The organism is Sphingomonas hylomeconis (assembly GCF_025370105.1).
In the GTDB taxonomy this organism is placed as follows: domain Bacteria; phylum Pseudomonadota; class Alphaproteobacteria; order Sphingomonadales; family Sphingomonadaceae; genus Sphingomonas; species Sphingomonas hylomeconis.
On record NZ_JANQBK010000001.1, the window covers coordinates 338458 to 395467 of the forward strand.

Genomic DNA, 57010 nt, shown 5'->3' on the forward strand with positions numbered 1-57010 from the left:
GCCTGTCGCGCGGCAGCGGGGGATGGTGACGGCGGGCGCGCTGGTCCTGCTCGCGCTGGCGATCGCGCTGTGGGTACGGCTCGATCCGATCGCGGCGAGCGTGCCGCAGCCGGCGGCCCAGGCCCACGCCTGACCGCGCGTTCCTCGCGCAATCGGTTGCTGACCGACGAGGCGTGCACCATCCTTGATCTCTCAGGGCGTTGGTTTGGCGCGGTTGTCGAACGCGATCGCTGAGCGCGGCTGAACCGAATGCCGCAACGCTGCGTTGACCCTCCGATGCCCCATGCCAGCAATATCGTCCTCTGTGCCGGACCCGACAGCCCGCACGCCTTCGACATCATCCCGCTCCAGCCGCGCAACGGCACGCTCGACGCGCGCTGCCCGATCTGCCGCGGCTACGGGCAGTGGAATACCGAGATCGATCTGGTCAGCTTTCGCTGCAAGCGCGCGATCTGCGATACCTGCCACGGCGCCGGCTGGATCGAGACCGGCGCCGATCCCATCGGCGTTCCGGACATCGTGATGACACCCGAAGGCTATGCCAAATGGGTGGTGCGCTATGTCGGCCGGGAAGAGGCGGCGACCGCGCCCGCCGCGGCGGGCGTCGCCAAGCTGTAGGGAAGGCTAATCGTGGACCGGTGAGGACAGCACGTCGCGCAGGTTGATCGTCAGCTGCATCGTCAGCGCATGATCCATCTGCGCGCGGGCGCCGTGGCCGGGGCGATATTGGTTGAGATAGCCCAGGTCGACGATCGCCGCCCGCCCGATCGGCAGCGACGCGCCGACGATATTGCGCATCCGCTCATAGCCGCGGCGCTGGCCCCACGACGTGCTGTTGGGGAGGTAGAAGCTTTCGTGGCTGACGAACAATGCCAGCCCCTTGGTGCGCAGCGGCAGATTGTAGCGCAGCAGCGGGCGGATACGGACGCCGATCTCGTCGCCGCGCGGGTTGAAGCGTTCGTCGACGCGGAAGCGGGTGACGAAGCGCCCGAACGTGCCCACCACCTGCTGGCGCAGGCGATCCTCGTCGGCGCCATTATTGCCATTGTGCGCGCCGACCCGGCGATAGCCCAGGCCCAGTTCGATCCCAGGCGCGACGCGCAGCCCGAGCAGTGCGCCATATTCGGTCTGGTATAGCCCGTCCTGCCGATCGCTGACGCGCGCGATCTGCTCGAGCGTGAGCTTGGCGCCCTCGGCCAGCGGCACGTTGACGTTGACCTGCGACCAGAGCTGCACGTCCTGCTGCTGTGCCGCCGCCGGGCGCGCGACCAGTGCGAGCGGCACCGCAGCCAGCCCCAGGCGCAATGTACTGCCAACCCCGGACATCGCCCGTCAGCGCCGTCGCGCGCGCCAGATCGCGACCGCGCCGGCCAGCGCCAGCACCGCACCGCGCAGCACCCAGGGGCGCTGATCGAGCATGAAGCTCGACGCCGGCCACATGATGATCCCCAGGCCCTGGCCGACCCATAGCAAACCCATCGCCACGGCGATGACGCCGACGATCAGCAGCAGGACCCGGGGGATACGCATCAGCGCTTGTCCACCGGAACATAGTCACGCTGCGTCGGGCCGGTGTACAGCTGACGCGGGCGACCGATCTTCTGTGCCGGATCCGAGATCATCTCGTTCCACTGCGCGACCCAGCCGACGGTGCGGGCAAGGGCGAACAGCGCCGTGAACATCGTCGTCGGGAAGCCGATCGCCGAGAGGATCACGCCCGAATAGAAATCGACGTTCGGGAACAGCTTCTTCTCGATGAAGTACGGATCGCTCAGCGCCATTTCCTCGAGCGCGATGGCCACGTCGAATACCGGATCGGTTACGCCCAGTTCGCCCAGCACTTCGCGCACCGTCTGCTGCATCACGGTCGCACGCGGATCGTAATTCTTGTACACGCGGTGACCGAAGCCCATCAGGCGGAACGGATCGTTCTTGTCCTTGGCGCGGGCAATGTATTCGGGGATGCGGTCGACGGTGCCGATCTCGCGCAGCATGTTGAGCGCCGCCTCGTTGGCGCCGCCATGCGCCGGGCCCCACAGGCAGGCGATGCCGGCCGCGATGCACGCGAACGGATTGGCGCCCGAAGACCCTGCGAGACGGACGGTCGAGGTCGAGGCGTTCTGCTCGTGATCGGCGTGGAGGATGAAGATCCGGTCCATTGCCTTTTCCACCACCGGGTTCACCACATAGGGCTCGGCCGGCACGCCGAACGTCATGCGCAGGAAATTGCCGGTATAGCTCAGCGAATTGTCCGGATGCATGAACGGCTGGCCGACCGAATATTTATACGCCATCGCGGCGATCGTCGGCATCTTGGCGATCAGCCGATGGCTGGCGATCATGCGCTGCTGCGGATCGCTGATATCCGCCGAATCCTGATAGAAGGCGCTGAGCGCGCCGACCACGCCGCACATGATCGCCATCGGATGCGCGTCACGACGGAAGCCGCGATAGAAGGTCGCCAGCTGCTCGTGCAGCATGGTGTGGCGGCTGATCGTGTAGCTGAACTTGTCGAGCTCGTCCTTGGTCGGCAGCTCGCCGTTGAGCAGCAGGTGGCAGACCTCCATGAAGCTCGACTGTTCGGCCAGCTGGCCGATCGGATAGCCGCGGTGCAGCAGCACGCCTTCGTCACCATCGATATAGGTGATCGCGGAATCGCACGACGCGGTCGAGGTAAAGCCGGGATCGTAGGTGAACTTGCCGGTCTGGGCATAGAGCTTGCGGATATCGATCACGTCGGGACCGACGCTGCCCGACATCACGGCCAGTTCGAGATCCTTGGCGTCGACGTTCAGCTTTGCGGAATCGCTCATCAATCGTCCTTTATTGGTTGCGCCGGTCAGGCGGTGATCTGATCGGCGATCCGGCCGAGGCTTTCGTCGCGGCCTAGAAGGTCGAGCACCTCGAAGATTCCGGGCGAGGTCTTCTTGCCGGTCAGGGCTGCGCGTAACGGCTGCGCAACCTGGCCGAGCTTGATGCCTGCATCCTCGGCTGTCTGCCGAACCGCTTCTTCGAGGCTCTCCGTATCCCAGCCGGCGAGCGCGTCAAGTTTGCTGTGTGCCGATGCGAGAAGCGCACGCGATTCCGCGGTGAGCAGATCGCTCGCCGCCGGATCCAGCACGAGGGGGCGCGTACGGAACAGGAAGGCGGCGCTGGTCGCCAGTTCGTTGAGATTCGCCGCGCGCGGTTTCAGCGCGGGCATCGCACGGCGCAGCAGATCGAGCTGCTCCGGGGATACCGCAAACTCGAGTCGCTCGGCGAGCAGGTCGGCGAGGCGGTTGTCCTCGGCCTGGCGGAGATAGTGGCCGTTGAGATTTTCGAGTTTCTTCAGATCGAAGCGCGAGGGCGAGCGGCCGACGCCGGCGAGGTCGAACCATTCGACCGCCTGTTCGCGGCTGATCACTTCGTCATCGCCATGCCCCCAGCCGAGCCGCAGCAGGTAATTGTCCAGCGCCTCTGGCAGGATGCCAAGCTCGTCGCGATACGAATCGACGCCGATCGCGCCGTGCCGCTTGCTCAGCTTGGCGCCGTCGGTGCCATGGATCAGCGGGATATGCGCGTAGATCGGCTCGGGCCAGCCCATGCCGCGGATCACCGTCAGCTGGCGGAACGCGTTGTTGAGATGGTCGTCGCCGCGGATCACATGCGTCACGCCCATGTCGTGATCGTCGACCACCACCGCGAGCATATAGGTCGGCGTGCCGTCCGAGCGCAGCAGCACGAAATCGTCGAGCTCGGCATTCTGCACGGTGACCGCGCCCTGGACCTGATCCTGGATCGTCGTCGCGCCGTCCTTCGGCGCCTTGATCCGCACGACATAGGGCGCGCCCTCGGGGGCATCGCTCTCCGGGCGATCGCGCCAGCGGCCGTCATAGCGCATCGGCTGCTTGGCGGCCTTCTGGCTTTCGCGCAGCGCGGTCAGCTCCTCGGCGGTGGCATAGCATTTATAGGCATGGCCGGCGGCGAGCAGCTGGTTGGCGACCTCGGCGTGGCGGCTGGCGCGGGCGAACTGATAGACGGTCTGGCCGTCCCAGTTGAGCCCGAGCCAGCTCATCGAATCGAGGATCGCCTCGATCGCCGGCTGGGTCGAGCGCGCGCGATCGGTATCCTCAATGCGCAGCAGGAATTCGCCGCCGTGGTGGCGCGCGTACAGCCAGTTGAACAGGGCGGTGCGCGCCCCGCCGATGTGCAGGAAGCCGGTCGGCGACGGCGCGAACCGGGTGACGACCTTGGCCGCGGGAGATGTACCGGAAGCCGGGGCTTCGGTTGTGGCTATTGCGCCCAAACGCGCATCCTTTCAGACTTGAAAACTATGGCCAGCTCAGCCGCCGACGCCCCTAGCATGCGACCTTGGCCGCGCCAAATCCTGGGCGTGCTCGACGCGGGACGCGGCGGGCTGGAGCGCTGGCTGGAGGCGGAGCGCGACCAGATCGTGCTGTGGCTGCCGGTCGCGTTCGGCGCCGGCATCGCCGCCTGGTTCGTGCTGCCGGACGCAGCGGCGTGGATCCCGGCGCTCCTGATGTGCGCAGGCGGGGCGCTGATCGCGCTGGCCGCCGGGCAGGGCGGGCGCGCATCGCGAGGCCTGGCGGTGGGGTTGGTTGCGGCGGCGCTCGGCCTCGTCCTGGTCTGGTGGCGCGCCGAGCGGGTGGCGGGGGTGGTGCTCGTGCGGCCGATCATCGTCGCGTTCGAGGCGCGTGTGCTGCGCATCGAGCCGCTGGCGGCGCGGGGCCTGGTGCGCCTGCGGCTGGCGACGCGCAGGGTGACGGACCCGGCGACCGACCGCGGCGGGCGGCAGACCGTGCTGCCGGCGATCGTGCGCGTCAATCTGGCGGAGAAGGACGTACCGACGGGGCTGACGCGCGGCGCCACGATCGCCCTGCGCGCGCGGCTGATGCCGCCGCCCGAGCCGGCGGTGCCGGGCGCCTATGATTATGCCCGCGTCGCCTGGTTCGATCGGATCGGCGCGACCGGTAGGGGTTTCGCACCGGTGGCGATCGTCGCGCCGGGCGCGGCCGCCGGCGCGGACCTGCGCACGCGGCTGTCGCAGCATATCCAGCAGCGCGTCGAGGGCAGCGCGGGCGGGATCGCCTCGGCGCTGGCGACGGGCGATCAGGGCGCGATCAGCGAGGAGGATGCCGAGGCGATGCGGCGCGCGGGGCTGGCGCATCTGCTGTCGGTCAGCGGGCTGCACATCACCGCGGTGGTGGCGCTGGTGATGCTGCTGGTGCTGCGGGTGCTGGCGCTCAGTCCGTGGCTGGCATTGCATGTGCGCTTGCCGCTGATCGCTGCGGCGGCGGGCGCGGCGGCGGCGGTCGGCTATACCGTGCTGACCGGCGCGCAGGTGCCGACGATCCGCTCCTGCGTGGCGGCATTGCTGGTGCTGGTGGCGCTGGCGATGGGTCGGGAGGCGATGACGCTCCGGCTGGTCGCGGCGGGGGCGCTGGTCGTGCTGCTGCTGTGGCCGGAGGCGCTGGCGGGGCCCAGCTTCCAGCTGTCGTTCGCCGCGATCACCGCGATCGTCGCACTGCACGAGCATCCGGCGGTGAAGGCGTGGTTCGCGCCGCGTGGCGAAGGGCGGTGGCGCGGCTTCGGGCGCGGGATCGGCTCGCTGGTGCTGACCGGGCTGGCGGTGGAACTGGCGCTGATGCCGATCGCGTTGTTTCATTTCCACAAGGCCGGGCTGTACGGGGCGCTCGCCAATATCGTCGCGATCCCGCTGACCACGTTCGTGGTGATGCCGCTCGAGGCGCTGGCGCTGGCGCTCGATACAATGGGGCTGGGCGCGCCGGTCTGGTGGCTGACCGACCTGTCGCTACGGTTGCTGCTGTGGATCGCGCGGACCACCGCCGGCCTGCCGGGATCGGTCGCCGCGCTGCCGGCGATGCCAGCGGGCGCTTACGCGCTGATCGTCGTCGGCGGGCTGTGGCTGGCGCTGTGGCGGACGCGCTGGCGGCGCCTGGGGCTGGCACCATTGCTCGTCGGGCTCGGCTGGGCGCTGCTCGCACCGTCACCGGATCTGCTGGTCACCGGCGACGGGCGGCATGTCGCGGTGCGCACGGCGGGCGGCGGGCTGGCGATGCTGCGCGACCGGACCGGCGACTATACCGCCGACATGCTGGCGGAAAATGGCGGAGTCGATGGCCCGCCATTGCTGCTCGCCGACCAGCCCGAGGCGCGGTGTACGCGCGATCTGTGTCTAGTCGAGCGGGTGGCGGGCGGGCGGCGCTGGCGGATCCTGGCGACGCGCAGCGCGTATCTCGTGCCGGCGCGCGACCTGATTGCGGCGTGCCGGCAAGCGGATATCGTGGTGAGCGAGCGGCGGTTGCCGCGGCGATGCGTGCCGCGTTGGCTGAAGCTGGATCGGCCGACGCTGGCGCAGACGGGCGGGGTTGCGATCGCGCTGGGGGAGGGGGTGGTGCGGACCGTCCGTGCGCCGGGGGATCGGCATCCTTGGCGGGTGCCAAGCCGCCGTTGAAGATGCGCGCCGCGCATTCAACGTTACTTCCCCGGCGAAGGCCGGGGCCCAGTTGCGACGATGGCAGTGATCGGGCGCTGTGCCAGCCGACTTCTGTCTCGCGACTGGGCCCCGGCCTTCGCCGGGGAAGGTCTGCGGGCAGGGACCGAGCGGAATCAGGCCAGGATCAGTCGTAGCGGCGCAGCAGCCCGGCCAGTTTGCCCTGCACGCGCACCTGTTGCGGCGCGTAACGCTGCGGATCATAGGCGCGGTTGGCCGGATCGAGCCGCACCATCGCGCCTTCGCGGCGGAAATATTTGAGCGTTGCTTCGGCTTCCTCGATCAGCGCCACGACGATCTCGCCATCGCGGGCGACGTCCTGGCGACGGATCAGCGCATAGTCGCCGTCCAAAATGCCGGCCTCGACCATCGAATCGCCCGACACTTCGAGCGCATAATGATCGCCCTTGCCGAGCAACGCAGCGGGGACGGAGAGCATCGAACTGCCCTCAAACGCCTCGATCGGCACGCCGGCGGCGATGCGGCCGTGCAGCGGAATCTCGATCACGTCATTGGCGGGCTCGGGCAGCACGGTGCGCGACGGGGCCGGGGCCGCCGCCTTGCTGGCGAGCTTCACGACGTCGCCACGCTCGGGCATCTTGAGGATCTCGAGCGCACGCGCGCGATTGGGCAGGCGGCGGATGAAGCCGCGTTCCTCGAGCGCACTGATCAGGCGGTGCACGCCGGACTTCGACTTGAGGTCGAGCGCCTCCTTCATTTCCTCGAACGAGGGCGACACGCCGGTTTCCTCCAGGCGATCACTGATGAAGCAGATAAGCTCGTGCTGCTTGCGCGTTAGCATTGCGTTCCTCCGTCAGAACAGACGCGGAACTAATATGGAACAACACGGGTGCCGTCAAGCGAGATTAAGGATTTCCGCCGAGTCGCCGATCTGCGCTGCAGGCGCATGCGGCTGGCGCACGATCAGGCAGGTGGCGCGGGCCAAGGTGCGCAGCATCGAGCTGTCCTGAATGGTCGAGGCATAGGCCTTTCCGTCGCGCAGTTCGCCGCGCAGATAATCGGTGCGGTGATCGTTGGCGGGCAGCGCTTCGCCGAGCGGCACGGCAATCGTCGGCGGCAGCGGATCGCCCGCGCCGGACATGGCGGCGATCAGCGGCAACAGGAACAGCTGCGCGGTGACGAAGGCGGAGACCGGGTTGCCGGGCAGGCCCAGCACCACGGCGTCGCCGAGCCGGCCGGCCATCATCGGCTTGCCGGGGCGCAACGCGATCTTCCAGAAATCGATCGCCCCGCCGGCGCCCTCCAGCGCTGGTCGGACGAGATCGTGATCGCCGACCGAGGCGCCGCCGGTGGTGACGAGGATGTCGGCGTCGACCTGCGCGAAGGCGGTCGTCATCGTCGCGAGATCGTCGGGGATGATGCCGAGATCGATCACCTCGACCGGCAGCGCGCCGAGCATCGCGGCGAGCATCAGGCCGTTTGATTCGGGAAGCTGGCCGGGCGCGAGCGCGCTGCCCGCCGGCACCAGTTCGTCGCCCGTGGCGGCGATGGCGATGCGCACGGTGCGGGCGACGGGCAGGGCGGCGTGGCCGCCGATTGCCGCGACGGCGAGCCGCGCCGGGGTGAGACGCTCGCCGGCGGCGACGAGCACGTCGCCACTTTTGAAATCGAGCCCGCGCACGCGCACATTGCCGCCGTGGCGGCGTGGGCCCTCGCCGGTCAGGCGGATCGTGGTGCCGTCGGGCGTGGCTTCTTCCTGGACGAGCACGCTGTCCGCGCCGCCCGGCATCGCCGCGCCGGTGAAGATGCGCACTGTCTCCCCCGGCGCCAGCGTGCCGACAAAGGGCCGGCCGGCGGCGCTTTCGCCGATCAGCGTGAAGGGGCCGGGGCGATCGGCATAGCGGATCGCATAGCCATCCATCGCCGACAGGTCGGTGGCGGGCTGCGTGCGGCGCGCGCGGATGTCGGCGGCCGCCCAGCGACCGGCGGCGGCGGCAAGCGGCAGGGTTTCGGTCGGGGCGGCGCGCGCAAGGGCGAACAGGCGGGCTTGCGCCTCGGCGACGGGAAGCAGGGTCATGCGCGGCGGCGTATCGCGCGCGGGCGGCGGGGTCGAGGGGCGATCGCACTGGTCGCCGCTGTTGCCCGGATCACACACATCGCGACTATTGCCGGCATGTTGCTGGACTGTCACGATTCGGTCTTAATCGCGGCCTAGGGCGACGCCAAGCGCGGGGCATGCCTCTCCAGAAAATCAGCAAGATCCGGCACCGGACAACGGTGACCGGGCGATGTCGTGCGCAAAAATCCGATCAACTATTCTTCCCGGGGAACCCTTCATGCTGAACACGACCGTGATCAAATCGACTCTGCTCGTCGGCGCTGCCTTTGGCGCGATGCTCGGCGCGACCGCCGCTGTGGCGCAGGACACGACCGGCGTGGCCGTGACCGATACGGGGTCGGACAGCGATCTCGGCGAGATCGTGGTGACCGCCGAGCGCCGTTCGGAAAATCTGCAGAAGGTGCCGGTGTCGGTCGCCGTGGTCGGCGGCGACGCGCTGCGCGACTTCCAGACCGGCGGTGAGGACATCCTCAGCCTCGCCGGCCGCGTCCCCGGCCTCTATGCCGAGAGCACCACCGGCCGCATCTTCCCGCGCTTCTACATCCGCGGCCTTGGCAACATCGATTTCTATCTCGGCGCGTCGCAGCCGGTGTCGATCATCCAGGACGATGTCGTGCTCGAGCATGTCGTGCTGAAGTCCAACCCGGTGTTCGACGTGAACCAGGTCGAAGTGCTGCGCGGCCCGCAGGGCTCGCTGTTCGGCCGCAACACCACCGCCGGCATCATCAAGTTCGACACGATCCGCCCGGGCCAGACGTTCGAGGGCCGCGGCTCGGCCTCGTACGGCAGCTACAACACGATCACCGCGGACGTCGGCATCGGCGGCCCGATCGTGGCCGACAAGATCGCGTTCCGCCTGTCCGGCCTGTACCAGCACCGCGACGACTGGGTGGACAACACCTTCGCCGGCACCAGCTTTGACGGGACGAAGGGCGGCAAGAACGCGCTCGGCGGGTTCGACGAGAAGGACGTCCGCCTCCAGCTGCTGTTCACGCCGACCGACGCGCTGTCGGTCAACGTGTCCGGCCATGCCCGCGACTATAAGGGCACGTCGACGATCTTCCATCGCGGCGCCTTGGTGAAGGGCTCGAACAACATCCAGCGCGAGCCGCGCGACCGCGTCGCGCTCGACGAGGCCGATAACAACCCGCAGGCCTACAAGACCTATGGCGGTTCGGTGAATGCCGCGCTCGACATGGGCTTTGCTACGCTCACCTCGATCACGGCCTATGAAACCACGTCGGGCTATAGCCGCGGCGATACCGATGGCGGGGCGGCGGCCAATTTTGCCGGCCCTGCTTTCTATGGCGAGAGCCAGGGCAATATCCGCGATCTCGATCAATGGACGCAGGAGGTCCGCCTTGCCAGCAACGGCGATACGGCGTTCAAGTGGCAGGTCGGCGGTTTCTATTTCGACCAGCGCGACATCACCGATTTCTACCAGCGCCGCTTCTTCCTGACCGCGCCGTTCGTGCCCGCCAACAGCAACACCAACAATCCGGGCAACTGGGTCCGGCTGCACGACGTCAACACGTCTTGGGCGGTGTTCGGCCAGGCGAGCTATCGCATTGGCGACAAGCTGACGCTCACGGCCGGCGGCCGCTATACCGAGGATCGCAAGCGCACCGAACTGCTCAAGCCGGCAATGACTGGTGCAACGGTCAACTTCCCGGCGACCGCGCCGCGCAGCGTGAAACTGGTCGGCAAGGAACCGAGCTGGGACGTGTCCGCGCTGTATGAATTCAGTGCTGACGCCAGTGTCTATGCGCGTGTCGCGCGCGGTTTCCGTGGCCCGACGATCCAGGGCCGTTCGGCCGTGTTCGGTTCGGCCTTCACCACGGCGGATTCGGAGACGATCATGTCGTACGAAGCCGGTATCAAGACGCGCCCGTTCAGCAACATGCGCTTCAACCTGACCGGCTTCACCTACCGCGTCGACGACATCCAGCTCAACGGCAACGATCTCAACGGCAACGGCGTGCTGTTCAACGCCGATCACGCCAATGCTTACGGCGTCGAGGCCGAACTGGAATGGCGCCCGATCCGCAACATCACCTTCTCGCTGGGGGGCAGCGCGCTGCATACCGAGATCAAGGACAAGAACGTCTTTGCCCAGGTCTGCCAGCTCAATGGCGCGGTGACGTGCACGGTGCAGGATCCGACCAAGTCGGTGACCATTTTCGGGGCGCCGGCGACGCTGGCGCAGATCGACGGCAACCCGCTGCCCAACGCGCCGAAGTGGCAGCTCGACGCCGCCGTGCGCTACGACATCCCGCTGTGGAACGACGGCAACCTGTTCGTCTCGACCGACTGGAATGCGCAAGGCTATACCAATCTGGTGCTGTACAAGACGGCGGAATTCTATGCCGATGGCAATATCGAGGGCGGCGTGAAGGTCGGCTATACGACACCGGATCGCCAGTATGAGATCGCCGCGTTCGCGCGCAACATCACCAACGAGAAGAACCTCAAGGGCGTGATCGAGAACTACAACGCCGCGGTGTTCAACGAGCCGCGCGTGATCGGCGTTTCGCTCGCCGGAAAGTTCTGATCTGAACGGTTTGGACTGATTTGGGGCGGTGCGCTTAAGGCGCGCCGCCCTTTTTCATGCACCCGTCATCCTGACGCAAGTCAGGATCCATTTCGCGTCTCGGGCGATCGGACGTGGGGCACGATGGATCCTGACGTTGGTCAGGATGACGACAATTCAGGCAGGTTCGGCGCGCCGCCCTTTTTCATGCGCCGTCATCCTGACGGACGTCAGGATCCATTTCGCCTCTCGGGCGATCGGACGTGGGGCACGATGGATCCTGACTTTCGTCAGGATGACGGCAACTCAGGCGGGTTCGGCGCGCCAGTCGCCCGATTTCCCGCCGGTCTTGGTCAGCAGGCGCACGCCGTCAATCTGCATGGCTTTGTCGATCGCCTTGGCCATGTCGTAGATCGTCAGCAGCGTGACGGAGACCGCGGTCAGCGCTTCCATCTCGACGCCCGTCTTGCCGTCGGTGCGCGCGGTCGCGGTGGCGGTGACGCCGGTCTCGTCGGTGACCAGCTCAATCGCCACGCGCGTCAGCGGCAGCGGGTGGCAGAGCGGGATCAGGTCGCTGGTGCGCTTGGCGGCCATGATCCCGGCGATCCGCGCCACGGCGAGCACATCGCCCTTGGCGGCGGCGCCGGTGCGGATAGCGGTGGCGGCTTGCGCGGACATGGTGATGCGGCCGGTGGCGGTCGCTTCGCGCGCGGTCACTTGCTTGTTCGAGACGTCGACCATGTGCGCGGCGCCGGCGGAGTCGAGATGGGTGAGGTCGGTCATGCGCTTCGTCCTGCTACCACCCCGGCGGACGCCGGGGCCCAGTCGGGAGGGTTGATGTCACGGGGCGCTGCACGCGCCCATAATCGTCTCGCTACTGGGCCCCGGCGTGCGCCGGGGTGGTAGAGCGGGAAATCAGCCCACCAGCGCCCGCGTCGCCGCTTCGACATCGTCCTGCCGCATCAGCGCTTCGCCGATCAGGAAGCATTTCACGCCATGCTCGGCCATCGCGTCAAGATCCGCGCGGGTGGTGAGGCCGCTTTCGGCGACGAAGGTGCAGTCCTTGGGCGCTTTCGAGACCAGGTCGTAGGTCCGCGCGAAATCGACCGTGAAGTCGCGCAGGTTGCGGTTGTTAACGCCGATCAGCCGGGATTTGAGCTTCATCGCGCGGTCCAGCTCGCGCCGGTCGTGCACCTCGACCAGCACGTCCATGCCGCACTCGATCGCGCTGGCCTCGATCTCGGCGAGCAAGGCGTCATCGAGCGCGGCCATGATCAGCAGGATCGCGTCGGCGCCGATCGCGCGCGCTTCGGGCGCCTGCCACGGATCGATCATGAAATCCTTGCGCAGCACCGGCAGCGTGCAGGCGTCGCGCGCCTCGGTTAGATACGAGTCGGCGCCCTGGAACCACGGCTCGTCGGTCAGCACCGACAGACAGGCGGCGCCGCCGGCCTGATAGGCACGGGCATGCGCCGGCGGATCGAAATCGGCGCGGATCAGCCCCTTGGACGGGCTGGCCTTCTTGATCTCGGCGATCAGCGCATGGCCGGTGCCGGCCTTGGCGTCGAGCGCGGCGCGAAAGCCCCGCGGGGCGCTTTGCTGCGCGGCGCGGGCGTCGAGATCGGCCAGACGGATCGTCGCTTTCCGCGCGGCGACTTCGGCGCGCTTCGTTTCCAGGATGCGGTCGAGAATGTCGGTCATGAATAGGCGATCCAGGCGTCGAGCAGGGCATTGGCCCGGCCGTCATCGAGCGTTTCCGCGGCAGCGGCGGCGGCATCTGGCAGGGCGGCGCTGTGGCCGGCCACGATCAGCGCGGCGGCGGCGTTGAGCAGCACCGCATCGCGATAGCCGCCGGTCTCGCCGTGCAGCAGGCGGCGCAGCGCGGCGGCGTTGAAGGCCGGATCGCCGCCATGGATCGCGGCGATCGGGTGGCGCGGCAGGCCGGCATCCTCGGGCGCGATGCGCGTCGGGAGCGCCGCGCTGCCGACATTGACGACGATGCTGGGGCCGGCGCCGGACAGTTCGTCGAGCCCTTCCTCGCCCGAGACGACGATCGCCGCCTCGGTGCCGAGCTGCTCCAGCGCCTCGGCATAGAGGGCGGTATAATCGGGGCGGGCGATGCCGATCAGCTGGCGCGGGGCATGGGCCGGATTGGCCAGCGGGCCCATCAGGTTGAAGATCGTACGGCGGCCGATGCGGCGGCGGATCGGCGTGATGCGCTTCATCGCCGGGTGATGGTTGGCGGCGAACAGGAAGCAGATGCCGAGATCGTCGAGCGTCGCCTGGGCGAGGCGGCCGGCGCGCTCCATGTCGAGCCCGAGCGCTTCCAGCGTGTCCGCGGCGCCCGCCTTGGACGAGGCGGCACGGTTGCCGTGCTTGGCGACGGGCACGCCGCACGCCGCGACGACGAGGCTGACCGCGGTCGAGACGTTGAGCGTATGATGGCCGTCGCCGCCGGTGCCGCACACGTCGATCGTGCCCGGCGGCGCGGTGATCGGGATCAGCCGCGCGCGCAGCGCCCTGGCCGCCTCGGCGATCTCGAGGCTGGTTTCGCCGCGCTCGGCCAGCGCGATCAGGAAATCGGCGATCGCCTCCTCGGAGGTGCGCGCGTCGAGGATGTCGGCGAACGCCTGGGCGGCGGATTCGCGGGCCAGCGGCGTGCCGGGATCGGGCAGCAGGGTGAGCGTGGTCACGCCAATTCCCGCACCGGCAGCCCGGCCAGCCGCAGGAAGTTGGCCAGCATGGCATGGCCATGTTCGGTGGCGATGCTCTCGGGGTGGAACTGCACGCCGTGGATCGGCAGCGTCTCGTGCCGGAAGCCCATCACCGAGCCGTCGTCGCTGCGCGCATTGACGATCAGGCCGGCGGGGATGTCCTCGACGATCAGCGAGTGATAGCGCGTCGCGGTGAACGGGCTGGGCAGGCCCTCGAACAGGCCGGTGCCGTCATGCGTGACCGGCGATGTCTTGCCGTGCATCAGCCCGCCGCGCACGACCGCGCCGCCGAAATGCTCGCCGATCGCCTGATGGCCGAGGCACACGCCGAGCAGCGGCTTGCCGGCCTCCGCGCAGGCCGCGACGAGATCGAGGCTGATCCCGGCATCGCGCGGCGTGCGGGGGCCGGGCGAGATCAGGAAGGCCTGCGCATTGCTCTCGATCGCATCGCGCACGGTGAGCGAATCGTTGCGCACGACCTTCGTCTCGGCGCCGAGCTCCATCAGGTAATGGACCAGGTTCCAGGTGAAACTGTCGTAATTGTCGATGACCAGGATCATGGTCGCCGCCATAGCCTAAGCGCAGGGCCGCGCAACAGCGCCGCGTTCGGCGATCATTCAGGGTGGAGCAATCCACGGCCATACACGTTGAGCGTGAAACAGGAGTTTGCCGATCATGATCCGCCTATCGCTCGCCATCGCTCTGCTCGCCGCGCCGGGCGCCGGGCTGGCCCAGCAGCAGACCTCCAATGCCGCGCAGCAGGCGGAAAGCGGCAAGGCGGTGCAGCGCATCCGCAACGTGCAGCTGCAGCGCGGCGAGAAATGCCCGACCGCGACGACGGACGACGAGGTCGTCGTCTGCGGTACGGTCGAAGAGCCGTACCGCATCCCCAAGGCGCTGCGCGAATCGAAGCCCGATGCGGTGCAGCAGAGCTGGGTCAACCGCGCCGCGACGATGGACGAGGTCGGCCGCGAGGCGGCGGGCCTGCCCGATACCTGCTCGCCGGTTGGCTCGGGTGGTCAGACCGGCTGCACGCAGAAGCTGCTGCGCAATTACGCCGCCGAGAAGCGCGAGAAGAAGCGCATCGCCGATTCGACGCCGTGACCACCTAAACGGCCGTCATCCTGACGAACGTCAGGATCCATGCCGCCCCGCAAACGATCGGACATGAGGCGCGATGGATCCTGACGTCCGTCAGGATGACGGGCTCGAGTTTACTGCCCGAACCCGCTTTCGCCGGCGCGTGCGATCGCTTCGCGCGCGGCGGCGAACAGCGCGCCGGCCTTCGCTTCGCATTCGCGCTGTTCCGATGCCGGATCGCTGTCGGCGACGATCCCGGCACCGGCCTGGACGTGCATCACGCCGTCTTTGACCAGGGCGGTGCGCAGCACGATGCAGCTGTCCATCGATCCGTCGGGCGAGAAATAGCCCACGCCGCCGGCATAGGCGCCGCGCTTTTCCGGCTCCAGTTCGGCGATGATCTGGCACGCGCGCACCTTCGGCGCGCCGCTCACCGTGCCGGCGGGGAAGCCGGCGAGCAGCGCGTCGATCGCGTCATGCTCGTCCGACAGTCGCCCGACGACGTTCGACACGATGTGCATCACATGGCTGTACAGCTCGACCGTATAGCTGTCGGTCACCGTCACCGTGCCCGCGGCGGAGACCCGGCCGGTATCGTTGCGGCCGAGATCGAGCAGCATCAGGTGTTCCGCGCGCTCCTTGGGGTCGGCGAGCAGTTCGGCACGGTTGGCCGCGTCCTCGGCCGGCGTCCTGCCGCGAGGGCGGGTGCCGGCGATCGGGCGGATCGTCACCTCGCCGTCGCGCACGCGCACCAGGATCTCGGGGCTCGATCCGGTCAGCGAGAAGCCCGGCAGATCGAGATGGTAGAGGAACGGCGAGGGATTGATCCGCCGCAGCGCGCGGTACAGTTCGATCGGCGGCAGCGGGAAGGGCGCGGTGAAGCGCTGCGCCAGCACGACCTGGAAGATGTCGCCGGCGCGGATATAGTCCTGCGCGGTGGCGACCATCTCGGCATAGCGGCCGGGGGCGAGCGCAGGCGTCTGCTGCGGGATCGCGGGATCGGCGAGCCGCACCGGTTCGGGCAGCCCGGCCGAGGCGAGCTTGGCGGCGACCGCGTCGATCCGTTCCTCGGCCTCGGCGACGATCGCGGCGGGATCGCGCGCAGCGTCCGGCCAGACCGGCGCGACCAGGAACAGCGCATCGGCCAGCCGGTCGAAGATCAGCACCACCGTCGGCCGCACGAACATCATGTCGGGCACGCCGAGCGCATCGCCCGCCGGCACGTCGAGCCGCTCGACCAGCCCGACCGTCTCATAGCCGAAATAGCCGACCAGGCAGGCCAGCGCGCGCGGCAGCGCTGCCGGCACGTCCATCCGGCAATCGGCGACCAGCGTGCGCAGGGCCTCGAGCGTCGGCGCGGCGCAGGGGGCGAACGCCGTTTTGTCGCCGAGCCAGTCGCGATTGATCTCGGCGCTGCTGCCATGCGCGCGGAACACCAGATCGGGGGCGAGCCCGATCAGGCTGTGCCGGCCGCGGATCGCGCCGCCCTCAACCGATTCGAGCAGGAAATCGCCGCGCCCCGGCTCGATCAGCTTCAGCGCGGCGGCGACCGGCGTCTCGGTATCCGCGATCTGCCGGCGCCAGACCAGTGCCGGCCGGCCCTCGGCGAGCGCGCGGGCCGCCTCCTGATCGGCCATCAGGGCAGGCGGGCGCTGGCCGCGCCGCCGAGCTCGGCCTTGAGCGCGGCGATGCCCTTGTCGTTCTTCTTGACGCCGATCTTGGCCTGCACCGCCTGGGTGAACTGTTCGGCATATTCGCGCCCGACCGACTGGCCGATCGTCGCGCGCTGCTGATCGATCACGGCCTTTTGCCCGGCGGCATTGCCGCGCTCGATGCGATCGAGATGCACGACGAACCAGCCCTCGTTGTTCGGCGCCTCGAGCAGCTTGGTCGTGCCTTCGGACATGCTGAACAACAGCGTCAGCGGGGGCGGCGCGCCGCGCGGGTTGGCGGCCAGCTGCGCGCGCCCCGCCTTCATCGGCTGGAGCGGCGGCGTCTTGACCCCGCTGGCGGCGAACAATGCGGGGAAGGAGCCGCCCTTGCCCGCCTTGGCGACGATCCCGGCGGCGATCGCACGGGCCTGGCGCCGCGCCTTGTCGAGCGCCAGATCGCGCGCGACGACGGCACGGACTTCGCCGAGCGGCGGCGCGGCGGGCGCGACGACGCGGCCGAGCGACACCACGGCGAAGCCGCCATCGGTGCCGAGCGGCACCATCTGCGGCGCATCGCCCTGCTCCGCGGCGAAGGCGGCGGCAACCACGGGGACGAAGTCCGGTGCGGCCTTGATCGCCGGGTTGCTCGGATCGCGCCCATCGCCGAGCAGCGGCGGGGTGGTGCGCGCTTCGAGCTTCTGGTCGGCGACGATCTCGTCGAACGTCGCGCGATTGGCCGCGGCATCGTCGATCGCGTCGTGGATCTTGCCGAGCACCTGCTGGGTCTTTTCCTTGGTCACCGCGGCGAGCAACTCGGTGCGCGCCTGGGCGAACGTCTTGCCCGGCACCTGCACGACATCGTCGATCCTGGCGACGGTGTAGCCGAGCGGCCCGCGCACCGGGCCGACGATGCCGCCCTTGGCCGCGCCGAAGATCGCCTCGACGACGGCGGCGTTGCTCTGCTTGGCGTAGGTTGCCTTATCGGTGGCGGTGAACGTGCTCGGCTCGAGCCCGGCGGCGCGCGCCGCCTCGGCGATCGCGGTGCCGGCCTTGAGCTTGGCAGCAATGGCGTTGGCGGCCGCCTGATCGGAGACGATCACCTGCTGGAACGTGCGCTTCTCGCTCGGTTCGAACGATGCGCGCTGCGATTGGTAGGCGGCGGTCAGCTCCGCCTCGCTCGGCGTGGTCTGCGCCTTGATCTGGTCGCCGGTGACGACGGCATAGCGCACGATGCGGCGCTCGGGGATCGTGTAGCGCGCGATGTTGCGCTTGTACCAGGCGGCGAGCTCGGCGTCGGTCGGCGCCGGGCCGGCGGGGATGGCGCGCGTCGGAATGATGCCGATCTGGCCTTCGCGCTTCTCCAGCGACAGCGAGGCATAGGGCAAGGCAAGCTGCGATGGCACCTGGCTGGCGCCGATCGTCGGCAGGATCATCTGGCGGGCGATCGTCTCGCGCGTGATGTCGGCGCGCACCTGCGCGTCGGTCAGTTTGCGCTCCTGCAGCAGGCGATCGTACAGCAACTGGCTGAATGTGCCGTCGGTGCCCTGCAGCGCCGGGATGCTGGCGATCTGGCCATCGACCGAGCGCTTGCTGACGACGAAGCCGGCATCGCGGCCGAACTGTTCGAGCGCGAGCCCCGCGACAAGCTGGTTCATCGTTGCTTCCAGCCCGCCGCCGGAAACGAACTGCCCCATGTCGAGATTGGGCTGCTGCTGGCGATAGGATTCGAGCGCGTCCTGCGCGCGCGCGCGCAGCTCGGTGCCGGACAGCTTGGCCTTGCCAACCGTGACGACCGAATCGCCGGACGGCGCGCCGGTCGATTGCAGCCCGGTGATGTCGGTCGCGGCAAAGGCCAGGCCGATGATCGCGAGAAAGCCGAAGGTGATGACCAGGCCGACCTTGGAATGGATCAGGCGGCGGATGACACTGAGCATGGAGGACCGATCTGTTGCGGTGCGTGAAGTTCGTGGAGCCGCTTTACGGGCAGCATCTCTAGGCTTCAAGGTTGCGCAGGCGGCAAGCCGCGCTCTATCGCCATGGGCAGGATAGTGGAGAGGGTTCGGGCATGGCGCGACGCAGGCTGGTGGCAGGCAATTGGAAGATGAACGGGGCGCGGGCGACGCTGGGCGAACTCAGCGCGATCGCGCTGGCGGCGCAGCAGGCGGGCAACGTGGACGTGGCGATTGCGCTGCCAGCGACGCTGATCGCGCCGGCGGGCGCCGCCGCGCCCGGCCTGACGATCGGCGCGCAGGACGTGCACGCGGCGCCCAGCGGCGCGCATACCGGCTGCCTCTCGGTCGCGATGATCGCCGAGGCCGGCGCCCAATTCTCGATTGTCGGGCACAGCGAGCGGCGCGCGGACAATCACGAGACCGATGCCCAGGTGAAGGCCAAGGCCGAGGCGCTGCGGGGAGGGGGGCTGCGCGCGATCCTGTGCGTCGGCGAAACGCTGGCCGAGCGCGACGCCGGCCAGGCCGAGGCGGTGGTGGCGGGGCAGTTGACCGGGTCACTGCCCGCGGGGGCGGCGGCGGACTGGCTGTCGATCGCCTATGAGCCGGTCTGGGCGATCGGCACCGGGCGGACGCCGACCGTCGCCGACGTGGCATCGATGCACGCCGCGATCCGCGCGACGCTGCGCACGCTGATCGGGCCGGAGGCGGATGCGATGCGCTTGCTCTATGGCGGGTCGGTGACCGGCGACAACGCCGCCGAACTGCTCGGCGCGGGTGATGTCGACGGCGCGCTCGTCGGCGGCGCCAGTCTGAGTGCGGCGAAATTCGTGCCGATCATCGAGGCGGCCGTGGCGCTCGGCTAGCCGTTGTCGGCGTTAGTCATGCGGCTCCTGCTCCGGCCATTGCCGGGTCAGGAGCCGGAGGCGTTCAGCCCTTGCGTTCTTTGGCGAGTGCGTTGGCCTTCGCGCGGCTCGGGCCGGCTTCCTTGAAGATGTCGCGCACCGCATCGGTGCTCAGGCCGTGCTTGCGGGCGAAATAGCTGACTTCATAGGGCTGGCCGCTTGCGACGAGCGCGGCGTCGGAGGATTTGCGTGGCGTTGCGCGCGTGGTTGCGGCCTTGCGCGGGGCGGATGTGCGGGCCGCGGTCTTGGGCGCGGCGGTCTTGCGGGTGCCCGATTTGCGCGTGGCCGGCGCCTGCTTCTTGCCACGACGGAAATACCAGGCGGCCAGCGCCGCCGAGCCGATGAACGCCGCGCCGATTCCGGCGAGCTGCGCCAGCACCGTGGGCTCGATCGCGACGGACGGGTCCGGCGCCGGCGTGGCGACGAGCTTGGCGCCGTCATTGTGGGCCGCTGGTTGCAGCGGATAGGGCGACTGCGCCGCTTCGGGCACGGGGGGCTGATGTGTCATGTCGCGCTTAACGCACTGCGGCGGGCAGAGTTTCGTTTCGCGTGCGACGCTGTTGGCCCGCTGCAGCTGTTCGCGCCCTACTTTATGCGTAACGCCCCTTGAGCAACGCCCAGGCCGCGCGCAGCCCGAGCGCGTCGCCGCCCTTCGGCCGGCCCGGCTTGGCCGCTGGCCGCCAGGCGAAGGTATCGAAATGGATCCACGGCGTGTTCGCTGGCACGAACCTCCGCAGGAACAAGGCGGCGGTGGTCGCACCGGCAAAGCCGCCCTCGGCCGAATTGACCATGTCGGCGATGCTCGATTTGAGCATGCTGTCATAGCCGTCCCATAGCGGCAGCCGCCACAGCGGATCGCCGACCTCGCGGCCTGCGGCGAGCAGCGCCTCGGCCAGCGCATCGTCGTTGCTGAACGTGGCGGGCAGATCGGGGCCCAGCGCGACGCGCGCAGCGCCAGTCAGCGTGGCGTAATCGATGATCAGATCGGGCCTGGCCTCGCCCGCCTTGGTCAGCGCATCGCCGAGCACCAGCCGGCCTTCGGCGTCAGTATTGGTATTCTCGACCGTCAGCCCGGCGCGCGAGCGCAGCACGTCACCCGGGCGGAAGGCGTTGCCGGCGATGCTGTTCTCGACCGCGGGGATCAGCAGGTGCAGCCGCACCTTGAGCCGCGCAGCCATCACCAGCCCGGCGAGCGCGAGCGCGTGCGCCGCACCCCCCATGTCCTTCTTCATCGCCGCCATGCCGCTGCCGGGCTTGATGTTGAGCCCGCCGGTATCGAACGTCACGCCCTTGCCGATCAGCGCGAGCCGCGGGTGGCTGGGATCGCCCCATTCGAGCTCGATCAGCCGTGGCGCGCGGTCGCTTGCCGCAGCCTGGCCGACGGCATGGATCATCGGATAGCCCTGGGCGAGCGGCGCGCCCTTGGTGACCGTCAGCGTCGCGCCGTGGACCGCGGCAAGCTTTGCCGCTTCGGCCTCCAGCTCCGCCGGCCCCATGTCGGCGGCCGGCGTGTCGACCAGATCGCGCACCAGCGCGGTCGCCGCGGCAAGCCGCACCGTCTCGTCGATCCGCCCCGGCTCGCCGGTGAGCAGCACGCGCGGGCCGGTCGCGTCACCCTTTTTATAGCGATCGAAGCGATGCTGCGCGAGCAGCCAGCCGAGCATGGCCGCGCCCGGTTCGCCGTCCGCCAGCCGATAGCTGCCTTCGGGCAGTTGCGCGCCGAGCGAGGCGATGCGCCACGGCGAGCCCTGGCCTTCGTTGCACACCAGCAGCATCGCCCAGTCGTCCGCCGCGTCGCCGGGCAGCACCGCGCGATCGCCCGCCTTGCCGGTCAGGCGGTGCGCGGTGACCGCAGTGCGGGTGCGCTGCGGCTGGGCGCCGAGCCACCCGGCAAAGGCGTCGGGATGGACCACATGGATGCGGCGGGCGGGCTGGCCGCGGTCGGGCTGAAGCAGCGAGGCAAAATCGGTCATGTCCCACGCTCTAGCGCAAAGCGCCCCCGCTTTGCCAACCGCGCGCCACGGCACGCGATCGCCCGCGCGGTAAACGCAGGTTTCAAAAGGCGGAACCAACTCGGCGTGGTTCCGTTGCGCTTGTAACTTTTTGTTGCTGGGACACTGCTATCATGCCGAACCGCCGCCGCTGGCCCGCCGCGATACTCGGGATCGTGATCGGGCTGATTGGAATCGTGCTGGCGGTGGGCGGCGTGGTGCTCGCCGTATCCAGCGGCTCGCTCTATTACGTCCTTACCGGGCTGGCGATGATTGCGTCCGGCGTGCTGCTGGTCCGCGGGCGGATCGCAGGCGTGTGGCTCTATGTCGCGATCTTCGTGCTCACCTTCCTGTGGGCGATGTGGGAGGTCGGGCTCGATCCCTGGCCGCTGGTGCCGCGCGTCGTTGCCCCGCTGGTCCTGCTGATCGCCGCGTTGCTGGTAATGCCGACGCTCGAGCAGCGCAGCGGTCGCTGGAAGCGCGGACTGATCGGTGCCGGCGCGGTGGCGGTCATCGGGGCGCTGTTCTTCGGGGTGCTCGGCATGCGCGATACGACCGCGATCGCCGCGCTGCCGGGGCAGAGCGCGCCGGGCATGGTCGATCCGTCAGGTCAGGCGACCGGCGCGGACTGGCCGGCCTATGGCGGCACGACGAGCGCGCGGCGCTATTCGCCGCTGACGCAGATCAGCCTCGACAATGTCGGCAAGCTCGAAAAAGTGTGGGAGACGCACACCGGCGGGCTGCCGACCGATCCGCAATTCACCAAATTATACGGCACCGAGAATACGCCGCTCAAGGTCGGCAACCTGCTCTACACCTGCACCGCCAAGAACGTCATCGTCGCGCTCGATCCGGCGACCGGCAAGCAGGCCTGGCGCTTCGATCCGAAAGTGCCGGACGACTGGATCCCGTACACCACCGCCTGCCGCGGCGTGGTCTATTATGCCGTGCCCAATGCGCCGCAGGGCAGTCTCTGCGCGACGCGCATCGTCGAAGGCACGCTCGATTCGCGGCTCATCGCGGTCGACGCGCTGGACGGTCGTCCGTGCCCCGGCTTCGGCACCAACGGCCAGACCGATACCAAGATCGGCATGGGCGATGTCTATCCCGGCTATGCCTCGATCAACTCCGCGCCGACCGTGGTGCAGGGCGTGGCGGTGGTCGGCCACCAGATCCTCGACGGCCAGACCAAGAATGCGCCGTCCGGCGTGATCCAGGGCTTCGACATGGTCACCGGCAAGTTGCGCTGGGCGTGGGACATGATGCACCCCGAATGGACCGGCTATCCGCCGGCCGGCCAGTCCTGGTCGCGCGGCACGCCGAACAGCTGGACCGGCGCCTCGGGCGACGAGCGGCTGGGACTCGCCTATGTCCCGATGGGCAATGCGGCGAACGATTATCTGAGCAGCCATCGCAGTCCCCAGGAAAACCAGTTCGCCACGTCGCTGGTCGCGCTGGACGTCAATACCGGCAAGCCGCGCTGGACCTTCCAGGCGGTCAAGAAGGACGTGTGGGATTACGATTTCGGCAGCCAGGCGACGCTGGTCGATTATAAGGGCGTGCCGGCGATCGTCGTGCCGACCAAGCAGGGCGATTTCTACGTGCTCGATCGCGCGACGGGCAAGCCGCTGACGCCGATCGGCACGGTGCAGGCGCCGGGCGGCGGCGTCGAGCCGGCGGAACGCGCGCCGACGCAGATCGTGTCGCTGTGGCATACGCTGCGCAAGCCGGTGCTCACCGAGCGCGATATGTGGGGCATGTCGCCGATCGACCAATTGTTCTGCCGGATCCAGTTCCGCCGCGCCGATTACCGCGGCTTCTTCACGCCGCCGAGCGTCGGCAAACGCTCGGTCGAATATCCCGGCTATAATGGCGGCAGCGATTGGGGCGGTGTCTCGGTGGATCCCGTGCGCGGCATCATGATCGCCAATTACAACGACATGCCGAACTATGTGAAGCTGGTCCCGCGGGCCGAGGCGACCAAATTGGGCGTGCTGCCGCGCTTCATGACGCCGGGCAAGTCGTCCTCGACCTCGCACTCGATCGATCCGCAGTGGGAATCGCCCTATGCCGTCAACGTCAATGCCGGCTGGCGCGTGCCGTGGACCGGCATGCTGTGCAAGCAGCCGCCTTATGGCGGGATCCGCGCGATCGATCTGGCGACCGGCAAGACTTTGTGGGATCGCCCGTTCGGCACGGCGCGCAAGAACGGGCCGTTCGGCATCCCCTCCTATCTGCCCTTCCATATCGGCACGCCCAACAATGGCGGCAGCGTGGTGACGGCGAGCGGGCTGGTGTTCATCGCCGCGGCGACCGACGATCTGATCCGCGCGATCGACCTCCGGACGGGCAAGACCGTATGGAGCGCGCCGCTGCCGGCCGGCGGCCAGGCGACGCCGATCGTCTACGAGCAAAGCGGGCGCGAATATCTCGCGATCTTCGCCGGCGGGCATCACTTCATGGAGACGCCGGCCGGCGACAGCATGATCGCCTATGCCTTGCCCAGATCGTGAGTGAGGGGGCGGGGCGGTGGTCTGCCCCTTCCCCTGGGTACCCCACTCTTCGGCGTGGAAGCGGCAGCGAGGTGTTTGCGGAAGACATCGGGCGATCCGCGCCATAAGCTGCGCGCTCTTTGAGCGGGGGATGCGCGTGAAGTTTCGTCATATCTTGGGCATCGTCGGCCTGGCGACCGCCTCTTCCGCCGCCGCGGCGGCGCCCGATGCCGCGACGCTGGCAACGGTCGATACGATCTTCGCCGAGTGGCAGCAGAGCGCGCACGTCCCCGGCCTGGTCTACGGCATCGTCGCCGACGGCAAGCTCATCGCCGTCAGGGGGCTGGGCGTGCAGGATATCGACAGCAAGACGCCGGTCGGGCCGGACAGCCTGTTCCGGATCGCCTCGATGTCCAAGGCGTTCACCGCGCTTGCCATCCTGCAGCTGCGCGATGCCGGCAAGCTCTCGCTCGACGCGCCGGCTGAAACCTATGTCCCCGAACTCAAAGGCTGGACCTATCCGACCAAGGACAGCCCGCGCATCACCGTGCGCAACCTGCTGACGCACAGCGCCGGCTTCGTCGAGGACAATCCCTGGGGCGACCGCCAGCAGGTGATGCCCGAGGCGACGTTCACCGCCTTCCTCGACGCCGGCGTGCCGTTCGCCCGCGCGCCCGGCCTCGGCATGGAATATTCCAATCTCGGCTTCGCCACGCTCGGGCGGATCATCTCCAACGTGTCGGGAATGCGCTACCAGGATTATATCCGGCGCACGATCATGGCCCCGCTCGGCATGCGCGCGACCGGCTATGACGTGTTCGCCTCGCTCAAAGCGCGGCGCAGCATCGGCTATCGCTGGCAAGACGGCGCCTGGCTGCGCGAACCGGACATGAAGGACGGCGCGTTCGGCGCGATGGGCGGGGTCGAGACCAGCGCGACCGACTATGCCAAATGGGTCGCCTATCTGCTCGCCGCCTGGCCGGCGCGCGACGATGCCGATGCCGGGCCGGTCAAGCGCGCCACGGTGCGCGAGATCGTCACCGGCGCGAACTTCGCCGGCGCCGTGCCGCGCAATCCGGCGATCGGCGGCGCGCCGTGCCGCCAGGCGCGCGCTTACGGCATGGGCTGGTTCGTCACCGACGATTGCGATCTCGGCCGCGTCGTCGCGCATTCCGGCGGCTATCCCGGCTATGGCTCCTATGTGATGCTGTTGCCCGACAAGGGCGTCGGCCTGTTCGCCTTTTCCAGCAAGACCTATGGCGGCGCGACGCTGCCCGTCTTCCAGGCGGCGCTGGCGTTGCAGAAAGCGGGGGCGCTGACGGACCGGGCGATCCCGGTGAGCGCAGGCCTGGCCGGCGCCTATGATGCGGCGCGCGCGGTCTGGCGGTCGGGCGAAATCGGTGCCGCGCCGCTCGCCGACAACGTGCTGCTCGACCATGACGTGGCGGCCTGGCGCGCGATGATCGCCGGCGTGCGCGGCGTGGTCGGCGAGTGCGCCATGCGCGAACCGGTCGTGCCGATCTCGGCGATGGAGGGGCGGTTCAGCTGGACCTGCGCCACGGGGCAGGTGAGCGGCCGCGTGCAGCGCGCGCCGACGCCCGCGCTGTCGATCCAGGCGCTGGAATTCGCGCCCGTTCGGCCCTGATCATCCCGCCCTGCTCAATCGTCGTGCTGGCGGTCGAGCGAATCGAGGATCCGCGCACCGGCCATGAACACCGCGATCGGGCAGACCGCGAACAGCAGCCAGCCGCCATAGCCCGGATATTGCTGCAGGTAATGCACCCCGCGCTCGACCGATCCGAGGCCCAGGCCATAGATTACCAGAAAGGCTTCGAACTTCGTCTTGATGACGAACAGGCTGGCGAATTTTCTCCACATGCCAGACGCTTAAGCAAGCACCGGGCCAATGGCGGATTCGTGCGGGGGCGCCACCGCCGAAGATGGTTAAGTGTAAGTTAACTCGACAATGCCGAGCGCCTCGATCAGCGCCGCGCGGGCCGCTTCCACCCGGGTGATCAGGGCCGGGTCGGCGAGATCGTCGATCGCGATCCGCTCCGGCCAATGCGCCTCGACCACCGCGGCGATGCGATCGAGCCCGGCGGCATCGACCAGGAAGCGCGGATCGATCGTCGCCGGATCGGCCACGACGCGCAAGCGCAGGCAGGCCGGGCCGCCGCCATTGGCCATCGACTGGCGCACGTCGACCACGTCCAGCTGCCGGATCGGGCCGTTGCCGGCGACCAGCTCCTGCAGCCAGCCCCATACCGCCGCATTGTCGCGCGCCTCGCTCGGCAGGATCAGCGCCATGCCTGCCCCGCGCGCGGACGCGGCACCGCCGGCCGGCAGCGAGACGAGCTGTGCGTTGAACAGATAGGAGGAGACCGCATCGGCCAGGCTCACGCGATCGGCGGGCACGATGATGATCTCGACCGCGGGCAAAGCCGCGCGCAGCTCGGCATAGAAAGCGTCGGGGTCGGCGAATGCCTGTTCGTGCGCGAACAGCACGCGTTCGTTGGCCACCGCGACGACATCGTTGTGGAACGCGCCGGTGGCGATCGCCGCCTCCGACTGGGCGACGAACAGCGTACGCGCCGGATCGAGCCGGTGGCGCCGCGCCACCGCCGCGCTAGCTTCGCGGTGCTGCCGCGCCGGGAACGGGCCGCCGCTGACGCCGTAGACAAACACTTCGACGCCCGGCGCGTCATGCGTGGCGCACAGCCGCATATGGTTCGCCGCGCCCTCGTCGCCGAACGGGGGCGGGACGGGGCCGTGCACCGCGAATGCCGGATCGGCGAAGGCGAGGCGCAATTGCGCCAGCGTGCCCGGCCATTCGTGGCTGCGATGCGGCATCGTCACGAGGTTCGCGACGGTCAGGTGGCAGCGTCCGTCGGCGGCATCGGGGGCGGGGGAGACGGTCGCGGCATTGGCCGCCCACATCGCCGAGGCCGACATGGCCTGCGCCCGCAGATGCGGCGCGGCGGTGGCATAGTCCGTGGCCAGGCTGTCGAGCCAGGGCAGGTCGGGCCGGGCATGCGGCAGCAGGATGCCCTGCGTCAGCCCGAGCGCGAGATTGGCGCGCATCTTGGCGATCCCCTCCAGCGCCGCCGCGCGCGGCTGCGATACGCGCCCGGCATTACCGGTCGCGGCGAGATTGCCGGGGCTGAGGCCAGCATAATTGTGGCTCGGCCCGATCAGCCCGTCGAAATTGATTTCCGTGAGCATGTCAGATCCGCCCCACATGAACCACCGCATCGCCCGGCCGCACGTCGATCGCGTCGGCGCAGGCCTCGTCGATCGTGATGCCGCCGTCGCCGACCTGCACCGCGCCATAGGCGCAGCGGAATTCGGCCAGCGTGCCCGTTGCGACCAGCGCCTGATCGCCGCCATCGCCGTCGACTGCCGCGACGGTATCGCGCTTCGCCTCGCAGATCGCGCGGACGCGGTCGGTCTTGGCGGTCATCGTCGGGCCGCCGTCGAAGATGTCGACGTAATTCTCGAACGCGAAGCCCTCATTCTCCAGCATGCGCATTGCCGCGCGGCCGCTCGGGTGCGGCAGGCCGATCGCCGCGCGCGCGCTCTCGCTGAGCATCGCGGTGTAGATCGGGTGTTTGGGAAACAGATCGGCGATGAACTGGTGGCCGTGGATCGCGTTGAAATGATCCGCATCCTGGAAATTCATCCCGAAGAAGCGCCCGGCCAGGCCATCCCAGAACGGCGATCCGCCCGCTTCGTCGATCACCCCGCGCAGTTCCGCCAGGATGCGATCGGCAAAGCGCGCGCGGTGCTGCGCGATGAACAGATAGCGGCTGCGCGCGAGCAGCATGCCGAGACCGCCGGCGCGTTCGCCCGGGTGCAGGAACAGCCCGCCGACTTCGCTGCAGCCTTCCAGATCGGTGCTCAGCGACAGCATGTCGGCGCGGAACGTGCGGCTCAGTTCCTTGCTGTGCTGCGTGAGGTTGCCGAGCCGGTAGCTGTAGAACGGAAAGCGCTGCCCGACATGCGTGAACAGCTGGCAGGTGCCGCGCACATCGCCGGTCTCGACATTTTCCAGCACCAGCACGAACGTCTCGTCGGTCAGCGTACCGTCGTCGATGCGCGCGAACGCCTGGTGGCTGCGCTCCAGTTTGGCGCGCAGCGATTTGCGATCGGCGGGCAGGTTGGTGAAGCCACCGCCGGTCAGCTTGGCCATTTCGTACAGCGGTTGCAGGTCGCCGTCATGCGCGGCACGGATCCGAAACGTCATTGCAGGCCCTTGGTGATGATCCGCGCGATGGTGAGCGCCGACAGCGCGGCGCGCTCCGGCAGGCTGTCGGGGATGAGAAATTCCTGTGGCGAATGGATCGCGCCGCCGCGCGCGCCCATCGTGTCGATCACCGGCACGCCGCACGCGGCAATATTGTTGCCGTCGCACACCCCGCCGGTATGCGCCCAGGCGATCGCCAGGCCGAGATCGCCGCCCGCCTGGCGGACCAGTTCGAACAGTTTCGCCGCCCCATCGTCGATCGGCTTGGGCGGTCGGTTGAAGCTGCCGTGCAGTTCGATGCGCACGTCATGCTCGGCGGCGACCATCGCCACCGCGCTGTCGATATGCGCCTGCGCGCGGGCGATGTCGTCGAGCGTGGCGGGGCGGAAATTGACGCGCAGCACGGCGAGGTCGGGCACCACATTGTTGGGCCCGCCGCCCTCGATCCGCGCGGGATTGACCGCCAGGCGCGGCCCGCGCGCCTTATTCAGCCGCAGCGCGATATCGGCGGCGGCAACGATCGCGTTGCGCCCGTCCTCCGGGTTGCGCCCGGCATGCGCGCTGCGCCCGTGCACGACGATCGAAAAATTGCCCGTGCCGCCGCGCGCACCGGCCAGCGTACCATCGGGCAGCGCCGGTTCGTAGGTCAGCGCCGCGCTCTTGCCGCGCGCGGCCTGGGCGATCAACGCGGCGGAGGAGAAGGATCCCGTTTCCTCGTCGGAATTGATCACCACCTCATAGCCGATCCGTAGTGCCAGCGGCGATCGCTCGATCGCGGTCAGCGCCGCCAGCATGATCGCAAGCCCGCTCTTCATGTCGGCGACGCCCGGGCCGTTGAGCGTCCCGTCGGCCAGCCAGGTCAGCGCCTGGAACGGATGATCGACCGGATACACCGTGTCCATATGACCGGTGAACAGCATCTGCACCGGGGCCTCCGGGCGGACGGCAAGGTGCAGATGCCGGCCATGCTCGATCGCCGAGACCGCGCCGTCGGCGGCGACGCTTTCGGCCGCGGCGGGGGTGACGAGGTCGATCGTGCCCGGCAGCACGGCGAAGGCATCGGCCAGCATGCCGGCGACGGTCGCAAGGCCGGCGAGGTTGCGCGTGCCGGAATTGATCGCCGCCCATGCCTCGACCTGCGCCAGCATCGGCTGCGCGCGCGCGGTGTCCAGGAGGTCGCGTTCGATCGTCGAGAGGTCCGTCATCCGGGCGGGTCTAACCGGTCAAATGGCTTTGCTCCACCCCCCGCCCCAAACCGTCATCCTGAACGCGTTTCAGGATCCATTGTGCCGCAATGGCGACCCTCACCCCAGACCGCACGACCAAGCCGCCCGATCGATCCTGAAGCAAGTTCAGGATGACGCTGCGGGGGAGCTAAAAGCTATACACCAACGCCGCCCGGCTCGTCGTATCGGTGCTCACGCGCCCGATCGGCGGCATGCTTTCATATTGCACGCTGTACGACAGTTTTGCCGCCAGCGGCCCGATCAGCTTGGCGTTGAGCGCGGTGGTGCTCGAAACGGTGCTGTTGGCGCGCTGCACATAGGCCGATGCGTCCTGACTGAACGATACCGCGTTCGACAGTTTGAGATCGAAATCGAGCGAGCCGCGCGCCGCCATGCTGCTTTCGATCGTCGAATCGGTAAATTCGGTGTGGCGGAAGGCCGGGCCCAGTTCGACGTCGAGCGTCACGCCGTCCTGCTTGATCGCATTGTAACCCGCGCCGAGCGACGCGGAATAGCGATCGTAATAGCCGAGGAAGCGGTCGCTCTCATATTGCGCGGCGCCGTAGACATAGCCGCGCGGCGAGAATTTGAAGTTCGGCTCGTATGCGGCAAGATAATGTTCGCGGCTGACCAGGCCGAGGCTCTCCTGATAATCCGCCGCGAGCCGCAATTTGTGGCGCCAGCGCAGCGTCTCGCGCTGCAGGTTGAGCGCCCCGCTGACCCCGATATTGTCGGTATTGCCGGTGGTCAGATAGCCGCCGACCTCGGCATTGCCGGTCCACAATTCCCACGGCCCCGCCGCGCGCAGCTTCGCCAGCCGGGCATTCTCGCGCTCGGTGCGCCAGCTGTTGGCGATATGGCTGATCGCGTCGGCGCTGTCGGGCGCCGCGCTGCGGGCATATTTCTCGACGATCGCCACTTCGGACGGGTTGCCGGCGGCGATCGCCGCGTCGAGCATCGCCTTCACCGGTCCCGGGATATCCGCATTGGCCAGCAACAGCGGCGAAAGAAGCAACAAAGCGCGCATGCCGTAGGGGATAGCCCGGTGAGGCGCATCGGTATACCAAATCCGTCGCGCTTCGGGCTCGGTTCGCCGCTAGGCGAGCTGGTCGGCGAAGGCGGCGAGCACCTGTCGGTAGAGCTCGCGCTTGAACGGCACGATCAGCTGCGGCAGGTCGGCGGGCGCGATCCAGCGCCAGGCGCGGAATTCCTGATGCTTGGTGGCGATGTCGATGTCGCTGTCCTGCCCCAGGAAGCGGTACAGGAACCAGCGCTGCACCTGACCGCGATATTTGCCCTTCCACACCTTGCCGATCAGCTCGTCGGGCAGGTCATAATAGAATTCCTGCGGCGCGACCGCGATCAGCGCGACCTTGTCGGGCGTGACGCCGATCTCCTCGCCCAGCTCGCGCAGCGCGGCGGTCTCGGCATCCTCGCCGTCGTCGATTCCCCCCTGCGGCATCTGCCACGCCTCCATCGAGGTATCGATTCGCTGCCCGACGAACACGTCGCCGTGCGCATTGAGCAGCATCATGCCGGCGCACGGCCGGTAGGGCAGGGTGGAATGACTCATCTGATAACCCGATTCAGCTGTTGGCCCGGCGGTATGCGGAACGGCGATACCGAGCCCTGGGCCGATACGCTACCGGGCCTCTGCGGAAGCAGGAGCCGGAGCTCGAACGCGGCGCGCGCGATGTCGGCCCCCGCTGCCGCAGGCAAGGTCGGCAAAGGAAGCGTCAGGCCGCCGCCTGCGCCATCACCCGCTCCCCTTCGGCTTCCACCACCAGCGTCTTCAGCGCCGCGAAGGCGCCGGCGACGTCACCGACGGACGAGGGGATCGCCTGGCGGAGCGTGATGAAGCCGTGAATATTCCCCTTGGCCTCGCGAAACACGACCGCGACGCCGGCCTGGGCAAGCGCGGCGGCATAAGCCCGTCCCTGGTCGCGGATCGGATCGAGGCTCGCGGTCACCACGACCGCCGGTGGCATCCCGGCGAGATCGCCCTTCAGCGGTGACGTGCGGATATGCTCCGCCTCCGCGCCATAGGCGGCGTTGAACCATTCCATGCTCGCCCGCGTCAGCAGATAACCCTCGGCGAATTCGCTGTACGAGGGATAGTCGGCCGTCGCGTCGGTGGCCGGATAGAAGGCCAGCTGCGCCACGACCGGAACCTTGGCCGGGGCGTCGCGCAACGCGGCGGCGGTGACGATCGCCAGATTGCCCCCGGCACTGTCGCCGCAGACGACCAGGCTGGTCACGGCACGGTTGAGTTCGGCCGGGCTGTCGGCGATCCAGCGCGTCGCTGCCTCGCAATCGTCTGGCGCGGCCGGCCACGGCGCTTCCGGTGCCAGGCGATAATCGATCGAGATCACCGGCAGATCGAGCGCCCGCGTCATCGCGGCGCAGAAGCTGGCATGCGTCGCGATATCGCCGATCACGAAGCCGCCGCCATGGAAGAAGGCGACCGCCGGCCCGGGCGCGCGATCCGCGCGCGTATCGAACAAGGTGGCGGGAATATCCCCGGCCGGGCCCGGAATGGCGAGATCGAGTCGCGTGCCCAGTTCGCCGATCGGCGGATCGGCGATATCCTTCATCGCCAGATATTGCGCGCGCGCACCGGCCGGATCCATCTCGTGCATCTTGGGCCCCGGCATCGCGTTGACGAAGCCAAGGAAAGCTTTGGTGTCTGGGCGCACGAACGGTTCGGTCATCACTCTCTCCTGTCGTCGTCGATGGCGCGACGGCTTGTTGCTTCCTAGGTTAGCAGCATGATCGCGATCGTCCATCACCCCGATTACGTCGCCCCGGCGCCGGCGCGCAGCACCTATCAATGGAACAAGAACGGCCTGATCCGTGATCTGCTCGATCCGCATGAGATCGACTGGCACGTGCCCGATCCCACGCCGCTCGCCTGGCTCGAGGCGGTGCACGATCCCGATTATGTCGCCGAAGTGCTCGCGGCGCGCGTGCCGCGCGAAAAGGAACGCCGCACGGGCTTCCCGATCACGCCACAGGTTGCGCGCCGCGCCCGCGTCGTGCCGGGCGGCACCTATCTCGCCGCCCGGCTGGCCCTGCAACACGGCTTTGCGGCGAACAGCGCCGGCGGCAGCCATCACGCGCTGGCCGCGACGGGCGCGGGATACTGCGTGTTCAACGATCTCGCCATCGCCGCGGTGCAGCTCGCCGCCGAGGGCATCCGCACGATGATCGTCGATTGCGACGTGCATCAGGGCGACGGCACCGCCGCGCTCACCGCCGGCCGCGGCGACATGACGACCTATTCGATCCACGCCGAGAAGAACTTCCCCGTCCGCAAGGCGCGCTCGACACTCGATGTTCCGCTCGCCGACGGCACCGGCGATGTCGCCTATCTCGACACGCTGCGCGCGACGCTGACGCCGCTGCTCGATGCGGTGCGGCCCGATCTGATCCTCTACCAGGCCGGGGTCGACCCGTTCGCCGACGATCGCCTCGGCCGCCTCGCATTGACGCAGGACGGGCTCGACCAGCGCGAGCGGCTGATCGCCGGTCTGGCCATCGAGCACGGCCTGCCGCTCGCCAGTACGGTCGGCGGCGGCTATGGCACCGACGCGCTGGAAGTCGCGCAGCGCCACGTGCGCAGCGTGCTGACGCTCGGCCGCGCCTTCACGAGCGACCGCGCGGGGAACAACCGCCTGCTCGTTCGTTAGGCCAGTCGATGACCGATCCGACCCTGCTCTGGCTCCGCCGCGACCTGCGCCTTGCCGACCATGCCGCACTTCTCGCCGCTGTCGACGAGGGGCCGGTTATCCCGATCTATATCCTCGATGACGACACGCCGAAGCATCGCAAGATGGGCGGTGCCTCGCGCTGGTGGCTGCATCACAGCCTGGCGTCGCTGGACAAAAAGTTGCGCGATAAGGGCGCGCGCCTGATCCTGCGCCGCGGCGTCGCAGCCGAGGTGCTCGCCGAGCTTGCCGAACAGACTGGCGCCAAGCGCGTCCATTGCCTCAGCCATTACGAGCCGTGGTGGCGCAATGCCGAGCATGCCGTGGCCAGGAAACTCGACCTCGTCTGCCACGACGGCAATTACCTCAGCCCGCCGGGCACGATCACCACCGGTGCCGGCCAGCCGTACAAGATCTACACGCCGTTCTGGCGCGCGCTGAACGAGCATATGCCGCCGCCGCCGCCGCGCCCCGCGCCCGATGCAATTCCCGCACCGAACCACTGGCCAGACAGCGACCGGCTGGCCGACTGGCAGTTGCTGCCGACCAAGCCCGACTGGGCCGGCGGTTTCGCCAAGGAATGGACTCCGGGCGAGGGTGGCGCGCACGAGCGGCTCGCCGACTTCCTGCCGCACGCTGTCGACTACGATACGGGCCGCAACCTGCCGTCCGACGAACTGACCTCGCGCCTCTCGCCGCACCTGCACCACGGCGAGATTTCGCCCGCGACCGTCTGGCACCATGTGCTGAAGGCGAAGGGCGATGCGACGATCTATCTCAAGGAAATCGCCTGGCGCGATTATGCGCAGAACGTGATCCTGCAATATCCCGATTATGGCCGTGAGAACGGCCGCCCCAATCTCGATACGCTGGCCTGGCGTACCGGCGCCGAAGCCAAGGCCGATCTCGAGGCGTGGCAGCAGGGGCGCACCGGCTATCCGATCGTCGATGCCGGGATGCGCCAGCTATGGACCAGTGGCTGGATGCACAATCGCGTGCGCATGATCACCGCTTCGTTCCTGATCAAACATCTGCTGATCGACTGGCGGCGCGGCGAGGAATGGTTCTGGGACTGCCTCGTCGACGCGGACTACGGGTCGAATACGGTGAACTGGCAATGGACCGCGGGCACCGGCATCGATGCCAACATGTTTAGCCGGATCATGGCGCCGCTGACGCAATCGGCGAAATTCGACGCCGCCGACTATATCCGCGAATGGGTGCCGGAGCTGGCCGGCCTGGGCGACGCGGCGATCCACGACCCGGACGAGTCCGGCTGCCGCCCGCGCGACTATCCTGCCAAGATCATCGGCCATCGCGAAGGCCGCGAGCGCGCGCTGGCGGCGATGAAACGGACGCGGTGAAATTCGCTTTTCGTCGACGCACCTCACGTGCATGGACGCGAATGACATGAATGCGATCACCCCCAATAGAGGCCGCCGCTTCGGCCCGGCGCGCGGCCGCCGGCGAGCGCGCAAAGGCGATTGGCTGCTCAACCGGTTCGGCCGCCTGTTCCACCGTATCCTCGACCGTATCGATACCGGGCTGCTGAGCGGCTCGATCGAGGCAAGCCTGCCCGATGGCACCAACCGATTGCTCGGCGGCCGCGCTCCCGGCCCGACGGTCATTGTCGACATGCCGAGCTGGCGCGCCATCGTGCGCCTGATCACCGGTGGATCGGCCGGCTGGTACCGCGCCTGGGCCGACGGCGATTGGTCGAGCCCCGATCCGGTGCCGTTGTTCGACCTGTTCATGCGCAACGCGGTGTCGCTCGGCGAGACGGCCAGGGCCGGGGGGCTCAAGCGCTTCATTGGCCTGATGACGCACTGGCTGCGCCGCAACGACCGCGCCGGATCGCGCCGCAATATCGAGTTTCATTACGATCTAGGCAACGATTTCTACGGCTTATGGCTCGATCCTGGCATGACCTATTCGAGCGCCATGTTCGCCTCGCCGGAACAATCGCTGGAAGCCGCACAGCAGGCAAAGCTCGATGCCATGCTCGCGCGCACCGCCACCGCGCCCGGCGACACGATCCTCGAGATCGGCAGCGGCTGGGGATCGTTCGCCGAAACCGCCGCGCGGGCCGGCCGCAAGCTGCACGGCATCACGCTGTCGGCGGAGCAGAAGGCCGCGGTCGATGCGCGCATGGCCGCCGCCGGCCTGCACGACGTGACCGTGTCGCTGACCGATTATCGCGACGTCGCGGGGCAGTATGACGCCGTGGTCAGCATCGAGATGGTCGAGGCCGTCGGGCAACGATATTGGCCGGCCTATCTGCAGGCGGTGGCCGCAGCGCTAAAACCGGGCGGACGCGCGGCGATCCAGTACATCCTGATCGACGACGCGATCTTCGAATCCTACGCGCGCAACGTCGATTTCATCCAGCGCTACGTCTTTCCCGGCGGCATGCTGCTCTCCGAAAGCCGCTTCCGCGCGCTCGCCGAGCAGCACGGCCTCGACTGGCACGACCGCGTGACGTTCGGACTGGATTATGCCGAGACGCTGCGGCGCTGGCGCGTCGCGTTCGACGCGGCGGTCGATGCGGGCAAGTTACCGATCGAATTCGATGCGCATTTTGTTGCGCTGTGGCGCTATTACCTCATGTATTGCGAAGGAGGCTTCCGCGGCGGCGGGATCGACGTCGCGCAGGTGACGCTGGTGAAGCGCGGATAGGTTTCGCGGCGGCACGGCCGCTCGACGCTAGCGCCGCTTCGCCGCAATATAGCGCGCCACCTGCTCGTCGAGCACGTCGAGCGGCACGGCGCCTTGCCCCAGCACCGCCTCATGGAACTCGCGAATATCGAACCGCGGTCCCAGTTCGCGTTCGGCGCGCGTGCGCAGCGCGGTGATTCTGAGTTGCCCCACCATGTAGCTCGTCGCCTGGCCGGGCCAGTTGAAATAGCGATCAACCTCGCGCGCGATGTCGGTATCGGCGACCGAGCTGTTGCTATGGAAATAGGCGATCGCCTGCTCGCGCGTCCAACGTTTGGAATGAATCCCGGTATCGAGCACCAGCCGGATCGCGCGCCATACCTGCAACGACAGCATGCCGAAGCGCGCATAGGGATCCTTGTAGATCCCCATCTCGTCGGCAAGCCGCTCAGAATAGAGGCCCCAACCCTCGGCATAGGCGCCATAGCCGCCGAACTTGCGGAATTTCGGCATGTCGGCCAGTTCCTGCTGCCGTGCGATTTGGAAATGGTGGCCCGGCGCGCCCTCGTGCGCGGCGATCGCTGCTACCTGGACCTTCTGCGTCTGGTTCATGTCGACCAGGTTGACGTAATAGATGCCGGGTCGCGACCCGTCCGCCGAGGGCGAATTGTAGAAGGCGGTCGGCGCGGTGGCCTCGCGCCATTTCTCGACCGCGCGGACCTCCAGCGGCGCCTTGGGCAGCACGCTGAAATAGCGCGGCGCGGCGACCATCACCGAGGCGATCACCGCCCGCGCATCGCCCAGATATTGGTCGCGCCCGGCATCGGTGTTGGGATATTTGAACCGTGGATCGGTGCGGATATGATCGAAGAACTGCTCCAGCGTGCCCTTGAACCCGACCTCGCGCTTGATCTGCTCCATTTCCTGACGGATCGACGCGACCTGCTTGAGCCCCAGATCGTGGATCTGGTCTGCCGTCAGGCTGGTGGTGGTCGAGGTCTTGAGCTGGTCGGCGTAATAGGCCGCGCCGTCCGGCAGATGCCAGGCGCCGTAATTGCCGGTGGATTTCGGCTCGATCTCGTCCAGCGCCGCGAGCAGCGTGATGTACCCATGTCGGAACGGACCGGTCAGGGCCGCCCGGGCATCGCGGAGGAGCTTCTGCTTGGTCGCTGCAGGCGCACGCAGCGCGGCGACTTTCTTGCGAAAATCCGCCATCAGCGTGGAATCGGCCCCGCCGTCGAACGGCGCGCCGGTGATCACCTTGCGCGCGTCGGCACGCGCCGGCGCGAAATTGACCTTGTTGGGGATGATGCCGGCCGCGGCCTGCGCGCGCATCTTGGCGGCGACTTCGCGCATCACGCGGTCCGTGTCGCGCAGGCGCGCGATATAGGCCGTGGCATCCGCGACCGTATCGACCTTGTGGTTGTTGATCAGCAGGACCGGGATATCGCCCGCCGGGCTGCCGTTGGTCGACACCGGCAGGCGCAGGGAGCGGAAACGGAACGCTTCGCGCCCGCGCACTACGTCATATTCGAACAGGCGGTAGCTTACCCGCGCGCTGTCGCCCATGCGATCGGGGCGGAAGCGGGCATGCATCTCCTTCAGCTGCCGCTCGGCCAGCGCGCGCTGCCGCTGCCCGGCCGCGTCGGTATAGTCGTCGAGCCGGTCCTGGTCGGTCTTGAAGCCCAATTGCGTCTGGGTTTCGGGGCTGAGCTTGACCTGCTCGTCAAACGCGCGGTCGAGAAACTGCAGCAGTGCGGCATCCTGCACGCCGGCGCGCGCCACCGCGGCAGGCGCCGCCAGGCTCGGCTGGCCAAGCGGCAGGGCAGGGAGCAGCAGCAACGCCAGGGTGGTTCGCAACGATCTTCTCCTGTCGGGGACATGCGCCCGGTGCCGACGGTGCGGCAGATGCACTCTGCCTGCAGGGCAGCGGGCGGACGTGGGGATTCAGTAAGGCGGCTGGTCGAAGCCGGCCGGGCTCAGCGTGAAGATCTCGCAGCCCTGCTCGGTGATGCCGATCGAATGCTCGAACTGCGCCGAGAGCGATCGATCGCGCGTTACCGCGGTCCAGCCGTCGTCGAGCAGTTTCACGTCGGGCCGGCCGATATTGATCATCGGCTCGATCGTGAAGATCATCCCCGGCTTGAGTTCAGGGCCGGTGCCGGGCTTGCCGACATGCACCACCTCGGGCGCATCATGGAACAATTGCCCCAGCCCATGCCCGCAGAAATCGCGCACCACGCCGTAGCGATGCTTTTCGGCATGGGTCTGGATCGCATGCGCGACGTCGCCCATCGTGTTGCCGGGCCTGGCCTGCTCGATGCCCAGCATCAGGCATTCATAGGTCACGTCGACCAGGCGGCGTGCCTTCACGCCGACATCGCCGGCGAGATACATGCGGCTCGAATCGCCATGCCAGCCATCGACGATCGGCGTGACGTCGATATTGACGATATCGCCGTTCTTCAGCGTCTTGGGGCTGGGAATGCCATGGCATACGACATGGTTGATCGAGATGCAGCTGGCATGCGTATAGCCGCGATAGCCGAGCGTCGCGGGCACGCCGCCGCGATCGACGATGAAGTTGCGGATCAGATCGTCGAGCTCGGCGGTGGTCACGCCCGGCACGACGTGCGGCACGACCATGTCGAGCGTCTCGGCGGCGAGCTTGCCGGCCTTGTGCATGGCATCGAAGGCCGCGCGGCCATGGAGCTTGATCGCGCCGGTCCGCCCCAGGGGAGCGTCCGCGGTGACGGTTACATAATCGGTCATGGAGCGGATATAGCGCGCGCGTGCGGGCTTTGCGAGATGCCGCGCGCGGTCTATGTCTCTGCCCATGACGACACGCATCTGGACGGCCGCACTGGCGGTGATCGGCGACGAAATCCTCTCGGGCCGCACGCAGGACAAGAATGTCGCGCAGATCGCGGCATGGCTCAACGTGCAGGGCATCCGCCTGGCCGAGGTGCGCATCGTGCCCGATACCGAGGAGGCGATCGTCGAGGCGGTCAACGCGCTGCGCGCGCGCAACGATTATCTGTTCACCACCGGCGGGATCGGGCCGACGCATGACGATATCACCGTCGATGCGATCGCCGCGGCGCTGGGCGTCGCGGTGGTGTTCCATCCCCAGGCCGTGGCGGTGCTCGAGCGCTATTACGAGACGCGCGGCGGGCTGACCGACGCCCGCAAGCGCATGGCGCGCGTGCCCGAGGGCGCCGCGCTGATCGAGAACCGCATGTCCGGCGCGCCCGGCATTCAGATCGACAACGTGTTCATCATGGCGGGCGTGCCGCATATCACCGCCGGCATGCTCGATGCGCTGACCGGTACGCTGGAAGGCGGGCTGCCGGTCTTGTCCAAGACGATCGGCTGCTGGGTCGGCGAAAGCGAGGTCGCGGACATCCTGCGGGCCGCGGAGAAGGCGCACGAGGGCGTCGCGATCGGCAGCTATCCGTTCTTCCGCGATGGCAAGACCGGCGCTAATTTCGTCGTCCGGGCGACCGACGGCGAACTTCTCGACGGCTGCATCGTTGACCTGACGGCTGCGCTAACCGCCGCCGGACGCGACGTGGTCGCCGGCGGGATTTGAGGAGACTGCTCGTGAAATTGCTGACCGCCATGATGGGCTGTGCCTTGCTCGCCGCCTGCAACGATCCTGCCGCGACCGGCAACGGCGCGGCGTCGGCCCCGCTCGGTCCCGATCCCGTCGAGGCGCAGATCGCCAAGCTCAATCCGACCCAGCAGCGCACCGCCTTCTTCCGCGCGATCAACGATGCGGATTATGACTGTCAGAACGTCGTCAACGTCGTCTCGAAGGGGCGGGTCGACGGGAAGCCGGTCTGGGCGGTCGAATGCAATGCCGGTGCGCAATATGTCATCGCGCTGGAGCGCGGCGGGATCTTCAAGGTCAGCGGCGTGCCGAAATCGCTGCGCCGCTGATCGACCGCCGGGTCGATCGCCGCGGCGACGCGGATCCGGCGGGCGTGCCTCATCTATTCCGCACCATTCGTTCGTAGAGATCCCGTACCACCGTGCTTCCCGATTTCTTGAAGAATACCGGAATGAAGGCATGAATGGCGCATAATATGCCGCCGCCGATCATCGCGCCGGCGAACGACAATGCATGGGTCAGATGCTGCCCATAGGTTTCGCCGACCGAGCGCGGATGATCGCTGAAAATTTTACGCAACATTGGGTCTGTCCTTCTTAACGGAGAATTTCGCGCGCGATCATGGCGATCGCGACGGTGAAGATGATGGCTGCGAACACCCGTTCGAGCGCGGCGCCGCGGGTCGACAGGCCGCGGGCGGCGGCAATGCCGCCTGCCGCGCCGACCGCGCCACCCGCCACGAAACAGGCCGCGAGCGACCAATCGACATAGCCTGACCAGGCGTAATTTGACGCCGTAGTCAGGCCGAAGGCGAACACGGCGATCAACGAGGTGCCGACCGCATTGACCATCGGCATGCCGGTCGCGCTGATCAGGCCAGGGACGATCAAGAAACCACCGCCGATCCCGAAAAAGCCGGCAATGGTGCCACTGCCCGCGCCGAAGCCAAGTAGCAGGCGGCGTGACCCGGGCATGTCGTCCGTCGATGCCGTCCGCACGTGTCGACGGCGCAGCATCATCGCCCCGACCAGCAGCATTAGGCACGCGAACAGCAGGATCAGTCGTCCGCCATCGAAAAGCTTGCCGATACAGGATCCGATAAGCGCGCCGCCCATGCCGCAGGCCGCATAGATCAGCCCCGCACGCCAGCGCACGGTGCGCGCGCGGACATGGCCCGCCAGGCACGTAGCGGCATTCACCGACACGGCGAACGCGCTGGTACCGATGGCGACATGCGGGTTGGCAACGCCGACCACGTACAGCATCATCGGCACGGCCAGGATCGATCCGCCGCCGCCGACCAGCGCCAGCGTGAAACCGACGACGCCGCCCGCGCCCGCTCCCAGGCAATATTGGATAAGGGTACGCGTGGTGGCGACAGTCATGGCGGGTCCGGAAGCGGCGCGCGACACCGCCGCCGGCCACGGTCACCGCCGCCGGATGGTCAGGTCACGCGATTGACGGGGGCGGGGAGGGCGGCCGCTCGGCCACCCTCCACACAGGTGGCGATCAGAACTTCACGCCGACCCGCGCGTAATAATAGCCGCCATAGGCGCCGAACGGCGAGTTCGAACCGTAGATCGAGCTGCCGATCGTGTTGGGAACGGTGTTCTTGTCGGGATAGACGTCGAACAGATTGTACGCGCCGACCGACAGGCGCGTCTTTTCGGTGATGTCGTAGCCGAGCTCAACATCGGTAACCCACTTCGCGCCATAGCTCTGGTCGGATGACGGCGTGTTGTTGAGCAGCTGGAAGCCGCCATAGCGCGTCTCCTTGACGTTCGCGCTGAACCCACCAAGGTTCCAGTCGAGGCCGAGGATCACCTTGTCCTTGGGCGTGCCCACCGTGAAGTAGCCTTGCGTCTGGCGGTCGAACAACGTCAGCCCGAGGCCCGACAGCTGCGCCGGCGTCGCGGCGATGCGGCGGATCTTCGTCTCGTTGTGATTGTACCCGACGGTCGCGCGGAACTGCCCGAACGAGTCGAACGCAAAGCTGTAGGCACCCACCACATCGATGCCGCGGGTGCGCGTGTCGATGGCGTTGGTGAAGAAGCGCACGAACTGTTCGCCGGAGAAGCCGTTGGCGCGCAGGATGGCGCGGACGCCCGCGCTGGACAGGAGACCGGTCAGCGTGATGCGGTCGTCAATGTCGATCTGGTAGGCATCGACCGTGAGCGAGAGCGCGCGGGCCGGAGTGAGCGCGAAGCCCAGGCTGTAGTTGCGCGACCGCTCGGGCTTGAGCGGCGCGGCGCCGAGCGCCAGCGCGATCGGCGATCCGGTGCGGACGATCTTCGATTCGATCAGCTGATAGGCGCCGCCGACAAGATTGAACTGGGTGGAGGTCTGCGCATAGGCCTGCTGCGCCAGCGACGGCGAGCGGAAGCCGTTGGAGATCGCGCCGCGCAGGTTGAGCCAGTCGGAGACCTTGTAGCGTGCCGATGCCTTGCCGCTCCACACGTCGCCCGAGCTGTCGTCGTAGGTCTCGTACCGCACCGCGCCGGTGAGCAGGAAGCGATCGGTGACGTCGAGGGCGAGATCGCCATAGACCGCGCCGACGTTGCGCTTGATGCTGGCGGCATCCGCCGGCGTCACGATGACGGCGCCTTGCGCGCCGACCGCGCCGGGCTGACCGGCGAGCGGCGTGCCGGCGGGATAGCGATAGCCGCCATTGCTATAGGCCGCGGGATCGAGCGCCTTGGTGACATAGGATTCGTAGCGATATTCGGCGCCGGTCGAGACCTGCAGGTTCCGCCCGAAGACCGAATAGGCGCGGGTGAAATCGAGATTGTTGGTCCACTGGTCGAACGCCGCGCTGAACGTCTTGAACTCGGTCGGGCTCGCCGCGCCGAGCGAGGCGTTGAGCGAGTTCTCCGCGCCGTTCTCGGTGAAATCGCGGCCATAGGTGCTGCTGAGATCGACATTCCACGAACCGATCGTGCCGCGCAGGCCACCGGTTACCTGGAAATCGGTTTCCTTGAGCGTGTAGAACGGCGCGAAGCCGTCCGGGTAGATCGCGATGATGTCGCTGGTCGAATTGGGCTTGCGGCCGGCCTGGCCGACCCGCGCCTCGCGATAGCCGGCAGTCGCGGTCGCATAGGCCTCGACATTGCCGATCTCATACTTGCCGTTGAGTGCACCCTCGACCGAGCGAAGTCGCGGCAGGCCGCCTTGGTAAAGCCGGCGGTTGACGGTTGCCTCGCGAGGGTCGGGGGCGCCGTTGACCGGGAAATAGAAGTTGCCGGTGAGATCGCTGTTGCGCACCGTGGCGTTCTGCGACTTGCCCTGCAGCGACACGACCAATGACCCACGATCGCCCAGCGCGAAGCCGTGCGACACCTGCGCCTGGATCGTCTCGCCATCGCTGCCATTGACGCCGTCCTTGTAGCGCTGTCCTGCTTCGATGCTGGCATTGCCGCCGGATGCGTTGCTCTTGAGGATGATGTTGATCACCCCGGCGATCGCGTCCGAGCCATATTGCGCTGCGGCACCGTCGCGCAGCACTTCGATCCGCTCGATCGCGCTGGCCGGGATCTGGTCCAGATCCACCGGGTTGCCGCCGGCCGAGACATTGCCCGAATTGAGATTGATCAGCGCGCTGTTGTGGCGGCGCTTGCCGTTGACCAGCACCAGCACGTGCACGCCGGACAGGCCACGCAGGCCAGCGGGGCGCGCGACGCTGTCAAACGAGGAACTGCCGACCTGCTGTGCCTGGAACGAGGGGACGAGCTGGCTGAGCACATCGCGCAGCTGCATGCTGCCGGCGAGGCGGGCGAGCTGCTCGCCGCCGATCACGTCGATCGGGGTCGGGCTGGAGGTCACGGTGCGTGGCTGGCCGCGCGAGCCGGTGACGACGATGTCGCCGCCCGTTTGGTCTGCCTCGGCCGTCTCCGGCGTGTCGGCAACCGGCGCCTCCTGCGCCATCACAGGGGTGGCAAGGACGATTGCGGCGAGCGCCGTGGTAAGGAGATACTGGCTTTTCATGGTGTTTCCCTTTCGGCGCCTGGCGCCACTATGTCCGTGTTCCCTGGATGCGGCCGCCTCGTACGGGCAACTCGCGTCACGCTGCGGTCATTTCCTGTTTCTGTTCTGATAGGCTTGCTGTCGCGGCGAAGGCATCGAGCCCGCGGCGCAGATCGGCGATGAGGTCCTGCGGGTGCTCGAGCCCGACATGCAACCTGAGCATCGGACCGGAACGGCGTACCATATGGGCGCGCTTGGCGAGTTGCGCGTCGCACGGGATGACCAGGCTTTCGAATCCGCCCCAGGAATAGCCCAGGCCGAACAGTTCGAGCGTGTCGAGCAGCGCGTCGACCGCACGGCCATCACCATCCAGCGTAAAGCTGAGCAGGCCGCAGGCGCCGCTGAAATCGCGCGACCACAGCGCATGGCCCGGATCGCCCGGCAGCGCGGGGCACAGCAGGTCGATCACTTCTGGCTGCTGCGCCAGCCAGGCGGCAACGGTCAGCATTGCCGCGCCGTGCAGCGCCAGCCGGGCATGAAGCGTGCGCAGACCCCGCAGCGCGAGATAGGCGTCGTCGGGCGACACGGCCCAGCCGATCTCGTGCGCACTGGTCGCCAGCGCCGCGGCGGCTGGCCCGCGCGCGGCGGCCATGCCCATGAACACGTCGGAATGGCCGCAGACATATTTGGTCAGCGATTGTACGCTGACATCGACGTGATGATCGAGCGGCTTGAACAGCACGCCAGCGGCATAGGTGTTGTCGATCAGCGTCATCACACCGTGGGCGCGTGCCATGGCGGCGATCGAAGGCACGTCCTGCATGTCGAGCGTCAGCGAACCCGGGCTTTCCAGCACGATCAGCCGCGTCGCCGGGGTGATCATCGACGCGATCTCGTCGGCACTGGCGGTGGGCGGGAAATAGCGCGTCGTGACGCCGAAGCGCGCCATCGTACCGACGAGGAAACGGCGGGTGGGATTGTAGATCGTATCGACCGCCAGCACCTCGTCCCCGGCACCGGTCAGCGCCTGGATCGCGCCGGTCAGTGCGGCGAGACCGGATGGATAGAGCTGTACGTCTTCGGCATGCTCAAGGACGCATAAGGCGGTACGCAGGGCGTCCTGCGTGGCAAGGCCGCCGCGACCATAGGTAGGCGTGGTCGCGGCTGAAAACTGCTTGCTATCCGCCAGCAATACCGTTGACCCACGCTGGATCGAGGGCGCCGGGGTGCGCGATGCCGGACCGGCGGCTTGGCCACCGTGAATCATCTGTGTCGTCTCATGGCGTAGGGGCATCAGTGTGTCGGTATCCGGTGCAGCGTGGCTGTGGCGCATATCTGTCCCATCAGTGCGCGAATGATCTCACCCGAATTTTCGGATGCTGCGGGCAGGAATGGGGCGTTCATCCCGTTTATGCGCAAAAGGCGGGATAGAATGCTCATCGGGCGATTGCCGGCATCGGCAGTGCGGTGGTGTGCTTCAATTCTTCCATCGCGAACGCGGAGCTGACGTCGGTCAGGCGCACCGCGCCGATCAGCTTCTTGTACACCGCGTCATAGGCCGCGATGTTGGCGACCTTGAGCTTCATCAGGTAATCGACGTCGCCGGTCATCCGGTACAGTTCGACCACCTCGGGCATCGATTTGACCACCGCGGCAAAGTCGTTCAGCCAGGTGTCGCTGTGTTCGCTGGTGCGGATGCTGACAAACGCGGTGAGATCGAGCCCCAGCGCGGCGGCATCGAGCAGCGCGACCCGCCCGGTGATGATGTTCGCTGCCTCCAGCCGCCGCAGCCGACGCCAGCAGCTGTTATGCGACATGTTCACCACCTCGGCCAAGGCGGCGATCGACAGCGTCGCATCCGTCTGCAGCGCGGAGAGGATGCGGATATCCGCTTCGTCGAGGTTGACGCGCGCTGCCATCAGACGATCGCGCCGAGCGGTGGCGACGGCAGGATGTCCGCCAGCAGCGCCCCCTGGTCGAGCGCCGCAAGAATGGTGGTTTCGCGCGCGTGATGCGCTGCCGCGCGATCCACGTCGTGTGCCGCTTCCGCGACGGGGAGGCAGACTACGCCGTCGCCGTCGCACAGCAGGATGTCGCCTGGCATGACCACGGCCCCGCCGATCGATACCGGCGCGTTGAGCCGGCCGCCAAGGCCGATCCGGCGCGTCGTGCGCGCGCTGGTGCCGCGTGCCCAAATCGGCAGGCCGATGGCCCGCAGTTCGGCGATGTCGGCGACCGGACCGTCGACGACGATCGCCGCCACGCCCCTGGCCAGTGCGGCGCGCGCAACGATGCCGCCGACACAGGCATGGCGGTCGTCGCCGAGCCGGTCGATCGCCAGCACGTCGCCGGGCCGCAACTGACCCAGCGCATGATGCAGCAACGCGCCGTCAGCGCCGGGCAGCGCCAGCGTCACGGCCGTGCCCGCGACCGCGGGGCCGATGTGTAGCGGCGCAATCGCGCCGTCGCACATGCCCCACAGGCGCCAATGGCCCAAGGTCGAGGTCTGGATCGCAGCGACGCGCGCGAGCAGTGCGGGGTCGACCGGTGCCGGCATTGCGCGCAGGTCGTAACTGCCGGTCATGCGGCCGGCGCCGCGGCCGGATCGGTCGGATCGCACCGGCGGAAATGGCGCAAGAAGCTTGCGACATGATCGGTGGTCCATTCGACGAGCTCCGCGCCGATTGCCGCCGACGCAAAACGTGCGTCACCGTTGCCCACGCCGTTTGCGGCGACATCGGTCACGTCGAGCGGCAGCTCGACCGGCGCACTGCCAAACATCACGCTGGCGAACTGCCCCTGGGTTGGCAAGCCGAAGGCTGTGCGGCGCGCGGCCGGCGCGATCCGGTCGGCACGGATCAGATCGGGGGTCAGATGCATCGTCACGGAAGTCAGCGGATCCGCACCATGTCCGCGTGCTGCCGCGGCGTTCTCGCCATGGAGCCGCTGCCACACCGCGTCCGGCGCGAGCCGCCACAGATTGAGGTTGGGAACGAACAATCCCGTGGCACGGCGCACCTCGTGCGCGACATCCGCGATCAGCGGCGCATTGGTGGTGTGGCCGTTGAGAATGACGATGTGGCGGAAGCCGTGATCGGTGAACGCGCCGATCATGTCGCTGAGCACCAGCCGGAACGTCTCGGCGCGCAATTGCATCCCGCCGGCGATGCCGCGGAAGAATTCGGCATAGCCGAACGGCAAGACCGGCGCGCAGATCGCATCGGCGCGTTCGGCGGCGGCCAGCGCGATCCGCTCGGCGACGACGAAATCGCCCATCGGTGCGTGCGGCCCCTGCTGCTCCTGGCTGCCCAGCGGCAGGACGATCACCGGGCCCTCGGCGCGCAGTTCTTCCAGATCGACCCAGCTCAGATCCTGCAGCGCGTGGCGCCGCGCCGTCATGCCGGCACCCGCACGCCCAGCGCCTTGTTGTGCGCGACCGGGATCTGCTGACGGACCCGCGCGGTGAGATCGCGGTCGATATGGGCGGTGGCAAAGCCCGTACCGTCCGACACGCGCGCGACCACCTGGCCCCAGGGATCGACCACCATCGACTGCCCGAACGACTGCCGCTCGCCTGCCGGTGTGTCGTAGCTGCCCCATTGTGCCGCGGCAGCGACCCAGGTCTGCGTTTCGATCGCGCGGGCGCGGATCAGCGTTTCCCAATGATCCTTGCCGGTCAGCAGCGTGAAGGCGGCGGGGACGGCGATCAGCTCGGCGCCGCGCGCCACGAGCGCCTGATACAGTTCGGGGAAGCGGATGTCGTAGCAGATCGAGCAGCCGACCGTGACGCCTTCGAGGTCGTACACCACCACGGCATCGCCGGGCTCGATCGTCGCGGATTCGTGATAGCGTGCGCCGTCCGCCGTGGTCACGTCGAACAGATGGATCTTGCGGTAGCGCGCCGCCTCGCGGCCGTCGCGATCGAACACGACGCTGGTGTTGAACGCGCGGCCGGGCGTGGTCGAGCGTTCGTAGAACGAGCCACCGTGGATCCACACGCGATGCTGCCGTGCGAGCGTGGCGAGCAGTTCGTAGGTCTCGCCGCCGGTCGCCGGCTCCGCCACGCCGGGCGCACCGCCCGATCCGCCGAGCCATTCGCAATGTTCGGGGAGCAGGATCCAGTCCGGCCGATCCCGTGCCACCGCACGCTCGACGAGATCGGCGATCGCGCGCAGGTTGGCCGGCTTGTCACCTTGCGAGTTCATCTGGAGGACGCTGGTCTTCAACATGGATTATTGCCTTGCCGGGGCTTGCGCAGCGCCAAGATAGATGGCGTTGAACAGCAGTTTGAAGGCGCCCTGGGTTTGCGCGCGCAGCGCGATTTCGGGGCCGAACAGGAACACCCGGCCACGCCCGACCGGCAGGTCGAGCACGGCGGCGGCGCCGTCCAGTTTCTCCTGGTGCCACGCCCAGCCGCTGTGCAGCAGGCTGGTGCCGACGAAGCGCACCGGCGCGGTGCCGGTGGCGCCGGTCAACTTGAACACCGGGCTCGAATCGTAGAACAGATCGACCTTCGGGGTGAGGCCGTAAGCCAGCGGTTGCGCGGTATCGGCAGTCGCGGTGAGCAGGGCGCCGGGCACGTAAAATTCGGTGCGCGGCAGCGATTGCAGCTTGCCGTCGCGCATCACAGCGAGCGGATCGGTGACCGTCAGGCCGAGCCCGGCGATGAGCCCGGAGGTCGAGCTGCCCATGCCGAGGATCGCGCCGCCCTCGGCCGTGAAGGCCTTGAGCGCGGGGAGGGTGCGCTCGGCGGTGATCGCGCCGAGCCACGACCGGTATTGCGCCGGAATCGATGCCGGATCGGGTTGCTTGATCGTGAAGCGGCCGCGGAACATGCCGCCTTCGCCGCCGGAGCCGGCGTTGGGGATCGCGCTGTCCGGCACGATCAGCACGTCGAAATCGCGGCGCAGCCGGCCCGCGTCGAGCCGCTGCGGATAGACGATCGTGTAGGGGAATTCGTAGCTGTCGAGGATCCAGCGCAACCAGCCGGTCGGGTGCAGCCCGCCATACATGTCGATCATCGCGACGCGCGGCCGCGCCAGCGCGATCCTGGCCGTGGTCGGCGCCTGTTCCATGGCCTCGGCCGACAGGCCAAGCTCGGTGACCGCGCGCGTCATGATCGCGGCGGCGCGCGCGCTGTACGGCACCCACAAGGCGCCTGCCGCGGCCGGCGCGCCGGCCACGGCGACCGGATCGCGCAGCCAGGCGAGCTTGACGCCGGCCTTGCTCAACCGGTTGGTGAGGATGAACGCGTTGTTGGTGGCATGGCTGACCAGCCAGCCGGCCTTGCCCGTGCCGACGATCCGCCCGGGATCGACGGTGATCGCGCCGGCGACGGGCGCGGTCGGCGCGTCGAGGCGATCGAGCACGCGATCGAACGTGACGCCCATCTGGAACGCCGGCGTGTAGCCCGAGGCATCGGCGGGCGGGATCGGCGGGCCGCCGGGATATTGGAAGTTGTTGGGGTATTTCTGCGGCTCGAACATGTCGAGCACATGCGCGCGGTACGCCTGGCCGCTGCGCACGACATAGCTGCCGGCGGGCCAGGTCTTGCCGTTGGCGGTGAACGGTGCGGTGGCGCGCTCGACCTGCACGCCGAGCTTGATCAGCGCGTTGAGGAAGCGCACCGCGGTGGGGAAGTCGTGCTGCTCGGCGGGAATGACATAGGCGCGGGCATCGCGCGCGGCCGGATCGAGCAGCACCGTGTCGTAGAACGTGCTGGCGATCGCGCTGGTGCCGGTGGTGCGCGTTGGCACCGGCTTGGCGCCGGTCGCGGCGGAGGCGGCGTGCGCCGCCGCCAGCCGATCGGGCGTGATCGTCCAACTGTCGCGCTGGCCCTTCTCGATGCCGTTGGCGCCCATCCGCCAGATGTTGAACAGCAGTTTCTCGCGATTGGCCGCGGCATAACCGAGCAACGCGCGGTTGATCGACAGGCTGTAGGCGACCGACTGCTTCATCGCCCACATTTGCGGGCGGATCGGCAGCGGCTGATCGTTCTTGGCGATCTGCCGCTCCGGCACGAACGGGATCTCGATCGGTACCGGCATGCCGATGATCTCGATCAGAATGCCGACCGCATTGTGGAAATAGGCGGAGGTGCGCAGGTTGCCGTTATACCAGGTGTCGTAATGCGCGCCCGCGCGGGTCGTGCCGCCGCCCTTGTTCTCGGCGATCAGGCGGCTCTCCAGCGTCGCGCCGAGCTCTTCCAGGCTGCTGATCACCAGCGGCTCGTAATGATAATTGAACGGATCGCGGAACGGCGGCATGAACAGTACCGTGCCGGCCGGGCCGGTCTGGTGCTGGTTGAGGATGATCTGCGGCCGCCACTCGCGATACAGGATGCGCGTGATGTTCTGCGTCTCGGCCATCTCGGCCATGTAGAAATCGCGGTTGTTGTCGTGGCCGACATAGGGATGGTACAATTTGGGCAGGCTCTGGAAATCGGCCTCGCGCTTGGCCGGATCCTTGATCCGCATATACCAGTCGGCGACCAGTTGCTGCCCGTCGGGATTGTCCGGCGCGAACAGCGTGATCACATTGTCGCGGATGCGCCGCGCTTCGGGATCGTCGCTGGAGACGAGATCGTAGACCTGCTGGATCAACGCGGTCTGCGCCTCGACTTCGCTGGCGTGCAGCCCGCCATCGACCCACACCACGGCCTTGCCATCTGCCGCCAGCGTACGTGCGCCGGCCTCGTCGATGCCCTCGGCGCGGCCGAGCCGTTCGGAAATGGTGCGATACTGGTCGAGCCGGGCGAGGTTCTCGGGCGAGGAGACCACGGCGACGATCTGTCGCCGGCCTTCGGTCGTGGCGCCGATATCGATCAGCCTGATCCGGTCGCTCTGGCCCTCCAGTGTGCGCCAGTAGCGGACGAGATCGCTATAGCTCGGGACATAGCGATCTTCGCCCATCTCGTGGCCGAGCACCTGCAGCGGCGTGCTGATCGCGGCGGTTTGCGCTTGTGCGGCAAGCGGCGCCAGGCACAGCGCGGCGGCGAGGGGGAGGAGCTTCATTGATCGATCGCCGTCCGGGGATCCGGCGCGCGCAGCATCAGGATCACGGTGAGGGAAACCGCCGCAGCGGCGGTGATGTAGAAGGCAGGCGCGATCACCAGACCGGTCTGCTGCACCAGCAAGGTCGCGATGAACGGCGCAAACCCGCCGAACAGCATCACCGCCATGTTGTAGCCCACCGACAGCGCGGTGTAGCGCACCCGCGTCGGCAGCAATTCGCACAGGAAGGTCGGTGCGACACCGCTGAACATGCCGGAGAAGATCGCCGCTGTCGCGGTCGTGATGATCACCGCCGGGCCGCTGCGCCAGCTCGCCATCAGCTGGAACAGCGGGATCGAGAAGAGCAGGAAGCCCGCGGCGCTGGCGATCAGGAACGGCTTGCGCCCGACCTTGTCGGAGGCCCAGCCGGTCAGCGGGATGACCAGAACGTTGACCAGGGCGCCGATCAGGGTGCCGGCCAGCGCCCAGGACGAGCTGATACCGAGCACCTGCGTGGCGAAGCTGACCAGGAACGCGCCATAGGTATAGCCCGCGACCGTCCAGATGATCACCAGACCGAAGATCTTGAACACCGCGGCACGGTGTATCGTCAGCGCTTCGCGCAGCGGATGTTCGGGGCGATCCTGCGCGGCGAGAAAGTTCGGCGTCTCGGGCACGCGGGCGCGCAGATAGAAGCCGAGCGGGGCGACCAGCACGCCGGCGACGAACGGGATGCGCCAGCCCCAGGTCTCGAGCGCCTCGGGCGTCATGACCAGATTGAGCAGCAGCGCCACACACACCGCCGAAACGATCGCGAGGCTGGTGCTCAACTGCTGCAACGCGCCGAACAGGCCACGCCGGTGCGGCGGGGCATATTCGACCAGGAAGGTCGTGGCGCCGCCCCATTCGCCACCGGCGGCGAAGCCCTGCAGCAGGCGGCAGATCACCAGCAGGATCGGCGCGGCAATGCCGATCGAGGCGTAAGGCGGGATCAGCCCGGTCGCGCAGGTCGAGCCGGCCATCAGCAACATCGTGAACACCAATGCCGACTTGCGGCCGTGTCGATCACCGAAGCTACCCAGGATCATCGAGCCGATCGGGCGCGTGATGAAGCCGACGCCGTAGGTCGCAAAGCTCGACAGGATGATCGTCACCGGATCGGCGGCGGGGAACATCGCCTTGCCGATCTGCGCGGCGAAATAGCCGTAGATGATGAAATCGAACAATTCGAACCAGTTGCCGATCATCGCCGAGCCCATCGCACGCGCCACATCGCGGCGGCTGGGAACGGGGCGATCGGCGAGCAGGTCGGGGCTGGTGACGGCCGCGGCGCTCACTTGACGTCTGCCGGGGGCGAGGGCTTGAGCAGGGGCGCAGGTACATGGCGGGGCATGGCGACCGTGCCACCGCGCACCATGACGATGCCGTCCTTGATCACCGTGTCGATCCTGTGCAGCGCCTCCAGATCCTGGTCCGGATTGCCATCGACGACGACCACATCGGCCAGCTTGCCGACGGTGATGCTGCCCAGCTGGTCACCCATGTCGAGCAACCTGGCGTTGGTCAGCGTGGCGGCCTGCAGTGCCTGCGGGATCGAATAACCGCCCTTCACGAACCATTTCAGCTCGGCGATATAGACGTTGGGCACCATCTTGTTGGCGTCGCCAATCGTATCGGTGCCAACCCCCATGACGATCGCGGCGGCCTTCATCTTCTTGAAGATGTCGAAATCGCCCTGCGCGGTCATCGTGAAGCGGCGCGAGGTCGAGCCATAAAAGCCGCCGTTGCGATCGAGCACGTTCTGATAGACCTGCAACGTCGGCACCGCGGCGGTGCCGCGCTTCGCCATCGCCGCGATCGTCGCATCGGTGCGGGGCAGGGGGTGTTCGATCATGTCGATCCCGGCGTCCACCGCCATGGCGGTATAGATCGTCTCGCAATCGCAGGTGACTTTCAGGCCCAGACGGTGCGCCTCGTCGACCGCGGCTTCGATCTCGTCGGGTGCGAAATGGCTCGCGACCTTGATCACGCTGGCGCCCTGCTTGAAGGTCTGGCGCACCGCGGCGCGCCATGCCGCCGCGCCGTCGCGCTCCCAGGCGAAATCGGGGCCGTGGCTCGGCGAGACGGGCCGTTCGGTGGCGTGGCCGCCGGTGCCGGTGATGATATGGCCGGCGGTGAACACGCGCGGTGCGGCGATCGTATCGGCGGCGCTGGCCTCGGCGAGCAGATAGGGCGCGTTGGCGGCGCCGTTCAGGTCGCGCACCGAGGTGAAGCCGTTTTCGATCATCCAACGCAGGTTGCGGATGCCGCGCAACACGCCGGCGCCCTCGCTCGCCTGCTCGTCGATCGGGCTGTCGCTGTCGGGGTAGGTGATGTGGACGTGCATATCGATCAGCCCCGGCATCACCGTCTTGCCCGTGGCGTCGATCTGCTCGGCATCGGCGGCCCAGCCGGATGTCGCTTCGGGCGGCAGGACCGCAGCGATCCGGTCGCCGTCGATGACGACCGTCGCCGGGCGGACCCGCGCAGTCACCGAATCGAACAGCCGCCCACCACGCAGCACGATCTGCGGCCGGCGCGCGGCGACCGGTTTCAGCGGGATGCGGCGCGGATCGTCGGTGGTCCGGGCGTTCGGCGCGAGCACGCTGCTCCGGTCGTTGAGCGGCACCGTCTGCGCCGCTGCCGCGCTGGATAGCAAGGCGAGCGTTGTGCCGGCCAAGATGCGGTACGCTGTTACTGGCACGCTATACTCCTATCGATCGGTGGCGCCGTGCGCGCGGACATAGGCCGCCACCTCGGCATGGGTGGCAAACCAGGCGCCGTGCGCCGCGGCGTGGCGGATGAGCTCTTCGAGAATCCAGATGCGCGAGCGCGCAGCGATCACATGCGGGTGCATCGTCAACTGGAACAGGCCGCCCGCGGCGATCGCGCCGTCGAGTTCGCGGCGGAAGATGTCGAACACGTCGGCGGGCGGCGTATAGGGGCGGAGTCCGCTGCCGCGATGCATCAGCAGATAGGCGGCATCGTCGCGGATCCACTCGATCGGCACTTCGACGAGTCCGCTGGGCGCGCCATCGAGCAACAGCTCGTAGCAATCCTCGTCGGCCATCAGCGAGCTGTCATAGGACAGGCCCATCTCCTGCGCGATCGCCAGCGTCTCGGGACTGAAATCCCAGGATGGCGTGCGCAGCCCTACGGGGCGCACGCCGCTGACCTGCTCGAGCGTATCGCCGGCGCGCAACATCAGCTCGCGCTCGGCGCCGGGCGGCAGGCCGGTATTCCATTCGTGGATCCAGCCGTGCAGGCCGATCTCATGGCCCGCGCCGACCAGCCGCCGCTGTTCGTCGGGGTGGAGCAGCGCTGATACGGCAGGCACGAAGAAGCTCGCGCGCACGTCATGCTGCGCCAGCAGCCGCTCGATCCGGGGGATACCGACGCGCGCGCCATATTGGCCCCAGCTGAGCCGGCCGATCGATTCGCCCCCGTCACGCAGCTCGTTGGTCTCGTGATCGCTGTCGAACGACAGCGCGACGGCGAAGGGCGCACCACCCGGCCACCGCGTCGGCGCCAGCCGTGCCCCGGCGCGCACGCGCTCCACCTTGGCGCGCCACTCGGCTTCGGGCCATTGCCACGGTGCGCCGCTCATCGCCCGCCATCCACGCTGAGGATCTCGCCGGTGATGAAATCGGCATCGTCCGAGGCAAGGAAGGACACAGCGCGCGCGATATCGTCCGGCGTGCCCAGCCGGCGCAGCGCGATCCCGCCAAGGATCGCATCTTGGCCCGCATCACCGTAGCCCTGCCATTGCTGCTGGGTCGCGGCATTGGTGATCACCAGGCCCGGGGCGACGGCGTTGACGCGAATGCCGTGCGGGCCGAATTCGTGCGCCAGCTGGCGCGTCAGCCCGAGCAGGGCATGCTTGGCGGTGGCATAGGCCTGGATGCCGGTCATCGACGCGCGCAGCGCGGCGCCCGAAGCGATGTTGACGATCGCGCCGCGCCCGGCCCGCGTCATCCCGCCAAGCGCGGCCTGGCTCAGCGCCATCGCCGCGCCGAGATTGACCGCGATCACCGTATCCCAATCGGCATCCGACACGCGATCGAAGCGCTGATGCGACTGGCCGGCGACGCCGCCGGCATTATTGACGAGCACGTCGATCGCGCGGCCCGCGTCGTGCTCGACCCGCGCGATCCATGCGCGTGCCGCCGGCCGGTCGACCAGATCAACTTCAGCGACATGGCAGCCGAGTGCCGCTGCCTCGGCAAGGCCGGCGGGATCGCAGTCACAGCCGTGGACGTTGGCCCCCGCGGAGAGGAAGCGGCGCGCGATCGCCAGGCCGAACGCGCTGCCGATCCCGCTGATCGCGACGAGGCGCCGGTCGACCTTAGGCATCGACCGGCTCGAATAGGCCCTGCAGGTTGCGATCGTCCTGCGGCATGCCGGCCTCGATCGCATGGATCAGCGCCACCAGGCGCTGCAGCGTCGGACAGGCGATACCGTGCGCGGCGGCGCGATCGAGCACGGGGCCGTAATGGGCGTCGACCTCGGTCGGGCGGTGATGGATCGCGAGATCGCGCCACACGCCCGAATGCGTCTTGAGGCTGCCGCGATTGAAATCGGCCATCGCGGCGATGCTGGCGCGCGCCGCCCGGTCGCTGCCCGTGGCGCCGACGGCGGCGGGGTCGAAGCCGTTGAACGCGCGCGGTACGACGCCCTCGGCCGCGGCGACGGCATTGATCTCCGACGTCAAGGCGCGCCACAGCGGCAAGAGTTCGGGGCGATCGAGGCAGGCCGCGATGCCCGCCTCGCCGGCCGCCTGGGCATAGAGCAATGCCGCATAGGCGAGCTTGCCCCACAAAAAGGACCAGATGTCGGTTGTCGCCGCGGCTGAGGGATCGAAGCGCCGGAGCAGCGCGGCCAACTGCTCGGCTCGTGCCGTCGCAATCCCGTCCAATTCCCCGACGCGCACGGCACCGTGATTGCCGAACGCGATATGCCCCGGGGCGACGATGTCCGCGCCGAAATTGACGAAGCCACCGATCGTGCGCTCATGGCCGATCCGCGCGGCGATCGCATATTCGGTCAGCCCGTTCTGCAGCGCGGCAACATAGCCGTCCGGCGCGAGATGCGGTGCAAGCGCATCGATCGCCGCGGCGCTATGCTGCGCCTTTACGCACAGCAACGCGCATGGCCAGATGCCGGAGAGTTCCGCTGGCACACGCGCGTCAACCGGTTGACGGAAGGTCGCGCCGTCGCCTTCGACGATCAGGCCAGCGCGCATGGCCCGAACGTGCGCGTGATCGACATCGACGAAGCACACCGTAATGCCGTGTCTGATCAGCGAGGCGCCGATTGAGGCACCGATCGCGCCGCTGCCCCAGATCAACACGCCATCGTTCATGCGGCGCGATCCGGGCGCATCGCGGCGCCGATTTCCTGTGCCGATTCGTGCAACGCCGCGACGATCGCATCGCGATTGCCCTCGAAGCGCGCCGTCACGCAACCGACGTTGAGCGCGGCCAGCGGCTGCCCCGGTTCGAGCGGGATGCGCACGGCCACTCCGGTGCCGCCGAGTACCAGTTCGTCGACGACGATCGCCACGCCGTCGTTGCGCGCGATGTCGATCCGGTTGCGGATTGCGTCGAGATCGGTGATGGTCGCTTCAGTCAGCGCCTTGCGCGGCACGGCGGCGAGCGCCTTGGTGATCGCCTCGTCGCCCTGCGCGGCCAGCAGGATCCGGCCAATCGCGGTGCAGTAGGCCGGCTCTTGGCGCGGCAGCGCGATATCGAAGCGCACATCGCGGTCCGCCGCTTCCTTGGCAATCAGTCGGACCATGCCGGGCGCTCCCGGCATGCCGAGGATCACCGTCTCGCCGAGCCGATCGGAAAGCGCGCGCATGACCGTGGGACCGACGCGCAACAGCCGACCGTGACGGGCGAAACCATCGCGCCGGACCACGTCGTTCAAGCGATAGACATCGTCGGCTTCGCGCACGAGGTAGCCGCGGCCGTGCAGCGTCCGCAGCAAGCCCAGCGTGCTGCTCTTCGGCAGCCCGAGCCCCTTCGACACCTCGGTCAGGGTGAGCCCGTCACACCGCGTCGAGAACAGCTCGAGCATGTCGAGCACGCGCGAGGCCGACTTGATATCCGTGGTCATATATGAGAACCCGAGTTCATATCCCTGAACCTATGGACAGGAAAATCTGTGGTCAACCGCCTTTCTTCGGATTTGAATATCAACGATCGGTGGGTGTTGGATCGGCTGAGCGCTTGGGCGCGCTGCGAAAGCCCGTCGAGCGATGCCGCGGCCGTCAACCGTATGCACGATTTGGTGCTGGCCGACGTGGCAGGCGTCGCAGGGATTGCGGTGGAGCGGATCGCGGGGCGGGACGGGATCGGCGACATCATAGTGCTGCGATCCGGGCGCCAGGCCGGGGGTGGGACCCTGTTGCTCGGGCATGTCGATACGGTCCATCCGCTGGGCACGGCCGCCGGAAAATTGCCGGTCCGGCAGGAGGGCGACCTGCTGTACGGGCCAGGATTGTACGACATGAAAGGCGGCGTGCTCTGCGCCATCCTGGCACTGATCGATCACGCCCGTCGGGGCTGCGACGCGCCGGTCACCTGTCTGCTGTCCCCCGATGAAGAGATTGGCAGCCCGACGACACGCGCGCTGATCGAAATGCTGGCCATCGGTCGGGCACGCGC

52 protein-coding genes (2 of these 52 running past the window's edge) are annotated in these 57010 nt (G+C 68.0%); 14 read left to right on the forward strand and 38 right to left on the reverse strand.

Annotated features, from left to right (window positions below; translation table 11 throughout):
* Together NV401_RS01705 and NV401_RS01710 are read left to right on the forward strand one after the other, a co-directional pair.
* A protein-coding gene (locus NV401_RS01705) for a M20/M25/M40 family metallo-hydrolase (protein WP_261292637.1) crosses the window boundary here: on the forward strand, positions 1-133 show its final stretch. 1580 nt of this gene lie to the left of the window's left edge; the window shows 133 of its 1713 coding nt (coding positions 1581-1713); the start codon falls outside the window, past its left edge; the stop codon is at positions 131-133.
* Between the two features lie 143 nt (positions 134-276).
* Positions 277-618, forward strand: coding sequence for a hypothetical protein (locus NV401_RS01710; protein ID WP_261292638.1), 342 nt, complete (start codon positions 277-279; stop codon positions 616-618).
* Positions 619-624: 6 nt separating this feature from the next.
* Here NV401_RS01710 and NV401_RS01715 read toward each other — a convergent pair whose 3' ends face one another.
* Genes NV401_RS01715 through gltX form a run of 4 tightly spaced genes read right to left on the reverse strand, consistent with a single transcriptional unit; the run spans position 625 to position 4285 of the window.
* On the reverse strand, positions 625-1326 hold the full coding sequence (locus NV401_RS01715) for a DUF2490 domain-containing protein (protein ID WP_261292639.1): 702 nt from the start codon (positions 1324-1326) through the stop codon (positions 625-627).
* Between the two features lie 6 nt (positions 1327-1332).
* On the reverse strand, positions 1333-1530 hold the full coding sequence (locus tag NV401_RS01720) for a hypothetical protein (RefSeq protein WP_261292640.1): 198 nt from the start codon (positions 1528-1530) through the stop codon (positions 1333-1335).
* Positions 1530-2813, reverse strand: coding sequence for a citrate synthase (locus NV401_RS01725; RefSeq protein WP_261292641.1), 1284 nt, complete (start codon positions 2811-2813; stop codon positions 1530-1532). The genes NV401_RS01720 and NV401_RS01725 overlap by 1 nt, the downstream gene beginning before the upstream one ends.
* Positions 2814-2839: 26 nt before the next feature.
* Positions 2840-4285: a glutamate--tRNA ligase gene (gltX, locus tag NV401_RS01730; protein ID WP_261292642.1), complete on the reverse strand. Its 1446-nt coding sequence runs from the start codon at positions 4283-4285 to the stop codon at positions 2840-2842.
* A gap of 57 nt (positions 4286-4342) precedes the next feature.
* Between gltX and NV401_RS01735 the strand changes: the two genes are divergently transcribed.
* The gene (locus tag NV401_RS01735; protein WP_261292643.1) at positions 4343-6475 is read left to right on the forward strand and encodes a ComEC/Rec2 family competence protein; all 2133 of its coding nucleotides are present in this window, start codon (positions 4343-4345) and stop codon (positions 6473-6475) included.
* Positions 6476-6641: 166 nt separating this feature from the next.
* On the opposite strand, the gene lexA is transcribed toward NV401_RS01735, so the two are convergent.
* Positions 6642-7316 carry a transcriptional repressor LexA gene (lexA, locus tag NV401_RS01740; RefSeq protein WP_261292644.1) on the reverse strand — a complete coding sequence of 225 codons (675 nt, stop codon included), beginning with the start codon at positions 7314-7316 and terminating at the stop codon, positions 6642-6644.
* 54 nt (positions 7317-7370) lie between these two features.
* The gene (locus NV401_RS01745; protein WP_261292645.1) at positions 7371-8552 is read right to left on the reverse strand and encodes a molybdopterin molybdotransferase MoeA; all 1182 of its coding nucleotides are present in this window, start codon (positions 8550-8552) and stop codon (positions 7371-7373) included.
* Between the two features lie 259 nt (positions 8553-8811).
* Between NV401_RS01745 and NV401_RS01750 the strand changes: the two genes are divergently transcribed.
* Positions 8812-11145, forward strand: coding sequence for a TonB-dependent receptor (locus NV401_RS01750; RefSeq protein WP_261292646.1), 2334 nt, complete (start codon positions 8812-8814; stop codon positions 11143-11145).
* A 285-nt stretch (positions 11146-11430) separates the two neighbouring features.
* On the opposite strand, the gene moaC is transcribed toward NV401_RS01750, so the two are convergent.
* From moaC to NV401_RS01770, 4 genes are all read right to left on the reverse strand, one after another.
* The gene (gene moaC, locus NV401_RS01755; RefSeq protein ID WP_261292647.1) at positions 11431-11907 is read right to left on the reverse strand and encodes a cyclic pyranopterin monophosphate synthase MoaC; all 477 of its coding nucleotides are present in this window, start codon (positions 11905-11907) and stop codon (positions 11431-11433) included.
* 132 nt (positions 11908-12039) lie between these two features.
* On the reverse strand, positions 12040-12825 hold the full coding sequence (gene trpC / locus NV401_RS01760; RefSeq protein ID WP_261292648.1) for an indole-3-glycerol phosphate synthase TrpC: 786 nt from the start codon (positions 12823-12825) through the stop codon (positions 12040-12042).
* A complete protein-coding gene (gene trpD, locus NV401_RS01765; RefSeq protein WP_261292649.1) occupies positions 12822-13817 on the reverse strand; it encodes an anthranilate phosphoribosyltransferase in 996 nt (331 codons plus the stop codon). Before trpD ends, trpC begins: the two co-directional genes overlap by 4 nt.
* Entirely contained in the window at positions 13814-14398 is a 585-nt protein-coding gene (locus NV401_RS01770; protein ID WP_261292650.1) for an anthranilate synthase component II, read from the reverse strand. Before NV401_RS01770 ends, trpD begins: the two co-directional genes overlap by 4 nt.
* A 115-nt stretch (positions 14399-14513) precedes the next feature.
* On the opposite strand from NV401_RS01770, the gene NV401_RS01775 reads away from it, so the two are divergent.
* A complete protein-coding gene (locus tag NV401_RS01775) occupies positions 14514-14942 on the forward strand; it encodes a hypothetical protein (protein WP_261292651.1) in 429 nt (142 codons plus the stop codon).
* A 110-nt stretch (positions 14943-15052) separates the two neighbouring features.
* Here the strand turns inward: NV401_RS01775 and NV401_RS01780 are convergent, their stop codons facing one another.
* On the reverse strand, positions 15053-16555 hold the full coding sequence (locus NV401_RS01780; RefSeq protein WP_261292652.1) for an anthranilate synthase component I family protein: 1503 nt from the start codon (positions 16553-16555) through the stop codon (positions 15053-15055).
* Positions 16555-18504: a peptidylprolyl isomerase gene (locus tag NV401_RS01785; RefSeq protein WP_261292653.1), complete on the reverse strand. Its 1950-nt coding sequence runs from the start codon at positions 18502-18504 to the stop codon at positions 16555-16557. Before NV401_RS01785 ends, NV401_RS01780 begins: the two co-directional genes overlap by 1 nt.
* Before the next feature lie 131 nt (positions 18505-18635).
* On the opposite strand from NV401_RS01785, the gene tpiA reads away from it, so the two are divergent.
* A complete protein-coding gene (gene tpiA, locus NV401_RS01790; RefSeq protein WP_261292654.1) occupies positions 18636-19385 on the forward strand; it encodes a triose-phosphate isomerase in 750 nt (249 codons plus the stop codon).
* A gap of 64 nt (positions 19386-19449) precedes the next feature.
* Here the strand turns inward: tpiA and NV401_RS01795 are convergent, their stop codons facing one another.
* Together NV401_RS01795 and NV401_RS01800 are read right to left on the reverse strand one after the other, a co-directional pair.
* Positions 19450-19932: a DUF3606 domain-containing protein gene (locus tag NV401_RS01795; RefSeq protein WP_261292655.1), complete on the reverse strand. Its 483-nt coding sequence runs from the start codon at positions 19930-19932 to the stop codon at positions 19450-19452.
* Between the two features lie 82 nt (positions 19933-20014).
* A complete protein-coding gene (locus tag NV401_RS01800; protein WP_261292656.1) occupies positions 20015-21397 on the reverse strand; it encodes a leucyl aminopeptidase family protein in 1383 nt (460 codons plus the stop codon).
* Between the two features lie 152 nt (positions 21398-21549).
* On the opposite strand from NV401_RS01800, the gene NV401_RS01805 reads away from it, so the two are divergent.
* Both NV401_RS01805 and NV401_RS01810 read left to right on the forward strand, forming a co-directional pair.
* A complete protein-coding gene (locus NV401_RS01805) occupies positions 21550-23928 on the forward strand; it encodes a membrane-bound PQQ-dependent dehydrogenase, glucose/quinate/shikimate family (RefSeq protein ID WP_261292657.1) in 2379 nt (792 codons plus the stop codon).
* Between the two features lie 130 nt (positions 23929-24058).
* The gene (locus NV401_RS01810; RefSeq protein ID WP_380817167.1) at positions 24059-25552 is read left to right on the forward strand and encodes a serine hydrolase domain-containing protein; all 1494 of its coding nucleotides are present in this window, start codon (positions 24059-24061) and stop codon (positions 25550-25552) included.
* A 14-nt stretch (positions 25553-25566) separates the two neighbouring features.
* Here the strand turns inward: NV401_RS01810 and NV401_RS01815 are convergent, their stop codons facing one another.
* The 7 genes from NV401_RS01815 to NV401_RS01845 all read right to left on the reverse strand — a co-directional run bounded on the left by NV401_RS01815 (position 25567) and on the right by NV401_RS01845 (position 32087).
* Entirely contained in the window at positions 25567-25785 is a 219-nt protein-coding gene (locus NV401_RS01815) for a hypothetical protein (protein WP_261292659.1), read from the reverse strand.
* 66 nt (positions 25786-25851) lie between these two features.
* Positions 25852-27129 (reverse strand): N-succinylarginine dihydrolase, encoded by a 1278-nt coding sequence (locus tag NV401_RS01820; protein WP_261292660.1) that lies wholly within the window; start codon positions 27127-27129, stop codon positions 25852-25854.
* 1 nt (position 27130) lies between these two features.
* Positions 27131-28150, reverse strand: a complete 1020-nt coding sequence (locus NV401_RS01825; protein ID WP_261292661.1) for an arginine N-succinyltransferase — start codon at positions 28148-28150, stop codon at positions 27131-27133.
* The gene (locus NV401_RS01830) at positions 28147-29355 is read right to left on the reverse strand and encodes a hydrolase (protein ID WP_261292662.1); all 1209 of its coding nucleotides are present in this window, start codon (positions 29353-29355) and stop codon (positions 28147-28149) included. The genes NV401_RS01825 and NV401_RS01830 overlap by 4 nt, the downstream gene beginning before the upstream one ends.
* Before the next feature lie 169 nt (positions 29356-29524).
* Positions 29525-30403, reverse strand: a complete 879-nt coding sequence (locus tag NV401_RS01835) for a DUF481 domain-containing protein (RefSeq protein WP_261292663.1) — start codon at positions 30401-30403, stop codon at positions 29525-29527.
* Positions 30404-30472: 69 nt separating this feature from the next.
* The gene (locus tag NV401_RS01840; protein ID WP_261292664.1) at positions 30473-30949 is read right to left on the reverse strand and encodes an RNA pyrophosphohydrolase; all 477 of its coding nucleotides are present in this window, start codon (positions 30947-30949) and stop codon (positions 30473-30475) included.
* Between the two features lie 163 nt (positions 30950-31112).
* Positions 31113-32087 (reverse strand): alpha/beta hydrolase, encoded by a 975-nt coding sequence (locus NV401_RS01845; protein ID WP_261292665.1) that lies wholly within the window; start codon positions 32085-32087, stop codon positions 31113-31115.
* A gap of 57 nt (positions 32088-32144) precedes the next feature.
* Here NV401_RS01845 and NV401_RS01850 point away from each other — a divergent pair, with 57 nt between their 5' ends.
* Genes NV401_RS01850 through NV401_RS01860 form a run of 3 tightly spaced genes read left to right on the forward strand, consistent with a single transcriptional unit; the run spans position 32145 to position 35759 of the window.
* Positions 32145-33065, forward strand: coding sequence for a histone deacetylase family protein (locus NV401_RS01850; protein WP_261292666.1), 921 nt, complete (start codon positions 32145-32147; stop codon positions 33063-33065).
* 8 nt (positions 33066-33073) lie between these two features.
* A complete protein-coding gene (locus NV401_RS01855) occupies positions 33074-34447 on the forward strand; it encodes a cryptochrome/photolyase family protein (RefSeq protein WP_261292667.1) in 1374 nt (457 codons plus the stop codon).
* A gap of 46 nt (positions 34448-34493) precedes the next feature.
* The gene (locus NV401_RS01860) at positions 34494-35759 is read left to right on the forward strand and encodes an SAM-dependent methyltransferase (protein ID WP_261292668.1); all 1266 of its coding nucleotides are present in this window, start codon (positions 34494-34496) and stop codon (positions 35757-35759) included.
* Between the two features lie 27 nt (positions 35760-35786).
* Here the strand turns inward: NV401_RS01860 and NV401_RS01865 are convergent, their stop codons facing one another.
* Both NV401_RS01865 and map read right to left on the reverse strand, forming a co-directional pair.
* Positions 35787-37598: a DUF885 domain-containing protein gene (locus tag NV401_RS01865; RefSeq protein ID WP_261292669.1), complete on the reverse strand. Its 1812-nt coding sequence runs from the start codon at positions 37596-37598 to the stop codon at positions 35787-35789.
* An 87-nt stretch (positions 37599-37685) separates the two neighbouring features.
* Positions 37686-38510, reverse strand: coding sequence for a type I methionyl aminopeptidase (gene map, locus NV401_RS01870; protein ID WP_261292670.1), 825 nt, complete (start codon positions 38508-38510; stop codon positions 37686-37688).
* A gap of 64 nt (positions 38511-38574) precedes the next feature.
* On the opposite strand from map, the gene NV401_RS01875 reads away from it, so the two are divergent.
* Together NV401_RS01875 and NV401_RS01880 are read left to right on the forward strand one after the other, a co-directional pair.
* Positions 38575-39330, forward strand: a complete 756-nt coding sequence (locus NV401_RS01875; protein ID WP_261292671.1) for a competence/damage-inducible protein A — start codon at positions 38575-38577, stop codon at positions 39328-39330.
* An 11-nt stretch (positions 39331-39341) separates the two neighbouring features.
* Positions 39342-39680, forward strand: coding sequence for a hypothetical protein (locus NV401_RS01880; protein WP_261292672.1), 339 nt, complete (start codon positions 39342-39344; stop codon positions 39678-39680).
* 49 nt (positions 39681-39729) lie between these two features.
* Here NV401_RS01880 and NV401_RS01885 read toward each other — a convergent pair whose 3' ends face one another.
* From NV401_RS01885 to NV401_RS01955, 15 genes are all read right to left on the reverse strand, one after another.
* Positions 39730-39933 (reverse strand): DUF6356 family protein, encoded by a 204-nt coding sequence (locus NV401_RS01885; RefSeq protein WP_261292673.1) that lies wholly within the window; start codon positions 39931-39933, stop codon positions 39730-39732.
* Positions 39934-39947: 14 nt separating this feature from the next.
* A complete protein-coding gene (locus NV401_RS01890; protein WP_261292674.1) occupies positions 39948-40736 on the reverse strand; it encodes a sulfite exporter TauE/SafE family protein in 789 nt (262 codons plus the stop codon).
* A 124-nt stretch (positions 40737-40860) separates the two neighbouring features.
* The gene (locus NV401_RS01895; protein ID WP_261292675.1) at positions 40861-43332 is read right to left on the reverse strand and encodes a TonB-dependent receptor plug domain-containing protein; all 2472 of its coding nucleotides are present in this window, start codon (positions 43330-43332) and stop codon (positions 40861-40863) included.
* A 76-nt stretch (positions 43333-43408) separates the two neighbouring features.
* Complete coding sequence (gene metC / locus NV401_RS01900) at positions 43409-44605, reverse strand: cystathionine beta-lyase (protein ID WP_261292676.1); 1197 nt, start codon at positions 44603-44605, stop codon at positions 43409-43411.
* A 142-nt stretch (positions 44606-44747) separates the two neighbouring features.
* Positions 44748-45230, reverse strand: a complete 483-nt coding sequence (locus tag NV401_RS01905; RefSeq protein WP_261292677.1) for an Lrp/AsnC family transcriptional regulator — start codon at positions 45228-45230, stop codon at positions 44748-44750.
* Positions 45230-45895, reverse strand: coding sequence for an RraA family protein (locus NV401_RS01910; protein WP_261292678.1), 666 nt, complete (start codon positions 45893-45895; stop codon positions 45230-45232). Before NV401_RS01910 ends, NV401_RS01905 begins: the two co-directional genes overlap by 1 nt.
* Positions 45892-46710 (reverse strand): creatininase family protein, encoded by an 819-nt coding sequence (locus tag NV401_RS01915; RefSeq protein ID WP_261292679.1) that lies wholly within the window; start codon positions 46708-46710, stop codon positions 45892-45894. The genes NV401_RS01910 and NV401_RS01915 overlap by 4 nt, the downstream gene beginning before the upstream one ends.
* Positions 46707-47540: a carbon-nitrogen hydrolase family protein gene (locus NV401_RS01920; protein ID WP_261292680.1), complete on the reverse strand. Its 834-nt coding sequence runs from the start codon at positions 47538-47540 to the stop codon at positions 46707-46709. The genes NV401_RS01915 and NV401_RS01920 overlap by 4 nt, the downstream gene beginning before the upstream one ends.
* Before the next feature lie 3 nt (positions 47541-47543).
* On the reverse strand, positions 47544-50324 hold the full coding sequence (locus tag NV401_RS01925; RefSeq protein ID WP_261292681.1) for a M14 family metallopeptidase: 2781 nt from the start codon (positions 50322-50324) through the stop codon (positions 47544-47546).
* Positions 50321-51640, reverse strand: coding sequence for an MFS transporter (locus NV401_RS01930; protein WP_261292682.1), 1320 nt, complete (start codon positions 51638-51640; stop codon positions 50321-50323). The genes NV401_RS01925 and NV401_RS01930 overlap by 4 nt, the downstream gene beginning before the upstream one ends.
* Entirely contained in the window at positions 51637-53046 is a 1410-nt protein-coding gene (locus tag NV401_RS01935) for an amidohydrolase family protein (RefSeq protein ID WP_261292683.1), read from the reverse strand. The genes NV401_RS01930 and NV401_RS01935 overlap by 4 nt, the downstream gene beginning before the upstream one ends.
* Positions 53047-53055: 9 nt before the next feature.
* Positions 53056-53949: a polysaccharide deacetylase family protein gene (locus tag NV401_RS01940; RefSeq protein WP_261292684.1), complete on the reverse strand. Its 894-nt coding sequence runs from the start codon at positions 53947-53949 to the stop codon at positions 53056-53058.
* On the reverse strand, positions 53946-54695 hold the full coding sequence (locus tag NV401_RS01945; protein ID WP_261292685.1) for an SDR family NAD(P)-dependent oxidoreductase: 750 nt from the start codon (positions 54693-54695) through the stop codon (positions 53946-53948). The genes NV401_RS01940 and NV401_RS01945 overlap by 4 nt, the downstream gene beginning before the upstream one ends.
* Positions 54688-55704, reverse strand: a complete 1017-nt coding sequence (locus tag NV401_RS01950) for a ketopantoate reductase family protein (RefSeq protein ID WP_261292686.1) — start codon at positions 55702-55704, stop codon at positions 54688-54690. The genes NV401_RS01945 and NV401_RS01950 overlap by 8 nt, the downstream gene beginning before the upstream one ends.
* Entirely contained in the window at positions 55701-56459 is a 759-nt protein-coding gene (locus NV401_RS01955) for an IclR family transcriptional regulator (RefSeq protein ID WP_261292687.1), read from the reverse strand. Before NV401_RS01955 ends, NV401_RS01950 begins: the two co-directional genes overlap by 4 nt.
* A 48-nt stretch (positions 56460-56507) precedes the next feature.
* Here NV401_RS01955 and NV401_RS01960 point away from each other — a divergent pair, with 48 nt between their 5' ends.
* A protein-coding gene (locus NV401_RS01960) for a M20 family metallopeptidase (protein ID WP_261292688.1) crosses the window boundary here: on the forward strand, positions 56508-57010 show its beginning. It continues 634 nt past the right edge of the window; the window shows 503 of its 1137 coding nt (coding positions 1-503); it begins with the start codon at positions 56508-56510; the stop codon falls past the right edge of the window.

Bases quoted from the DNA above. Each gene is read 5' to 3' on its own strand.
- NV401_RS01710 (WP_261292638.1), top strand. From the start codon at position 277: ATGCCCCATGCCAGCAATATCGTCCTCTGTGCCGGACCCGACAGCCCG.
- NV401_RS01715 (WP_261292639.1), bottom strand. From the start codon at position 1,326: ATGTCCGGGGTTGGCAGTACATTGCGCCTGGGGCTGGCTGCGGTGCCG.
- NV401_RS01720 (WP_261292640.1), bottom strand. From the start codon at position 1,530: ATGCGTATCCCCCGGGTCCTGCTGCTGATCGTCGGCGTCATCGCCGTG.
- NV401_RS01725 (WP_261292641.1), bottom strand. From the start codon at position 2,813: ATGAGCGATTCCGCAAAGCTGAACGTCGACGCCAAGGATCTCGAACTG.
- NV401_RS01735 (WP_261292643.1), top strand. From the start codon at position 4,343: ATGCGACCTTGGCCGCGCCAAATCCTGGGCGTGCTCGACGCGGGACGC.
- lexA (WP_261292644.1), bottom strand. From the start codon at position 7,316: ATGCTAACGCGCAAGCAGCACGAGCTTATCTGCTTCATCAGTGATCGC.
- NV401_RS01745 (WP_261292645.1), bottom strand. From the start codon at position 8,552: ATGACCCTGCTTCCCGTCGCCGAGGCGCAAGCCCGCCTGTTCGCCCTT.
- NV401_RS01750 (WP_261292646.1), top strand. From the start codon at position 8,812: ATGCTGAACACGACCGTGATCAAATCGACTCTGCTCGTCGGCGCTGCC.
- moaC (WP_261292647.1), bottom strand. From the start codon at position 11,907: ATGACCGACCTCACCCATCTCGACTCCGCCGGCGCCGCGCACATGGTC.
- trpC (WP_261292648.1), bottom strand. From the start codon at position 12,825: ATGACCGACATTCTCGACCGCATCCTGGAAACGAAGCGCGCCGAAGTC.
- NV401_RS01770 (WP_261292650.1), bottom strand. From the start codon at position 14,398: ATGATCCTGGTCATCGACAATTACGACAGTTTCACCTGGAACCTGGTC.
- NV401_RS01775 (WP_261292651.1), top strand. From the start codon at position 14,514: ATGATCCGCCTATCGCTCGCCATCGCTCTGCTCGCCGCGCCGGGCGCC.
- NV401_RS01780 (WP_261292652.1), bottom strand. From the start codon at position 16,555: ATGGCCGATCAGGAGGCGGCCCGCGCGCTCGCCGAGGGCCGGCCGGCA.
- NV401_RS01785 (WP_261292653.1), bottom strand. From the start codon at position 18,504: ATGCTCAGTGTCATCCGCCGCCTGATCCATTCCAAGGTCGGCCTGGTC.
- tpiA (WP_261292654.1), top strand. From the start codon at position 18,636: ATGGCGCGACGCAGGCTGGTGGCAGGCAATTGGAAGATGAACGGGGCG.
- NV401_RS01795 (WP_261292655.1), bottom strand. From the start codon at position 19,932: ATGACACATCAGCCCCCCGTGCCCGAAGCGGCGCAGTCGCCCTATCCG.
- NV401_RS01800 (WP_261292656.1), bottom strand. From the start codon at position 21,397: ATGACCGATTTTGCCTCGCTGCTTCAGCCCGACCGCGGCCAGCCCGCC.
- NV401_RS01805 (WP_261292657.1), top strand. From the start codon at position 21,550: ATGCCGAACCGCCGCCGCTGGCCCGCCGCGATACTCGGGATCGTGATC.
- NV401_RS01810 (WP_380817167.1), top strand. From the start codon at position 24,059: ATGCGCGTGAAGTTTCGTCATATCTTGGGCATCGTCGGCCTGGCGACC.
- NV401_RS01815 (WP_261292659.1), bottom strand. From the start codon at position 25,785: ATGTGGAGAAAATTCGCCAGCCTGTTCGTCATCAAGACGAAGTTCGAA.
- NV401_RS01820 (WP_261292660.1), bottom strand. From the start codon at position 27,129: ATGCTCACGGAAATCAATTTCGACGGGCTGATCGGGCCGAGCCACAAT.
- NV401_RS01825 (WP_261292661.1), bottom strand. From the start codon at position 28,150: ATGACGTTTCGGATCCGTGCCGCGCATGACGGCGACCTGCAACCGCTG.
- NV401_RS01830 (WP_261292662.1), bottom strand. From the start codon at position 29,355: ATGACGGACCTCTCGACGATCGAACGCGACCTCCTGGACACCGCGCGC.
- NV401_RS01835 (WP_261292663.1), bottom strand. From the start codon at position 30,403: ATGCGCGCTTTGTTGCTTCTTTCGCCGCTGTTGCTGGCCAATGCGGAT.
- NV401_RS01840 (WP_261292664.1), bottom strand. From the start codon at position 30,949: ATGAGTCATTCCACCCTGCCCTACCGGCCGTGCGCCGGCATGATGCTG.
- NV401_RS01845 (WP_261292665.1), bottom strand. From the start codon at position 32,087: ATGACCGAACCGTTCGTGCGCCCAGACACCAAAGCTTTCCTTGGCTTC.
- NV401_RS01850 (WP_261292666.1), top strand. From the start codon at position 32,145: ATGATCGCGATCGTCCATCACCCCGATTACGTCGCCCCGGCGCCGGCG.
- NV401_RS01855 (WP_261292667.1), top strand. From the start codon at position 33,074: ATGACCGATCCGACCCTGCTCTGGCTCCGCCGCGACCTGCGCCTTGCC.
- NV401_RS01860 (WP_261292668.1), top strand. From the start codon at position 34,494: ATGAATGCGATCACCCCCAATAGAGGCCGCCGCTTCGGCCCGGCGCGC.
- map (WP_261292670.1), bottom strand. From the start codon at position 38,510: ATGACCGATTATGTAACCGTCACCGCGGACGCTCCCCTGGGGCGGACC.
- NV401_RS01875 (WP_261292671.1), top strand. From the start codon at position 38,575: ATGACGACACGCATCTGGACGGCCGCACTGGCGGTGATCGGCGACGAA.
- NV401_RS01885 (WP_261292673.1), bottom strand. From the start codon at position 39,933: ATGTTGCGTAAAATTTTCAGCGATCATCCGCGCTCGGTCGGCGAAACC.
- NV401_RS01890 (WP_261292674.1), bottom strand. From the start codon at position 40,736: ATGACTGTCGCCACCACGCGTACCCTTATCCAATATTGCCTGGGAGCG.
- NV401_RS01895 (WP_261292675.1), bottom strand. From the start codon at position 43,332: ATGAAAAGCCAGTATCTCCTTACCACGGCGCTCGCCGCAATCGTCCTT.
- metC (WP_261292676.1), bottom strand. From the start codon at position 44,605: ATGCCCCTACGCCATGAGACGACACAGATGATTCACGGTGGCCAAGCC.
- NV401_RS01905 (WP_261292677.1), bottom strand. From the start codon at position 45,230: ATGGCAGCGCGCGTCAACCTCGACGAAGCGGATATCCGCATCCTCTCC.
- NV401_RS01910 (WP_261292678.1), bottom strand. From the start codon at position 45,895: ATGACCGGCAGTTACGACCTGCGCGCAATGCCGGCACCGGTCGACCCC.
- NV401_RS01915 (WP_261292679.1), bottom strand. From the start codon at position 46,710: ATGACGGCGCGGCGCCACGCGCTGCAGGATCTGAGCTGGGTCGATCTG.
- NV401_RS01920 (WP_261292680.1), bottom strand. From the start codon at position 47,540: ATGTTGAAGACCAGCGTCCTCCAGATGAACTCGCAAGGTGACAAGCCG.
- NV401_RS01925 (WP_261292681.1), bottom strand. From the start codon at position 50,324: ATGAAGCTCCTCCCCCTCGCCGCCGCGCTGTGCCTGGCGCCGCTTGCC.
- NV401_RS01940 (WP_261292684.1), bottom strand. From the start codon at position 53,949: ATGAGCGGCGCACCGTGGCAATGGCCCGAAGCCGAGTGGCGCGCCAAG.
- NV401_RS01945 (WP_261292685.1), bottom strand. From the start codon at position 54,695: ATGCCTAAGGTCGACCGGCGCCTCGTCGCGATCAGCGGGATCGGCAGC.
- NV401_RS01950 (WP_261292686.1), bottom strand. From the start codon at position 55,704: ATGAACGATGGCGTGTTGATCTGGGGCAGCGGCGCGATCGGTGCCTCA.
- NV401_RS01955 (WP_261292687.1), bottom strand. From the start codon at position 56,459: ATGACCACGGATATCAAGTCGGCCTCGCGCGTGCTCGACATGCTCGAG.